General features: G+C 68.5%; 60 protein-coding genes and 1 pseudogene (1 of these 61 only partly in view). 48 read left to right on the top strand and 13 right to left on the bottom strand.

Annotated features, from left to right (window positions below; genetic code table 11):
• Positions 1–453, top strand: partial view of an ATP-binding cassette domain-containing protein gene (locus AB4Y94_RS04555; protein WP_441725363.1) — the 3' portion only. 540 nt of this gene lie to the left of the window's left edge; only the last 453 of its 993 coding nucleotides appear in the window; its start codon lies beyond the left edge, outside the window; it ends in the stop codon at positions 451–453.
• Positions 454–490: 37 nt separating this feature from the next.
• Complete coding sequence (locus AB4Y94_RS04550; protein WP_441725802.1) at positions 491–1,324, top strand: ABC transporter permease; 834 nt, start codon at positions 491–493, stop codon at positions 1,322–1,324.
• 9 nt (positions 1,325–1,333) lie between these two features.
• Here the strand turns inward: AB4Y94_RS04550 and AB4Y94_RS04545 are convergent, their stop codons facing one another.
• Entirely contained in the window at positions 1,334–2,788 is a 1,455-nt protein-coding gene (locus tag AB4Y94_RS04545) for an MDR family MFS transporter (protein ID WP_441725360.1), read from the bottom strand.
• 12 nt (positions 2,789–2,800) lie between these two features.
• A complete protein-coding gene (locus AB4Y94_RS04540; protein ID WP_441725357.1) occupies positions 2,801–3,292 on the bottom strand; it encodes a MarR family winged helix-turn-helix transcriptional regulator in 492 nt (163 codons plus the stop codon).
• 314 nt (positions 3,293–3,606) lie between these two features.
• Here AB4Y94_RS04540 and AB4Y94_RS04535 point away from each other — a divergent pair, with 314 nt between their 5' ends.
• The 3 genes from AB4Y94_RS04535 to AB4Y94_RS04525 all read left to right on the top strand — a co-directional run bounded on the left by AB4Y94_RS04535 (position 3,607) and on the right by AB4Y94_RS04525 (position 6,739).
• Complete coding sequence (locus AB4Y94_RS04535; RefSeq protein WP_441725354.1) at positions 3,607–4,398, top strand: hypothetical protein; 792 nt, start codon at positions 3,607–3,609, stop codon at positions 4,396–4,398.
• A gap of 134 nt (positions 4,399–4,532) precedes the next feature.
• Positions 4,533–5,177, top strand: coding sequence for a UdgX family uracil-DNA binding protein (locus AB4Y94_RS04530; RefSeq protein WP_441725351.1), 645 nt, complete (start codon positions 4,533–4,535; stop codon positions 5,175–5,177).
• Between the two features lie 2 nt (positions 5,178–5,179).
• Positions 5,180–6,739, top strand: a complete 1,560-nt coding sequence (locus tag AB4Y94_RS04525) for a phosphatase PAP2 family protein (protein ID WP_441725348.1) — start codon at positions 5,180–5,182, stop codon at positions 6,737–6,739.
• Positions 6,740–6,852: 113 nt separating this feature from the next.
• Here the strand turns inward: AB4Y94_RS04525 and AB4Y94_RS04520 are convergent, their stop codons facing one another.
• From AB4Y94_RS04520 to AB4Y94_RS04505, 4 genes are read right to left on the bottom strand one after another with little or no spacing between them, the layout of a single operon-like run.
• The gene (locus AB4Y94_RS04520; protein WP_441725345.1) at positions 6,853–7,239 is read right to left on the bottom strand and encodes a flagellar assembly protein FliW; all 387 of its coding nucleotides are present in this window, start codon (positions 7,237–7,239) and stop codon (positions 6,853–6,855) included.
• Positions 7,236–8,111, bottom strand: a complete 876-nt coding sequence (gene flgL / locus AB4Y94_RS04515) for a flagellar hook-associated protein FlgL (protein ID WP_441725342.1) — start codon at positions 8,109–8,111, stop codon at positions 7,236–7,238. The genes AB4Y94_RS04520 and flgL overlap by 4 nt, the downstream gene beginning before the upstream one ends.
• 15 nt (positions 8,112–8,126) lie before the next feature.
• Positions 8,127–9,587, bottom strand: coding sequence for a flagellar hook-associated protein FlgK (gene flgK / locus AB4Y94_RS04510; protein ID WP_441725339.1), 1,461 nt, complete (start codon positions 9,585–9,587; stop codon positions 8,127–8,129).
• Between the two features lie 10 nt (positions 9,588–9,597).
• Complete coding sequence (locus AB4Y94_RS04505; protein ID WP_441725337.1) at positions 9,598–10,083, bottom strand: flagellar protein FlgN; 486 nt, start codon at positions 10,081–10,083, stop codon at positions 9,598–9,600.
• Positions 10,084–10,427: 344 nt separating this feature from the next.
• Between AB4Y94_RS04505 and AB4Y94_RS04500 the strand changes: the two genes are divergently transcribed.
• From AB4Y94_RS04500 to AB4Y94_RS04350, 31 genes are all read left to right on the top strand, one after another.
• The gene (locus tag AB4Y94_RS04500; protein WP_441725334.1) at positions 10,428–11,255 is read left to right on the top strand and encodes a sigma-70 family RNA polymerase sigma factor; all 828 of its coding nucleotides are present in this window, start codon (positions 10,428–10,430) and stop codon (positions 11,253–11,255) included.
• A gap of 447 nt (positions 11,256–11,702) precedes the next feature.
• Positions 11,703–11,915 (top strand): hypothetical protein, encoded by a 213-nt coding sequence (locus AB4Y94_RS04495; protein WP_441725331.1) that lies wholly within the window; start codon positions 11,703–11,705, stop codon positions 11,913–11,915.
• Positions 11,916–12,036: 121 nt separating this feature from the next.
• On the top strand, positions 12,037–13,215 hold the full coding sequence (locus AB4Y94_RS04490) for a flagellin N-terminal helical domain-containing protein (RefSeq protein WP_441725328.1): 1,179 nt from the start codon (positions 12,037–12,039) through the stop codon (positions 13,213–13,215).
• A 152-nt stretch (positions 13,216–13,367) separates the two neighbouring features.
• On the top strand, positions 13,368–14,723 hold the full coding sequence (gene fliD / locus AB4Y94_RS04485) for a flagellar filament capping protein FliD (RefSeq protein WP_441725325.1): 1,356 nt from the start codon (positions 13,368–13,370) through the stop codon (positions 14,721–14,723).
• A 5-nt stretch (positions 14,724–14,728) separates the two neighbouring features.
• Positions 14,729–15,154, top strand: coding sequence for a flagellar export chaperone FliS (gene fliS / locus AB4Y94_RS04480; RefSeq protein ID WP_441725799.1), 426 nt, complete (start codon positions 14,729–14,731; stop codon positions 15,152–15,154).
• A complete protein-coding gene (locus AB4Y94_RS04475) occupies positions 15,147–15,494 on the top strand; it encodes a hypothetical protein (RefSeq protein ID WP_441725322.1) in 348 nt (115 codons plus the stop codon). The genes fliS and AB4Y94_RS04475 overlap by 8 nt, the downstream gene beginning before the upstream one ends.
• 111 nt (positions 15,495–15,605) lie before the next feature.
• Positions 15,606–15,947 carry a flagellar basal body rod protein FlgB gene (locus tag AB4Y94_RS04470; protein ID WP_441725320.1) on the top strand — a complete coding sequence of 114 codons (342 nt, stop codon included), beginning with the start codon at positions 15,606–15,608 and terminating at the stop codon, positions 15,945–15,947.
• Between the two features lie 11 nt (positions 15,948–15,958).
• On the top strand, positions 15,959–16,351 hold the full coding sequence (locus tag AB4Y94_RS04465; protein WP_441725317.1) for a flagellar basal body rod protein FlgC: 393 nt from the start codon (positions 15,959–15,961) through the stop codon (positions 16,349–16,351).
• On the top strand, positions 16,351–16,674 hold the full coding sequence (fliE, locus tag AB4Y94_RS04460) for a flagellar hook-basal body complex protein FliE (RefSeq protein ID WP_441725314.1): 324 nt from the start codon (positions 16,351–16,353) through the stop codon (positions 16,672–16,674). The genes AB4Y94_RS04465 and fliE overlap by 1 nt, the downstream gene beginning before the upstream one ends.
• Complete coding sequence (gene fliF, locus AB4Y94_RS04455; protein WP_441725311.1) at positions 16,674–18,272, top strand: flagellar basal-body MS-ring/collar protein FliF; 1,599 nt, start codon at positions 16,674–16,676, stop codon at positions 18,270–18,272. The genes fliE and fliF overlap by 1 nt, the downstream gene beginning before the upstream one ends.
• Entirely contained in the window at positions 18,269–19,288 is a 1,020-nt protein-coding gene (gene fliG, locus AB4Y94_RS04450) for a flagellar motor switch protein FliG (RefSeq protein WP_441725308.1), read from the top strand. The genes fliF and fliG overlap by 4 nt, the downstream gene beginning before the upstream one ends.
• Complete coding sequence (locus AB4Y94_RS04445) at positions 19,278–19,910, top strand: FliH/SctL family protein (protein WP_441725305.1); 633 nt, start codon at positions 19,278–19,280, stop codon at positions 19,908–19,910. Before fliG ends, AB4Y94_RS04445 begins: the two co-directional genes overlap by 11 nt.
• Entirely contained in the window at positions 19,907–21,247 is a 1,341-nt protein-coding gene (locus tag AB4Y94_RS04440) for a FliI/YscN family ATPase (protein WP_441725302.1), read from the top strand. Before AB4Y94_RS04445 ends, AB4Y94_RS04440 begins: the two co-directional genes overlap by 4 nt.
• Positions 21,247–21,675 carry a hypothetical protein gene (locus AB4Y94_RS04435; RefSeq protein ID WP_441725300.1) on the top strand — a complete coding sequence of 143 codons (429 nt, stop codon included), beginning with the start codon at positions 21,247–21,249 and terminating at the stop codon, positions 21,673–21,675. Before AB4Y94_RS04440 ends, AB4Y94_RS04435 begins: the two co-directional genes overlap by 1 nt.
• Positions 21,672–22,313 carry a C40 family peptidase gene (locus AB4Y94_RS04430; protein ID WP_441725297.1) on the top strand — a complete coding sequence of 214 codons (642 nt, stop codon included), beginning with the start codon at positions 21,672–21,674 and terminating at the stop codon, positions 22,311–22,313. Before AB4Y94_RS04435 ends, AB4Y94_RS04430 begins: the two co-directional genes overlap by 4 nt.
• Positions 22,310–23,695, top strand: coding sequence for a flagellar hook-length control protein FliK (locus AB4Y94_RS04425; protein ID WP_441725295.1), 1,386 nt, complete (start codon positions 22,310–22,312; stop codon positions 23,693–23,695). Before AB4Y94_RS04430 ends, AB4Y94_RS04425 begins: the two co-directional genes overlap by 4 nt.
• A gap of 8 nt (positions 23,696–23,703) precedes the next feature.
• Positions 23,704–24,147: a flagellar hook assembly protein FlgD gene (locus tag AB4Y94_RS04420; protein ID WP_441725292.1), complete on the top strand. Its 444-nt coding sequence runs from the start codon at positions 23,704–23,706 to the stop codon at positions 24,145–24,147.
• Between the two features lie 15 nt (positions 24,148–24,162).
• Entirely contained in the window at positions 24,163–25,341 is a 1,179-nt protein-coding gene (locus tag AB4Y94_RS04415; protein ID WP_441725290.1) for a flagellar hook protein FlgE, read from the top strand.
• A gap of 113 nt (positions 25,342–25,454) precedes the next feature.
• Complete coding sequence (locus tag AB4Y94_RS04410) at positions 25,455–25,763, top strand: flagellar FlbD family protein (RefSeq protein WP_441725287.1); 309 nt, start codon at positions 25,455–25,457, stop codon at positions 25,761–25,763.
• On the top strand, positions 25,763–26,527 hold the full coding sequence (locus AB4Y94_RS04405) for a motility protein A (protein ID WP_441725284.1): 765 nt from the start codon (positions 25,763–25,765) through the stop codon (positions 26,525–26,527). Before AB4Y94_RS04410 ends, AB4Y94_RS04405 begins: the two co-directional genes overlap by 1 nt.
• Positions 26,524–27,447, top strand: a complete 924-nt coding sequence (locus AB4Y94_RS04400; RefSeq protein WP_441725282.1) for an OmpA/MotB family protein — start codon at positions 26,524–26,526, stop codon at positions 27,445–27,447. The genes AB4Y94_RS04405 and AB4Y94_RS04400 overlap by 4 nt, the downstream gene beginning before the upstream one ends.
• A gap of 101 nt (positions 27,448–27,548) precedes the next feature.
• Entirely contained in the window at positions 27,549–28,553 is a 1,005-nt protein-coding gene (locus AB4Y94_RS04395) for a flagellar motor switch protein FliM (protein WP_441725279.1), read from the top strand.
• Positions 28,550–29,248, top strand: coding sequence for a flagellar motor switch protein FliN (gene fliN, locus AB4Y94_RS04390; RefSeq protein ID WP_441725273.1), 699 nt, complete (start codon positions 28,550–28,552; stop codon positions 29,246–29,248). Before AB4Y94_RS04395 ends, fliN begins: the two co-directional genes overlap by 4 nt.
• A 1-nt stretch (position 29,249) precedes the next feature.
• A complete protein-coding gene (locus AB4Y94_RS04385; protein WP_441725270.1) occupies positions 29,250–29,759 on the top strand; it encodes a FliO/MopB family protein in 510 nt (169 codons plus the stop codon).
• 77 nt (positions 29,760–29,836) lie between these two features.
• On the top strand, positions 29,837–30,607 hold the full coding sequence (gene fliP, locus AB4Y94_RS04380) for a flagellar type III secretion system pore protein FliP (protein WP_441725796.1): 771 nt from the start codon (positions 29,837–29,839) through the stop codon (positions 30,605–30,607).
• Positions 30,607–30,882 carry a flagellar biosynthesis protein FliQ gene (fliQ, locus tag AB4Y94_RS04375; RefSeq protein WP_441725268.1) on the top strand — a complete coding sequence of 92 codons (276 nt, stop codon included), beginning with the start codon at positions 30,607–30,609 and terminating at the stop codon, positions 30,880–30,882. Before fliP ends, fliQ begins: the two co-directional genes overlap by 1 nt.
• Complete coding sequence (locus AB4Y94_RS04370; RefSeq protein ID WP_441725266.1) at positions 30,882–31,640, top strand: flagellar biosynthetic protein FliR; 759 nt, start codon at positions 30,882–30,884, stop codon at positions 31,638–31,640. The genes fliQ and AB4Y94_RS04370 overlap by 1 nt, the downstream gene beginning before the upstream one ends.
• The gene (locus AB4Y94_RS04365; protein ID WP_441725264.1) at positions 31,641–32,759 is read left to right on the top strand and encodes an EscU/YscU/HrcU family type III secretion system export apparatus switch protein; all 1,119 of its coding nucleotides are present in this window, start codon (positions 31,641–31,643) and stop codon (positions 32,757–32,759) included.
• 1 nt (position 32,760) lies between these two features.
• A complete protein-coding gene (locus AB4Y94_RS04360; protein WP_441725261.1) occupies positions 32,761–34,809 on the top strand; it encodes a flagellar biosynthesis protein FlhA in 2,049 nt (682 codons plus the stop codon).
• Positions 34,810–34,819: 10 nt separating this feature from the next.
• Positions 34,820–35,905 (top strand): hypothetical protein, encoded by a 1,086-nt coding sequence (locus AB4Y94_RS04355; RefSeq protein WP_441725259.1) that lies wholly within the window; start codon positions 34,820–34,822, stop codon positions 35,903–35,905.
• On the top strand, positions 35,905–36,156 hold the full coding sequence (locus AB4Y94_RS04350; protein ID WP_441725256.1) for a carbon storage regulator: 252 nt from the start codon (positions 35,905–35,907) through the stop codon (positions 36,154–36,156). The genes AB4Y94_RS04355 and AB4Y94_RS04350 overlap by 1 nt, the downstream gene beginning before the upstream one ends.
• A gap of 141 nt (positions 36,157–36,297) precedes the next feature.
• Here AB4Y94_RS04350 and AB4Y94_RS04345 read toward each other — a convergent pair whose 3' ends face one another.
• On the bottom strand, positions 36,298–37,032 hold the full coding sequence (locus AB4Y94_RS04345) for a dienelactone hydrolase family protein (RefSeq protein ID WP_441725254.1): 735 nt from the start codon (positions 37,030–37,032) through the stop codon (positions 36,298–36,300).
• A gap of 79 nt (positions 37,033–37,111) precedes the next feature.
• On the opposite strand from AB4Y94_RS04345, the gene AB4Y94_RS04340 reads away from it, so the two are divergent.
• Positions 37,112–38,560, top strand: a complete 1,449-nt coding sequence (locus AB4Y94_RS04340; protein WP_441725252.1) for a lipase maturation factor family protein — start codon at positions 37,112–37,114, stop codon at positions 38,558–38,560.
• 78 nt (positions 38,561–38,638) lie between these two features.
• Positions 38,639–39,826 carry a zinc-dependent alcohol dehydrogenase gene (locus AB4Y94_RS04335; protein WP_441725248.1) on the top strand — a complete coding sequence of 396 codons (1,188 nt, stop codon included), beginning with the start codon at positions 38,639–38,641 and terminating at the stop codon, positions 39,824–39,826.
• Positions 39,827–39,836: 10 nt separating this feature from the next.
• Here the strand turns inward: AB4Y94_RS04335 and AB4Y94_RS04330 are convergent, their stop codons facing one another.
• A complete protein-coding gene (locus AB4Y94_RS04330; protein WP_441725245.1) occupies positions 39,837–40,226 on the bottom strand; it encodes an RNA-binding S4 domain-containing protein in 390 nt (129 codons plus the stop codon).
• A gap of 114 nt (positions 40,227–40,340) precedes the next feature.
• Between AB4Y94_RS04330 and AB4Y94_RS04325 the strand changes: the two genes are divergently transcribed.
• Positions 40,341–40,868, top strand: coding sequence for an adenine phosphoribosyltransferase (locus tag AB4Y94_RS04325; protein WP_441725243.1), 528 nt, complete (start codon positions 40,341–40,343; stop codon positions 40,866–40,868).
• 4 nt (positions 40,869–40,872) lie between these two features.
• On the opposite strand, the gene AB4Y94_RS04320 is transcribed toward AB4Y94_RS04325, so the two are convergent.
• Complete coding sequence (locus AB4Y94_RS04320) at positions 40,873–41,511, bottom strand: TetR/AcrR family transcriptional regulator (protein ID WP_441725240.1); 639 nt, start codon at positions 41,509–41,511, stop codon at positions 40,873–40,875.
• A gap of 64 nt (positions 41,512–41,575) precedes the next feature.
• On the opposite strand from AB4Y94_RS04320, the gene AB4Y94_RS04315 reads away from it, so the two are divergent.
• Positions 41,576–42,061, top strand: coding sequence for a nuclear transport factor 2 family protein (locus AB4Y94_RS04315; protein ID WP_441725237.1), 486 nt, complete (start codon positions 41,576–41,578; stop codon positions 42,059–42,061).
• Positions 42,058–42,957 (top strand): SDR family oxidoreductase, encoded by a 900-nt coding sequence (locus tag AB4Y94_RS04310; RefSeq protein WP_441725234.1) that lies wholly within the window; start codon positions 42,058–42,060, stop codon positions 42,955–42,957. Before AB4Y94_RS04315 ends, AB4Y94_RS04310 begins: the two co-directional genes overlap by 4 nt.
• A gap of 153 nt (positions 42,958–43,110) precedes the next feature.
• Here AB4Y94_RS04310 and AB4Y94_RS04305 read toward each other — a convergent pair whose 3' ends face one another.
• A complete protein-coding gene (locus AB4Y94_RS04305; RefSeq protein ID WP_441725229.1) occupies positions 43,111–44,394 on the bottom strand; it encodes a MinD/ParA family ATP-binding protein in 1,284 nt (427 codons plus the stop codon).
• Between the two features lie 133 nt (positions 44,395–44,527).
• Between AB4Y94_RS04305 and AB4Y94_RS04300 the strand changes: the two genes are divergently transcribed.
• Positions 44,528–44,983 (top strand): NUDIX domain-containing protein, encoded by a 456-nt coding sequence (locus AB4Y94_RS04300; RefSeq protein WP_441725226.1) that lies wholly within the window; start codon positions 44,528–44,530, stop codon positions 44,981–44,983.
• An 18-nt stretch (positions 44,984–45,001) separates the two neighbouring features.
• Here the strand turns inward: AB4Y94_RS04300 and AB4Y94_RS04295 are convergent, their stop codons facing one another.
• Together AB4Y94_RS04295 and AB4Y94_RS04290 are read right to left on the bottom strand one after the other, a co-directional pair.
• A complete protein-coding gene (locus AB4Y94_RS04295) occupies positions 45,002–45,835 on the bottom strand; it encodes a DUF1295 domain-containing protein (RefSeq protein ID WP_441725223.1) in 834 nt (277 codons plus the stop codon).
• Between the two features lie 47 nt (positions 45,836–45,882).
• Positions 45,883–48,387 carry an ATP-dependent DNA ligase gene (locus tag AB4Y94_RS04290; RefSeq protein ID WP_441725220.1) on the bottom strand — a complete coding sequence of 835 codons (2,505 nt, stop codon included), beginning with the start codon at positions 48,385–48,387 and terminating at the stop codon, positions 45,883–45,885.
• A gap of 78 nt (positions 48,388–48,465) precedes the next feature.
• On the opposite strand from AB4Y94_RS04290, the gene ku reads away from it, so the two are divergent.
• The 5 genes and pseudogenes from ku (at position 48,466) to AB4Y94_RS04265 (ending at position 51,894) form a co-directional block, all read left to right on the top strand.
• Positions 48,466–49,317 carry a non-homologous end joining protein Ku gene (gene ku / locus AB4Y94_RS04285; protein ID WP_441725217.1) on the top strand — a complete coding sequence of 284 codons (852 nt, stop codon included), beginning with the start codon at positions 48,466–48,468 and terminating at the stop codon, positions 49,315–49,317.
• Positions 49,318–49,359: 42 nt separating this feature from the next.
• Positions 49,360–49,854, top strand: a pseudogene (locus tag AB4Y94_RS04280) (CDP-alcohol phosphatidyltransferase family protein); the annotation flags it as partial.
• A 132-nt stretch (positions 49,855–49,986) separates the two neighbouring features.
• A complete protein-coding gene (locus AB4Y94_RS04275; RefSeq protein WP_441725793.1) occupies positions 49,987–50,478 on the top strand; it encodes an FHA domain-containing protein in 492 nt (163 codons plus the stop codon).
• Positions 50,478–51,176, top strand: a complete 699-nt coding sequence (ftsR, locus tag AB4Y94_RS04270; RefSeq protein WP_441725215.1) for a transcriptional regulator FtsR — start codon at positions 50,478–50,480, stop codon at positions 51,174–51,176. Before AB4Y94_RS04275 ends, ftsR begins: the two co-directional genes overlap by 1 nt.
• Before the next feature lie 166 nt (positions 51,177–51,342).
• A complete protein-coding gene (locus tag AB4Y94_RS04265) occupies positions 51,343–51,894 on the top strand; it encodes a MerR family transcriptional regulator (RefSeq protein ID WP_441725212.1) in 552 nt (183 codons plus the stop codon).
• A 26-nt stretch (positions 51,895–51,920) separates the two neighbouring features.
• On the opposite strand, the gene AB4Y94_RS04260 is transcribed toward AB4Y94_RS04265, so the two are convergent.
• Positions 51,921–52,733, bottom strand: coding sequence for a ParA family protein (locus AB4Y94_RS04260; RefSeq protein ID WP_441725209.1), 813 nt, complete (start codon positions 52,731–52,733; stop codon positions 51,921–51,923).
• A 77-nt stretch (positions 52,734–52,810) separates the two neighbouring features.
• On the opposite strand from AB4Y94_RS04260, the gene AB4Y94_RS04255 reads away from it, so the two are divergent.
• On the top strand, positions 52,811–55,461 hold a 2,651-nt coding region (locus AB4Y94_RS04255; protein ID WP_441725206.1), incomplete at its 3' end, for a pyruvate carboxylase.

The raw sequence follows: 55,461 nt of genomic DNA, 5'->3' as shown, positions 1-55,461 counted from the left end.
GAAGTGCGGCACCTCATCCGTTCGCTCGCCGACCGGGGTTCGACCGTGTTCGTCTCCAGCCACCTGCTCGCCGAGATCGAACAGATCTGCACCCACGTGGCCGTGATGAGCACCGGCCGCCTGGTCGCGCAGGGAACCCTCGATCAGCTGCGTCGCTCCGGCCAGTCGCAGGTGAGGCTGCGCACAGCGGATGTCGTTGACGCACGTCGGGTGCTCACCGCGCTCGGCCTCTCGCCCGACCCGCCGAACACCGCGTTCCACGTGGGCGACCGGCCATACACGGATGACGATCTCATCACCGCGGTCCTCCGCGACGGGGGTGTGCCGCCCGAGGCGATCGTTGCCGCCCTGGTGCGTGGCAACGTGCGGGTGCGCGGGTTCGCGGTGGAGACGCCCAGCCTCGAAGACCGTTTCGTGGCGCTGACCGGCGAGGGGTTCGACGTTGCTGACTGAACCGGGCGACCGCGCGAACGAGCCGGAGCAGCCCCCGCTGACGGGCGCCCGAGCGGTGACGGGCTGGGCGCTCTTCGGCTCGGAGCTGAGCGTGCTGTATCGCCGGCGCCGCACCTGGGCGCTGCTGGCCGCCCTGGCCGCCGTGCCGATCCTGATCGCCGTGGCGGTGCGGCTCACAGCGGCGACCCGGGGCGGCCGCGGTCCGGCGTTCCTCGACCAGATCACCCAGAACGGGCTCTTCGTCGGCGTCACCGCGCTCATCCTCTCCATCCCGCTGTTCCTGCCGCTCACCATCGGCGTGGTGGCGGGCGACACGATGGCCGGCGAGGCCAGCCACGGGACGCTGCGGTACCTCCTCGTCGCTCCGGCCGGCCGCGTGCGCCTCCTCGTGGTGAAATACCTGGGCGCGGTGGTGTTCTGCATCACCGCCACCCTGTCGGTCGTCGTCGCGGGAACCCTGGTCGGGGTGCTGCTCTTCCCGATCGGCCCGGTGACGCTGCTCTCTGGCGACACCATCGATGTGCCGGAGTCGGCGCTGCGCCTGCTGTGGATCGCCGGTTACGTCACGGTCTCCCTGCTCGGCTTGTCGGCCATCGGCCTGTTCATCTCCACCCTGACCGATGTGCCGGTCGGGGCGATGGCCGCCACGATCGTGTTATCCGTCACCGCGCAGGTGCTCGGCGCGCTTCCGCAACTGGACTGGCTGCATCCGTGGCTGTTCACCAACTACTGGCTGGGTTTCGCCGACCTGCTGCGGCAGCCACCCGACTGGACCTCATTCGGCGACAACACGCTGCTGCAGCTCGGCTACATCGTGACGTTCGGGGCGCTGGCCTACGGGAGATTCCTCACCAAGGACGTGCTGTCGTGATTCGCGGCGTCAGTTCTCCGGGAGCGACGCACCGGCACGCACTTCGATGTCTTCGACCCGGGAGCGGGGCATGGCCAGGCCTGCGATGACGGTGAGCACGGCGCAGACCAGCACAGCGATGAACACGGCCCCGGCCGCCTGCGTGACAACGGATGCGTCGTGACGGCCGCCGGATGACGCGCCGGAGGCGGCGAACACCGCGTTCGCGAGAGCGCCGAAGACGGCCACTCCCACCGCACTGCCGATCGACCGGGCGAACATGTTGGTGCCGGTGACCACGCCGCGCTCATTCCAGCGAGCACTGGACTGGGCCGCGATCAGGCTCGGGGTGGCGACGAGGCCCATGCCGAGCCCCACCACGAAGCAGCTCACCGCCACCACGACCAACCGCGGCGACGACGCGAACGCCGCCAGCACAGCGGTACCGATGAGGGCGAAGACCATGCCCACCAGGACAGTGCGCTGGAAGCCGATGCGCAGGTAGAGCCGGCCGGAGAGCGACGCCGAGATCGGCCAGCCGATGGTCAGCGCCGCCAGGGCGAGGCCTGAGACCAGCGGTGAGACGCCGAGGGCGCCCTCCAGGTAGGTGGGAACGTACGAGGTGAGCCCGATCAGCATCGCACCCACCCCGAGCGAGATGAACGTGGTGGTGAGCAACAATCGCCGGGAGAACACCCAGAGCGGCAGGATCGGCTCGGCGGCGCGTCGCTCGGCGAAGACGAACGCGACCAGCAACAGGCCGCCCAGCGTGAACGCCACAATGCTCTGCGGAGACGCCCAAGCCCAGGCCTGGCCGCCCTCGAGCACCGCGAGGATCAGGGCACTCAAACCCACCGTGAGCAGGATCGCGCCGGCGTAGTCGACGGTATGGGCGCGGCGCTCGACCTTCTCCTGGAAGTGGCGCACCAGCATCCAGCCCGCAATGAGGCACAACGGGACGTTGACGAAGAAGATCCATCGCCAGGACAGGAACTCGGAGAACACCCCACCGAGCGTGGGGCCGACCACGGAGGAAACCGCCCACACGCTGGCCAGATAGCCCTGCGTCCTGGCGCGCTCGGCGACGGTGTAGATGTCACCGGCGATGGTGATCGCCATCGGCTGCACCGCCCCGGCGCCGAGGCCCTGCAGTGCTCGGAACGCGATCAGCGCCGGCATGCTCCAGGCGAAGCCGCAGAGGACCGAGCCGAGCAGGAACAGGCCGATCCCGATCAGGATCAGCGGTTTACGCCCGATCGTGTCCGCGAGTTTCGCATAGACCGGAACCGTCACCGCCTGTGCCAGCAGGTAGATGGAGAACAACCAGGGGAACTGCGAGAACCCACCGAGGTCGGCGACGATCGACGGCACCGCGGTAGCCAGGATCGTCGAGTCGATCGCGACCAGTCCGGTCGTGAGCATGAGCGCGATGAGGATCGGCCCCCGCTCGGACCTGAAACCCACCCCGCTGCCGTGCCCTGTCATCGGTCGACGGGCTCAGCGAGGTCGCGGCGCGGATTCATCCCGGTCAGCCCCGACTCCCGCGACCGACTCCAGCACGCCGAGCGCTGCCGCCACACGGGCGAGTTCATCGTCACTGCAGGTGGCGAGGATGTCCGCCATCGAGCCCGCGCGCTGCGTCCTGGCCCGCAGCACCTCGCGGGCACCGGCATCCGTCGCCTCGATGAAGAAGGCTCGCCCGTCGGCCGGGTCAGGTGACCGAGTGACGAAACCGGAGGCTTCCAGGCTGCCCACCAGGCGGGTGACGCTCGGCGCGGTGATGGACTCCACGCGGGCGAGGTCGCCCGGCCGGAGCGGACCGAGCCGCAGGATGCTGGACAGTGCGGACAGCTTGCCGTAGCTCAGTGAGTCTTCGGAGGATCGGATGCGGCGGTTGATGCGCCCGACCGCGATCGCCAGCCGCGCTGCAACATCGACCCGGGCGCGTTGCTCCGCTGCTGCGTCCGACCCGGTTCCCCGCTCTGCCATCACGTTCACCTCCGGCCGAGACGTTCCCGGTCAGGTCGAGTCTTCCACATGAGCATTGATGACCTGCACAGGTTTTACGGATGCTCCGCTCAGGTCGTCCCGGCAGGATAGCGACTGCGGTTTCGACCGGGGCTCGCCGTGCATGGAGGCAGGATGCCCGGGGTCAATCCGCCGGGGACCGTTCCGGTTCCGCTGATTTTCGACACCGACTGTCGTTGTCACCTGGCGTGACCTGTGCGGGTCGCCCCGCAGAACGGGCGAACCTTCGTGCCGACCGGCCGTCATTCCGCTTGCCCGCTTACCCATTGGAACCGATGTCCCACACCGTCATAACCCCTGCCATCCGGGGTTTCTTCACCCGGACCAAGCTGATCACCCTCATCGCAATCGGCGTCGCCGCAGTGATCCTCACCACGGTATCCGTGGGCCAGTCGAACGCCGCGCGCGCCGAGCGCGTCGCGGCGACCGCTCAATTGTCGGAGTCGACCGGGCTGCAGTCCGACCAGCTCACCGCGTACCCGGTGATCGCGAAGGCGCAGGCCGACCACAAGGCAGCGCAGACCATCGGCACCGCGAACCAGATCATCGCCGCGGTGCAGGACAAGGTGGATGCGACGCAACTCGCCTCCTCCGTCGCCTCCCTGTCGAACTACTCGACGCTCGACGCCTTCGCGGTGCGCACCCTGACCCAGCAGACCGAGGTCGCAGCCAGCCAGGTGCAGGCTGCCGCGGCGGAAGCCGACCGCGTTGCCGCCGAAGCCGCGGCAGCCGCCGCCGAGGCCCAGCGCGTCGCCAACACGCCGGACGGCGCCCGCGCCACCGCCCGGGCCATGGCCGCCGCCAAGTACGGCTGGGGGGAAGCACAGTTCTCCTGCCTGAACCAGCTCTGGAACAAGGAGTCCGGCTGGTCGTACACCGCCGGCAACGCCAGCAGCGGCGCCACCGGCATCCCGCAAGCCCTGCCCGGAAGCAAGATGGCCAGCGCCGGCGCGGACTGGGCCACCAACGCGACCACCCAGATCAGTTGGGGGCTCGACTACATCCAGCGCGGGTACGGCACCCCGTGCGCTGCCATGTCGCACTCCGCGGCGATGAACTGGTACTGACCGGCTGGCGCCCGGAGGGCGTGCGGCGGGTCCTGGTGAGCTCCGTCGCGCCGAGGGAAAGGCAACTCTGGCACCGTGGACGGGGTTCCACCTCGAGGGTATGGTGGGCCGCATACACCCGGGGAGGCGGCCGCATGGACGAGGAGCGTCTGGGTGCCCACGCCTGGGTTCCCACCGACGCCACGCTGACTGCACTTCGAGCCGCCGCCCCTGACTGCCACGGATGCGAGTTGTGGAAGGGCGCCACGCAGGTCGTGTTCTCGAGCGGTTCCGCGACGGCGCGCATCGTGCTGGTCGGCGAACAACCAGGCGACCAGGAGGACCGAGAGGGCGAGCCGTTCGTCGGCCCGGCGGGACGGGTGCTCGACGAGGCACTGGCGGCGGCCGGTATCCCTCGCGGCGACGTCTACCTCACCAACGCCGTGAAGCACTTCCGGTTCACCAGAGACAGCCACGGCAAGCGCCGGATCCACGAGAAACCGGGCGTCGTTCACATCGAGGCCTGCCATCCCTGGCTGGCAGCCGAGCTTGACCTGGTGAAGCCGAAGGTGGTGGTGTGCCTCGGTGCGACCGCTGGCCGCTCCGTGCTCGGTCGCACGGTTCGCATCGGCGCAGAGCGAGGGCGGACGCAGGATGCCCCCGCCCTCGCGTCGTCCGGGGTGCTGGTGACGACGCATCCGTCTGCCGTGCTTCGGCTGCGGGGCAAACCAGGGTACGACGAGGCGTTCGACCGGTTCGTGGCGGACCTCATCGTCGCGCGTGATGCGGCGGAGTCCTGAGCATGGCGGTCCGTGAACTGCGGGATCCGCTGCGCGCGATCCGACGTCGGCTCGCGCTGCCGGGGTGGGTTCGTCGGATGGACGACCGGGTGGCGCATGCGATCAACCACCGCACCGTGCACCCGGCGGTCGACCGCGGCTACTCCGCCCTGTCGCGGCGGGCCGACCGCGGGGTGCTGTGGCTCATGGCGGCCGGGCTGCTGGTGGTCTTCGGCCGGTTCCGGCCGGCGTTGCGGGGCCTTGCGTCACTCGCGGTCGCGAGCCTCCTGGCCAACCTGGTGGGCAAGAACGTCTTCGGCGGCGAACGCCCGCACCTCGCCCATGTCCCGGTGGCACGGCAGCTGCTGACGTCGCCGACCTCGCCATCGTTCCCGTCCGGGCACTCCGCCAGCGCAGCCGCCTTCGTGACCGGCGTCGCACTCGAGTCCCCGCGAGCCGGCGCTGTGCTCGCACCCCTCGCCGCAGCGGTCGCGTACTCGCGGATGCACACCGGGGCACACTGGTTCTCCGACGTGGTCGGGGGAGTCGCCCTCGGGGCCTTCGTCGCCACGGTGGGCAAAGCGGTGGTTCCGGCGCGCGGGGGCCAGAGCGGATCGTCGGCGTCGGCGTCGGCGCTGGCCCTGCCCGCCCGCCCGGACGGCGACGGGGTCTTCATCGTCGTCAACCGGTCGTCAGGAGCCGGGAGGGGCGAAGCCGAAGCGCTCGAGCTGCTGGCCCGCCGTCTGCCGCGAGCGCGGGTACACCGCCTCGGGCGCGGTGAAGACGCCGGCGCCGCGGTGCGCGCGGCGGTGGACGGGGAGAACCCGCCGACCGTCCTCGGCGCCTACGGGGGAGACGGCACCATCGGCGCCGTGGCGAGCCTGGCACGGCGAAACGACCTTCCCCTGCTCGTGCTGCCCGGTGGCACCTTCAACCATTTTGCGAAGACGGCGCAGATTCCGTCGGTCGACACGGGGATCGACGCCCTTCAGGCCGGCGCCGGCCGCACGGTCGATGTGGCCGAACTCGTGGTCGGCCAGGCAGAGCCGATCACGGTGCTGAACACGGCATCCGTCGGCATCTACCCGGATTTCGTGGAGGCGCGGGAGAGGCTCGAGCGCAGGGTCGGCAAACCGATCGCCGCCCTAGTCGCCGCGGTCGGCGCGGTGAGCAGGGCCGACCCGGTCACCGTGAGCATCAACGGGCGTACCGCGCGGGTGTGGTCGATCTTCGTCGGCGTCGGGCGGTATGGGGCCCCGACCGCTGTGCCGCGGGACCGGGACCGCCTCGACGACGGCGTGCTCGATGTTCGCGTTCTCCACGCCGGCCGCCGCGCCCGCACCCGGGGCGTCGTCGCCCTCGCCCTCGGACGCCACCTGCCCAAGCCGCCGGTGATTGACGCCTTCACGACGGATGCCGTCACCGTCCGGCTGCACGCCGGTCCCGGGCCCGCGACCGGCTTCGCACACGACGGGGAAGCATCCGTCGGTGCCGGCGCCAACGCCGACGCCGATACCCGGCAGGCTACCGCGCGGATCCTCCCCGGAGGGCTCCGGATCTATGCGCCGGCCGCACCGCGCTAGAACGATGCCGTCACGTCCGCTGAATGCGGTCGCCGCCGGTGAGGTACGTGTAACGCACCTTCCAAGCGCCAACGAAGGTGCGTTATACGCGCCTCGGCGGGGAGCCGGTGCGATTACGCGGCGCGGGTGGCGCCGAGCTCGGCCTGGAGCGGCCAGTCCTGCCCGTCGAGGATGAACTGGGCACTCGCCCCGGTCAGCGAATTGACCACGATCGGCGCCATCAGGTTCACCGTCGTGCCCGACTGGGACGGGTTGGCCACCACGAGGACGAGTGCGTCTTCTGGAGCGCCCAACTGCACCGCGGCGACCTGCTCATCCGAGAGCACCGGCGTGTAGTCGGGGAGGTAGACGCCGGCGTCGACGACGTAGAGACGGACGTTCTGGCTCGCGGCCGCAATCAGCGCGTACAGTCCGGGGGCGCCCTCGATGGCGTTCAGCGTGAACTCCTTCAGCGGGTCGAACCCGGGCGGGGGAGCCACGAAGCTCAGTGCGACGCTCATCGGAGGAAATCCATCAGGGTCGGCTGCAGGACTCGGGCGGTGACCGCGAGCGAGGACTGGTAAGTCACTTCCTGGGTCTTCAGGTCGAGGATGACCTGGCCGAGGTCGACGTCTTCGACGCTGGAGCGCTTGGCCTCAAGCGACCCCTTCTGCGCCAGGAGCGAGCCCTGTGCCCGCTCCACCAGGTTCTGTTGTGCGCCTACCTGCGCGTGCTGACCGGCGATCGTCTTCATCCTGTCGTCGAGTTCTGTGATGCGGGGGCCGACGTTCGGGCTCCCGGCGCGAAGGTCGGTGGCGATGTCATCGATGAGTGCGAACACCGAGCTGGTTCCGTCACCGAATACAGCCGAGCCGTCTGCGTCCACCCGCACAGTGGACCCCGAGCTGATCCGGCGCTCGACGGAGCCGCTGCCCGAACCGCTGAAGTCATACGTCGTCGCATCGAACGCGACACCCGTGTCGGCGTTCCCGGCGAATACGGTGCGCCCGAGGTAGGTGGTGTTGGCCTGCTTGAGCAGGTCATCCTTCAGCCCGTCAAGTTCACGTGCGAGGGCGTCCTTCGCGGTCTGCGAATTCGAATCGTTGGAACCCTGCACGGTCAGGTCGCGGATGCGGTTCATGATCGTGTTCGTCGCCGTGAGTGCTGAATCGATCGTGGTGAGCCATCCGTTGCCGTTGTCTGCGTTGCGGGCGTACTGGTCGACTGCGCGCTGCTCGGCACGCACCGTGAGCGACTCGGCGGTGCCGGTGGGGTTGTCGGAGGGACGACTGATCGCCTTCTGCGACATCGCCTGCTCCTGGAGCCTGGCCAGCTGTTCCATGTTCGTCTGCAGGTTGCGCTGCGCCGAGCGCATCATGGTCTGCGTGGTCATCCGGTTGATCATGGGTTACCTTCCCACCAGTCCGGTGCGATTGATCAGGGTGTCCAGCATCTCGTCGACCGCGGTCATGACGCGGGCCGCCCCCTGATAGGCGTGCTGGAACATCAGCAGGTTGACGTTCTCTTCATCGAGGTCCACAGCCGAGTTCGACAGCTGCGACGTGGTGGCGGATGTCGCGGCCAGGCCGGCCAGGTTCGCCTGCTGCAGCTCGGTCTTGGTGGCGATGCCGATGTTTGTCACGAATGACCCCCAGGCCTTGTTGGGGGAGTCCGGCGTGGTGCCGAGCTGGGCGATCCGGTCGGCCGTGGACCCATCCCGGGGGCCGGTCCCGGGTGTGCCGGTCGCGATTCCACTGGCATCGGTGGGGACAACGGTCATGGTGAGCGCGGGCCGGTCCGGGTCGACGTTGAAGAAATTCAGGCCGGTCGTGCCGGCCGGGATGCCGCCGGGCATGCCGCCCGGCGTCGCCCCGCCCTGGTGGATGGCGTTGACCTTGGTCACGAGGTCGGTTGCGAATGCGTTGTACGAAACCGCGGCTTCGGCAATCGCCCCGCCGGTGCCGGCGCCATCCGGCGCCGCAAGCACCGAGAGCGCTCCAGCGATCTCGCCACCCTCGACCGAAACCGGGGTGCCCGGGCGGTTCGCCCAGACCAGGCGCACCGGGTCAGGCGATGAAGGCGGTGTCGTCGGCATGACGCCGTCCATCCGGCTGGCACCGGCAACGCCCAACTGCTGCACCGTCGTTCCCGAAACCAGCGCATTACCGCCGACCAGCACGTCAACGGTCCCGTCGGCAAGCTGCCGCACCGATCCGCCCGTGAGGGCCGCGATCGTCGTGGTGAGCGCATTGCGCTGGTCGAGCAGCTCGTTGGCGTTGCCTCCCGCGGCGAGCGTCAACCGGATGCGCCCATTCAGATCCGCGACCTGCGCCGCCGTCTGGTTGAGCTCGCCGACCATGCTGGTGACGTTGCCGCGCACCTCGGTCCACTGGTTGTCGACCGCCTGGTAGCCCTGTGCGATCTGAGCTGCCACGTTCTTGGCTTGCCCGATCAGGAGCCCGGACTGCGCCTGTTCGCCTGCACTGTTCGAGAGGTCGCCCCACGCGGCCCAGAATTCCTGCAGCTGGGTGGAGAGGCCGTCCTTGCCCGGCTCATGCAGCGACGTTTCGATCCCACTCAGGGCGTTGGCGCGAACGGCGGTGTAGCCGGACGATCCAGCGGTGAAACGCACCTGGGCGTCGAGGTTGGCGTTGCCGAGCCTGGCGATGCCATCGACCGACACCCCCATGCCCACGCGTGCGCCTCCGCCGAACAGGCCGACGGGTGCGTTGATCGCGGACGTCGTCACACGCTGGCGTGTGTAACCGGCCGTGTTCGCGTTGGCGATATTCTGACCGACCACGTCCAGCCCGGCCCGTGCTGCCTGCAGGCCGGTGTATGCCGTGTTGAGGCCGCCGAAGGTGCTCATGGAACCGTCCTCACAAACTTCTGTCGAACAGGCGCGCGCCGGCATCGACAGCACCGGAGCTGCCGGTGGCGTCGTACGTGTTCGCATCCGCATCGAGTCCGGCGAGGGTCTCCTGGGTGGACCGGGTGGCGGCTCGGAGGAACTGTTCGTTCACATCGCGCAGTGCCTTGATCTGATTCGTCAAGGACGTCATCGCGGCCAGGTGGGCGGCGAAGATCTCACCCCAGGGGCCGCTCGGGGCGTGGGCGACGACCTCACGCAAGGTGGCATCCTCTGCGGTGTCCCATTCCCGGGCCAGGGCGGCGACCTCGACGGAACGGCCGAGACCGGCTTCGCGGACCAGGTTCATCACCTGCTCCACCTCACGGGTCGCGTGCTGCAGCCATCGGGTCTTGCCCGACATCAGGAGGAGTTGTTCCTCCTCCAGCTTGAAGATCAGTAGCTCAAGCAGCTCTCGCTCGCGCCAGAGCAACGCTGACAGTTCATTGGCGGCCACGTACAACTACCCTTCGGGATTTTGGGGGCACATCAGGGAGCATGCGCTGACCCGTTCGAAACCACTATCGGCACAGCACCCCCACGCGTTAGCTGTTTCGCCCCAATCGGGTGTCCGCAAAAGAGAGGACACCGCTAGACCCGGACTGGGGGCAGCACAACGCCTTACGTCGCCGAAATGGCCGATAACTTGTAAATCGAGGCGGAAACACGCGGTGAACAGCTCCCGAGGCGGTTCCTGGCAGGCGTCTCAAGCCCTCCAGATTGTGCATCACGCAATTACAAACCCGTGCTTACCCGGCCAATCGCACCACGTCCGTTCTCGAAGCTCCTAGAGGTCCGTAATTGAATCGCACAGATCGAAACACGCTTGTCATGGAAAACCTCCCGCTCGTGGGGTACCTGGTTTCGGAGACCTGGGCCAAGGCCCGCCACCTCTCCCGTGACGACCTGGCTTCTGCCGGTGCGCTGGCCTTGATCACCGCGGCGGATGCGTTCAAGCCCGAATTCGGGGTTCCATTCGGTGCCTTCGCCCGGCGACGCATCATCGGCGCTTTCGCCGATGAGATGCGGGCGATCGACTGGGCAACCCGATCCGCCCGCCGGCGGATCAAGGAGACGGTCGCCGTGCAGGAGACCCTCGCCGCGGCGCTGGGACGCTCCGCCTCTGTCGATGAGATCGCCTCGGCACTCGGGGTGGACCGCGAGACCGCAGCGGCCGGACTGGCCGATGCCTCCCGCACCCTCTCCACCCTCGACGACACCACAGCAGAGTTCCTGGTGGCCGACACGGCACTTCCGGAGGAGACCGTCCTCACCTCCGAGCGCCTCGCGTACCTGCGCGCCGCAGTCACCGCACTGCCCGAGAAAATGCGTTACGTGGTCGAACAGGTGTACTTCGGTGACCGTTCGGTGAAGGAACTCGCTGAAGAGCTCGGCACCACCCACTCCGCGGTGTCACAGCAGCGCGCCGAGGCGATCCGCCTGTTGCGCGACGGCTTCGGCACCCACTACCCGGATGATGACGCCGGAGCTTCCTCGTACGTTCCCGAGTCACGCGTCTCAGTGGCTAGTCGGAGCGCCTACCTCGCTCGTCTCGCCGACCAGGCGCTGGCGGGCATCGGTCGTATGGCCCGTGAGCGGTCGGCGGCAAACAGCCCAGCGGCATCCTGAACCACTCGCATCCGGTGCCGAACTCATCGGCGCCTGTTCACGCGCAATGGGGCGCCCAATCCGAAAGTAGTTGTCGACCATGCGTGCCCCCCATATTCCAGCGCTGAGGTCCACCGGCGTCGCGCCTGAACCCGTGTGCCGAAAATGTGGGCAGCGTACCCGGATTGTCCCCAACCCGTACTTCGGGGCGGGCCTGGCCGTGCACCGATACTTCAGGGTGTGCCGGCGTTGTGACTGGACCGCGATTGTGACGGAGAGGTCCGCTCCGAGCCGCCCGGCCCCGCCCGGAGCGTCGATGGCCGATGAGGCAACACCCGAGGGTGGGCCAACGCGCAGCCGGCGACGCTGGAGTTGGCGACGCGGAAAGTAGCCGGAGAAACCGTGACCCAGAAGGCCACATCTGATCGAACCTGGGGCACCCCCGGAAAGCGAAGTATGAGACCAGCAGTGAGAAGAGCCGTCACCCTGCACGGCCCGGAGTCGCCCAAGCCCAGCACGACGACGGTGTTGGTGCCGCAGAACCAGCATGGCCAGCTTCCGGCGGTTCTGGTCAACCCGATCGACAGCCGCGGACGGGTCGTCCCGGGCGTGTGGCTCGGCGAGAACACGGATCGCGCCGCTGACGGAGCGGTTTACCGGTGGGTGAAAGAGAGCGAATAGCAGGGGCACGCGAAAGATTTCACGTTGCCGGCTAACCAGGCGGGTACACCGGCCGATAGCTCTAAGTGCCAGCCCATGGATGGGTAGGCGAACCGAAACCCACATCACGGAGGAATTCACCATGGGTATGCAGATCAACACCAACATTGCGGCGAACAACTCGTACCGCAACCTCGCCAACACGCAGAACGACCTGTCGAAGTCGCTGGAGAAGCTGTCCAGTGGTCTCCGCATCAACCGCGCAGCGGATGACGCAGCGGGCCTGGCCATCTCCGAGGGCCTTCGCTCGCAGGTCGGTGGCCTCACGGTCGCCGCCCGCAACGCCCAGGACGGCATCTCGGTCATCCAGACCGCGGAAGGCGCCCTGACCGAGGTCCACTCGATCCTGCAGCGTATGCGTGACCTCGCTGTCCAGGCCGGCAACGACTCGAACAACACTGAGTCGCGCAAGGCGATCACCACCGAGGCGACCGCGCTGAACGACGAGCTCACCCGCATCAGCCAGACCACGAACTTCAACGGCATCCAGCTGCTCGACGGTTCCAAGCCGTCGTTGTCGTTCCAGGTCGGAGCCGACGGCAGCAACAGCAGCCAGATCGCTGTGAGCCTCACCGGGGCGGACGTGAAGTCAATCGCTGCGGACCTGAAGAACGGCACGCTTGCAGCCGTTGGTACGCAGTTCGACTTCACCGCGACCACCGGAGCGGCAATCGGCGCGATGGCGGACTTCTCCTTTGCTTCGGGTGTCGGAACCTCGGTTGAAAAGACCGTGACTGTCGACCTCTCGGCCGCCACCATCACCAATGGTGACGACCTCGTCGCCGCGTTGAACGCTGACAAGAACTTCTCGGACAACTTCACCGCCACGGTTGTGAAGGACACCAACGGTGTTGCCACTGGCTTCAACGTTCGTGCGAAGGATGGTTCAACAGTTGACGACGCGACGTCGACGGCTGACAACGTCGGCACCATCACGGCGGGGGCAGCCGTTCTTGGCGGCCTGGACTTCTCATCGGCAGCAGCTGCGAAGCTGTCGATCGATAAGCTCGACGCCCAGATCACCAAGATCTCGACGGCCCGCGCCGACCTCGGTGCTTCGCAGAACCGCTTCGAGAGCACCATCAAGTCGCTGAACGTGTCCAAGGAAAACCTCACCGCAGCCGAGTCCCGCATCCGCGACACGGACATGGCTGAGGAAATGGTCAAGTTCACCCGCGCCAACATCCTGTCCCAGGCCGGTACCGCCATGCTCGCGCAGGCGAACCAGTCCAACCAGGGTGTGCTGCAGCTCCTCCGCTAAACGGGGTAGCTGATCTCAACCACGCAACAGCTGGGTGAGTGACGGCTGGTGGTGATCGGCGAGGGAACTGGACCTCGCTCGCGGATCGCCACCAGCCGTTCGCCGTATCCCTGAACACCGCACACCACACACACGCTTCGAGGAGACACCAGATGGGGCTCGCAGTAGACGGACTCGTCAGCGGCCTGGACACCACAGCCCTGATCAATTCCCTCATGCAGGTGGAGGGTGTCCCGCAGACCCTCCTCAAGAACAAGGTCTCCGCGTCCCAGACTTTGATTTCGGCCCTCCAGGGGCTGAACACGAAGGTCGCCGCCCTGGCTGACCTTGCACTCAAGACGTCAAAGCCGGCAGCCCTCGACCTGTATTCGGCGAGGAGCAGTTCCGCGAGCGTCACGGTCACCGCCGCAACAGGTGCCGCCCCCGGCCAGATCGACCTGAAAGTCGACGCCCTGGCTAAATCGCAGAAATCCGTTTCCGATGCGATGGCCACCTGGCCTGACTCGCCGGCGGTGCTGACCATCGCGAGCACAGACGGAACACTGCACGAGATCACGGCAACAAGCTCGTCGCTGGACGACGTCGTCTCGGCGGTCAACACAGCAGGCGCCGGAGTAACCGCGACCAAGGTCGCCGTCGGCAGCGGAAACTACCGAATCCAGTTCGCCTCGACCGGGATCGGCGCTGATTCCGCCTTCACGGTGTACCGGGGCACCAGCGCAGAGGTCACGGCCGCCACCGCCCCGGCGATGAACCTCACCCAGATCCAGGACGCACAGGACGCATCGATCACCATCTGGGCCGGCACTCCCGCAGCGCAGACGATTACGTCGTCGTCGAACACCTTCAGCGATCTTCTGCCGGGCGTCTCGATTTCCGTTTCCGCGACGTCTGCCGACCCGGTCTCCATCAGCATCGCCCGCGACGACGCCGCGATCAGCAAGAAGGCCAGCGACCTGGTCACCGCCCTGAACGGCATCTTCTCCGAGGTCAGCTCGAAATCGACGGTGACCACGAGCACGGATGCGTCCGGAACGACGAGCACCAAGGGAGGCGTCTTCACCGGCGACAGCACGGTGCGGGACGTGAACCAGAGAGTGCTGTCCGCGGCATCGTTGCCGGTCAACGGCCGATCACCCTCCGAATTCGGGATCAGCATCTCGAAGACGGGCACCATCGACTTCGACTCCGCCAGGTTCGCGACCGCCCTGGCTGCCGACCCTGCCGCAACACAGGCAACCCTGACCGAAATCGCATCCCGCGTGGCCGCAGCAGCAGCCTCCGTGTCCGACAAGTACAGCGGCTCGCTGACGACGAAGATCACCGGACAGGAATCCGAAGTCAAGGGCCTGGGACTTCAAATCGACGATTGGGACAGACGCTTGACCACCCGCCGGAAGACGCTGGAGGCGACGTACTCGGCGCTGGAAGTGCAGCTGAGCAAACTGAACTCCCAGTCGTCCTATCTCACCTCCCAGCTCGCGGGCCTGCCGAGCGCGAGCAAGTGACGACCATGACCTTCGGCGTCCAGGCCCAGCGCTCCCAGTACAACCGCGACGCGGTGCTCTCCGCGACCCCGGTCAGGCTCCTCACCATGCTCTACGACCGGCTGCTCCTCGACTTGAACCGTGCCGCCACCGCCCAACAGGGCGAGGACTGGGCGGTCGCCACCGAGAACCTGCTGCACGCGCAGGCGATCGTCGCGGAACTCTCCTCCAGCCTCAACGTCGACGCCTGGGAGGGCGGGGAGGGCCTGCTGGCGCTCTACACCTACGTCTCCACCGCGCTGATCAGCGCCAACATCCACCGCGACATCGAGCGCACCCGGGAGAGCATCGCACTGCTTGAGCCGCTGCGGCAGACCTGGCATGAAGCGGCCGGCCAGTTGCCGTCGCAGGCGGCACCGGCCAGCAGCGGCGGAACGCTCGGCTTTGCCTGAGATGACACCAACGGATGCCGGCCGCGCCGGCTGGGTGCGCGCGCTCGACACGCTCGAGGCGGAGCTGGGGGAGATGCTGGTCTCGACCCTTCGACAGGCTCAGGGCACCGCAGGCTCGACCACCCAGGTCTCGACAAGCGGGTGGACGCCACCCGGGGGGCTCGGCCCGATCCCGGCCGACCTGGAGGCACGCGCCCGAAAGCTCCTGGCCGGGCAGCGTGAACTCATCGCCGAACTCGAGCACACCAAACGCGCCACAGCCGCCCAACTCCGGGCCCTGCGAAAGATGCCCGCGACGCGTCCGGCGGCGGCATCCGTTTATCTCGACACCAATGGGTGAAACCTCCTAACGGATCCTGAACCCCGGCCGATAGCTAGCAGTGAGCACGGATTGCTCACACCCCGGCCACGGATTGGCCACACAGTTCCCCGATCATGAAGCGGGTTAGTCGTGTTCGATTCCGTGACCGCCACAGCGCTCTCGAGCGCCCTGGACGGCTTGGCGCTGCGCCAGCGCACCATTGCCAACAACATCGCCAACGTCAACACCCCCGACTACCACGCCAAGCGCGTCGCCTTCGAAGCCGCCCTCGCCAAGTCGGTCAGCGCCGGCGACGGCCACGCCCCTGCCACGACGGCGAGCTCGCTCGAGCCGACGAACACCAACGGCAACAACGTCAACCTCGACACCGAGACGCTCTCCAACATCGATACCGTACTCCGGTACCAGTTCGCCACCCAGGCAGCGAACGGCCAGTTCTCCACCATGCGCGCGGCGCTCCGGACCAGCTGAGGACCCGCCAGATGACATTCGACGCCATCGGAATCGCCGGAACCGGCCTCACCCTGCACCGCAAATGGCTGGACGCGGTCGCCGACAACCTCGCCAATGTGAACACCGTCACCGGCACCGACGGTGAGGCCTTCCGGGCCCGATACGTGCTCGCGCAGGCCGGCGAAGGCACGAGCGGCGCCTACGTGGCGGGAGCCGCGTTCGGTGACGCAGAGGGTCGCGTCGTCTACGCACCAGACCACCCGCTCGCCGACGCCGGCGGCTACGTGCGCTACCCGGACATCGACATGGCCGAGCAGATGGGCGAGCTGATCATGGCCCAGCGCGGCTACCAGGCCAACGCCGCAGTGGTCGACCGTGCCAAGACCGCGTACGAAGCAGCACTCCAGATCGGACGTTCCTGATGACCATTCCCGCGATCGGCTCGGTGCTGGGCAGCACGGGCACCGGCTATCGCTCCGCCCTGCAGGGCGCCACCGGCCCCACCGGAACCAGCGGCACCGACGGTTCCGGCTTCGGCGCCAGCCTCTCTGGCGCCGTCGACAACCTGCAGCAGCTGCAGGCCACCTCGAACGCGCTCTCGATCCAGGCCGTCACCGGGGACCTGAACGACATCCACACCGCCACCATCGCGTCCACCCGCGCGCAGGTCACCCTCGAACTCGTCGCCGCCGTGCGTAACAAGGGCGTCGACGCGTTCAACGAGATCATGAGAATGCAGGCGTAATGCCGACCCAGGTCACGTCGGCGCTGCGGCGCTTCGGCAACACGCTGCGCGAGTTCACGATCGCCCAGCGCACCGTTGCGATCATCGGCGTCGCGGTGCTGGCGCTCGGTATCGCCGCCCTCGTCATGTGGGCGACCAAGCCGTCGTATACGCCGTTGTACTCCGGTTTGAGCGCAACGGATGCCAGTTCCATCGTCGACCAGCTCAACACCGATGGCGTGCCGTACGAACTGACCAACGGCGGCGCCACGATCATGGTGCCGCAGCAGAGCGTCTACGACGAGAGGCTGAAGGCCGCGGCCGCCGGACTGCCCTCCTCCTCCACCGGCGGGTACTCACTGCTCGACAAGATGGGCGTCACCGCCTCCGAATTCCAGCAGTCGGTCACCTACAAGCGGGCGCTCGAGGGCGAACTGGCCAACACCATCCAGGCGATGAAGGGCGTGAAGGCGGCGTCCGTGCGCCTGGCCATCCCCGAGGAGACGGTGTTCGTGTCGCAGAAGGCCGACCCGACGGCATCCGTCTTCGTCGACACCAAGAACGGTGTGACCCTCTCCAGCGACCAGGTGCAGGCGATCGTCCACCTCACCTCGGCGTCGATCGAGGGCATGGCGCCCACCGACGTCGCCGTCATCGACGCGAAGGGCATCGTGCTCTCCGCCGTGGGTGTCGGTGCCACCGGATCGGCCGACAACCAGGCCTCCGACTACGAGACCCGGGTGCGCGGTTCGGTGCAGGCCATGCTCGACAAGGTCGTCGGCCCCGGCAACGCCACCGTCGTCGTCGCCGCAGACATGAGCTTCGAATCGGCGCAGCGCACCGAGGAATCCTTCACCTCGCCGACGGATGCCCCTGCCCTCAACGAGGCGGTCAAGACGGAGTCATACACCGGCACCGGCGGCGGCGCCGCCGGGGTGCTCGGACCGGACAACATCGCCGTGCCCAACGGTGCGGGCGGCAACGGAACCTTCACCTCGGCGGACACCACCCGGAACAACGCCGTCAACAAGGTCACCGAGAACCGCACCATCCCGGCCGGGGCACTCACCCGCCAGACCGTGTCCGTTGCGCTCAACAAGGAGGTCGCCGGTGACATCAACGTGGCCGACGTCACCTCCCTGGTCTCCTCGGCGGCCGGCATCGACACCAAGCGCGGGGACGCCGTCACCGTCGAAATGGTCAGCTTCAACAGCGCCGGAGCGAAGGCGGCAGCCCAGGCCCTCGCCGAAGCCGAGCAGTCAGCCGCGGCCGACCGGATGGCCGAGATCATCCGCATCGGGATCATCGTCGCCGGGGCGCTGGTCACCTTCGTCCTGGGACTGGTCCTCTACGCCCGCCGGTCACGTCGCCAGACCCGTGAAGCCATCGAGCTCGGCGAATTGAACGAAGAGCGGATGGCGTTGGAGGGGATGACGCTTCCGATCGGCATCGAGGCACCGACCATCCCGATGCTCCTCACGCCGCCACCCGCACCGCGCGACCTCGAGCCGTCAGACGCCAACCGCCGGCGCGAGGATATCGACGCCATGGCCGCGCGCGACCCGCAGAAGACGGCGGACTTCCTCCGCGGGCTCATGGATGACAGGCAGCCGGCATGAGTGACGACGTCGCGGTCCTGACCGGCACCCAGAAGGCCGCCGTGGTGCTGATGAACATGGACCAGCAGCGCGCCGCCCAGGTCATGAAACAGTTCAGCGAGATCGAGGCCGAGGAGATCGCCGCGGAGATCGTGCGCCTGCGCCGGGTGGACCCGGCGATGGCCGAAAGCGCAATGGAGGAGTTCCACGAGCTGACCCTCAGGGGCGGCCGCAACACGCGCGGCGGCCGCGACTTCGCGGCGGGGCTGCTCGAGGCCTCCTTCGGAGCCGAGCGTGCCGCGGGCGTCATGAACCGGGTCGCCTCGTCGATGGCCGGCAAGGCGTTCGAGTTTCTCGACACCGCCGAACCGGCGCAGATCAAAACACTGCTCGACGGTGAACTGCCGCAGACGATCGCGCTGGTGCTGGCGCACCTCCGCCCCGAGCACGCGTCCGCAGTGATCGGCGCCCTGGACGACACCCTGCGCACCGACGTCGCCCAGAGCATCGCCACGATGGGAACGGCCACGCCGGAAGCGGTGCGAGTCGTCGCCGAGATCCTCAAGGTCCGAGCCGGCGCTGTCGTCTCCGCCCGGGAATCGACTGAGGTCGTCGGAGGAGTGCAGCCGCTGGTCGAGATCATCAACCGCGCCAGCGTCGCCACCGAGCGCGCCCTGCTGGAGGCCCTGGACGCGCGCGACCCCGAACTGGCCGAAGAGGTCAGGTCGCGGATGCTCACCTTCGCCGACATCGTCAAGCTCGAGAGCCGGGACGTGCAACAGGTGCTTCGCGGCATCGACGCGTCGGTGCTCGCGATCGCCATGAAGGGATCCAGCGAGTCGGTCATCGACGTCATCCGCTCGAACATGTCTGAGCGCAACCGCGAGATCCTCGACGACGAGATCAAGATCACGCCGCCCGTGCGCCTGTCGCAGGTCGAAGAGGCACGCGCACAGATCGTGCGCGCCATCCGCGACCTCGAGGCGCAGGGCAGCATCACCGTGCTGCGCGGGGATGAGGACGACTATGTCCTCTGACACCTTCATCGCCCTCGACATTCCCCGGCTCGGCACCAACAGCAGCCGGCGGATCGAAGAGCAGGCCCAGGCACGCGGGCACGCCGCCGGGTACACCGACGGCCTGCGGGCCGCACAGGCGGAACACGCGGTGCGGGTGGCGCAGTACGAGGCCGAGCGGGCGGAGGCGGCCCGGGTTGCCGCTGAGCGCGTCGACCGAGCCGTCTCGCTGCTCTCCGCTGCCGCCCGGGCACTGGAACAGCGCACCCTGCCGTTGCTGGCCGACGCCCATGGCGCGCTGGCCGCCGCGGCGGCCGACCTGGCCGAATCGATCCTGGGCGTCGAACTGGCCGACCACGAGCGCGGAGCCCGCGCCGCGGTCGACCGGGCCCTGGCCGGTGTCGACACCCGGCTGGTGCACTCTGTGCGCCTGAACCCGGACGACCTGGCGTTGCTCGATGACGTGTGGCTGCGCGGCGACGGCCTGCGGCACGATGGGTCAATCGGCGGCGTCACGTTCTCAGCCGATCCGGAACTCCAGCGCGGCGACGCGGTGACGGAGTTCGCCGACGGATACCTCGACGCCCGCATCGAAACGGCGCTCGAGCGCGCCACGATCGCTCTCCTCCGGGAGAACCCATGACGACCACGCTGACGGACCGCGCCCGGAACCCGCTCCGCTTCGCCACCGCGCGCGCGTCTGCCGCGCCGGAACGCGTCGGCATCGTCGCCTCGATCGTCGGCCTCGGCCTCGAGGTGGCGGGCCTGACGGCCGCCATCGGCGACCTGGTCACGGTGGGGGATTCCGCAACCGGCGGCGTGCAGGCGGAAGTCGTCGCGACGACGCGGGACGGCATCCGCTGCATGCCGCTCGGGCGGCTCGACGGCATCAACGCCGGCGCCGCTGCCCGCTCGACCGGCGCGCCGCTCCTGGTCCCGACCGGCACCGGCCTGTTCGGGCGGGTGCTCGACGGCCTCGGCCGCCCGATCGACGGCAAGGGGCCCCTCGAGGTCTCTGCGATGGTTCCGCTCAACCACGACACTCCCTCCGCAATGCACCGCGCGCGCATCGACACCCCGCTGCAGACCGGGGTGCGGGTGCTCGACACGCTGACGACGGTCGGCAAAGGCCAGCGGCTCGGCCTGTTCGCCGGCTCCGGCGTCGGCAAGTCGTCACTGTTGTCGATGATCGCCCGCGGGACGGATGCCCAGGTGTCGGTGATCGCGCTGGTGGGGGAGCGCGGCCGTGAGGTGCGCGAGTTCCTCGAAGACGACCTCGGACCCGAGGGCCTCGCCCGTTCGATCGTTGTGGTCTCCACCTCCGACGAGCCGGCGTTGATGCGACTCCGGGCGGCGTTCGTCGCCACCCGCATCGCGGAATCCTTCCGCGACCGGGGCGCCGACGTGATGCTGATGATGGACTCGCTCACCCGCGTCGCCATGGCGCAGCGGGAGATCGGACTGTCGGTGGGCGAACCCCCGGCCACCCGCGGCTACCCGCCGTCGACATTCTCACTGCTGGCGCAACTGCTCGAACGGGCCGGCACCGGTGAGACCGGCTCGGTGACCGGCATCTACACGGTGCTGGTGGACGGCGACGACCACAACGAGCCGATCGCAGACTCAGCCCGCTCGATCCTCGACGGCCACGTCGTGCTCGACCGGAAACTGTCGATCGTCGGACACTTTCCCTCCGTTGACGCGCTCTCCTCGATCTCCCGGGTGGCCAGCCGGGTGAACCAGGCGGAACACACCAGTATGGCCGGGGAGCTGCGACGGGTGCTCGCGGCTCGCAAGGCCGCCCAGGATCTCCTGGACGTCGGCGCGTACCAGCGCGGCACCAACCCGCTCGTCGACGCGGCTGTCGACCACGAAGGCGCGATCAACGCGTTCCTGCAACAGCGGATGGATGACCAGACCCCCCAGGGCTCGTCCTGGGCCCAACTGGGCCACCTCACCCGCACCCTGGGAGGCCACTGATGTCCCGCGCTTTCCCACTGGCCGGGCTGCTGCGCCTGCGCCACCTGCAGCAGGACCAGGCCGCCGGCGAGCTCGCCGCGGCGAACTCCCGCCTGTACGAGAACACGGTCGTGGCCGAACGCGCCAGAACCGCCCTCGGCGGGTTGCCGACCGAGGCGACCAGTGTCGAAGCGCTCTACGCGGTCGCCGCGGCTCGCGCCTCGACCCGCGGCATGTTGGCGGACCTCGACGCCCTGGGGCGCCGGCACACCATCACCGCGCAGGAGGCCCAGGCGGCGTTCGACGCCGCCCGGGCGCAGGCGCTCAGCCTGGAAAAGCTTGAAGTGCGGCACTTTGTCGAGGTCGCGACCCTGGAGCAGCATGCCGAGCAGATCGTGATCGACGAGATCGCGTCGACCTCCTGGCACCGGGAGGAGGGCACACGATGACGATGATCGAAGCGATGGGCCGGATCGGAGAGATCCAGTCGTCGTTGCTGCAGCTCTCGGGTGCGAAGTCGGCGACCGCCGCGACGGACACCTCGGCGGCGTTCGCCGCGTCGCTGGCGTCGTTCGGCGGCACCAGCGGCGCGAGCGGCACCGGGGTCCCACCCGCGACCATCGCCAACCCGGGCGCGGCCACGGGGACCGACGTGGTGGCATCCGCCCAGAAATACCTCGGCGTTCCCTACGTCTTCGGCGGCGAAGACGCCAGCGGCATGGACTGCTCCGGCCTGGTGCAGCGCGTCTACGCCGATCTCGGCATCGACGTGCCGAGGCTGGTGTCCGGCCAGATGAAGATCGGCACCGAGGTCGGCTCACTCGCGCAAGCAAAACCCGGCGACCTGATCGTCACCGGCGGGGGAGAGCACATCCTCATCTACGCCGGCAACAACAGGGTGATCCACGCGCCCTATGAGGGCCGCACGGTCTCGCTCGTCGACGCCTACATGACGGATGCCGACATCGACACGATCCGACGGGTCATCCCGCAACCGAGTGCAGCGGCGTCCGCGTCCCCCGGCGGCGGCAGCACCGACTTGATCTCCGCAGCGCTGGCATCGTTCGCGACGGGGGGTGCGAGGTGAGCATCCCGGTACTGAACCCGGCGCCGGCGAAGGTGCCGTCTGCCGCTGCCCCCGGCGGGTCCACTGTGGCCACCGGCTCCGCTCCGGCCGGCGCGTTCGCCGCCGTCCTGCAGAGTTCCCTCGACTCGAGCGTGTCGCCGGCGCCGGAAAAGACACGCGATGTCGGCCGGGACGACGCCACTCGCGGCGGAGACGGCATGGACCAGATCCTGGTGCCCGGCATCTTCACCCAGGCGACGCCGCCGGCCGGCGCCATGGCCACCGGCCCCCTCCACGTCGACGCTGGAGCGGCCGCGGGCCTCGCGGCGCCCGCGGCCGGGACATCGAGCCTCGCTGCCGCGGACACTGCGACCACGTCGGCATCCACTGCCATCCCAGCGCTCCCCGCCGCCGGCGCGCTCCCCACCCCGATGGTCACGCGTGCGGGCGACCACCCGGTCGGAGCGGCGAACCCGGCCGCGCCCCACACCGCGCATCCGGTGATTCCGGCGGAAACGACGCAGGCTCCCGCAGCCGCACCGGGCGCACCGGCCCCGGCGGACGTGAGCCCCGCGACGAACGCGGTGCCGCTTCCGGGACCGGCGTCGTCACCACTGCAGACCGGTCGTGCCACGGCCGCAGTCGCCGCAACCGGATCGCCCGCGCCAGCCGCCCCGGCCACCGCACCGCCGGTCACCGCACCGCCGGCCGGTGCCCGGTCCGCCCCCGCATCGCCGGCCGGTGCCCGGTCCGCCGACGCACCGCCAGCCGGTGCCCCGTCCGCCCCCGCCACGGCAACCGCGGGCGTCGCCCCGGCCGACCTGTTCGCGGCCACGCTGTCCGGCCGGAACGTGCCCGTCGCAGATCCCGGTGCAGCTCCCGGCGCCGCTGCCGGCCCGGCAGCGCCGGCCGGTCTCGTGGGAGCTCCGCCGCACACGCCGCCCGCACCGGTTGCACCTGCCGCGCCCGCGGCATCCGTCGCCCCGGCGCAGCCGGCGCCCCTGGCCGCGCAGGTCGCTGCCCCACTGTTTACGCTGGTCGGCGCCAAGCCGGGCGAGCATGTGCTCAGCATCAATGTCACGCCAGACAACCTCGGACCGGTCACCGTTCGCGCCCACGTCTCAGCCGACGGGGTGCGGGTCGAACTCTTCGCACCCAACGACGCCGGCCGCGACGCCTTGCGGGCGATCCTGCCGGACCTGCGACGTGACCTGGCCGGGTCCGGGCTGAACTCCAACCTCGACCTGTCGTCGCAGAACCAGGCGCCGGACCCCGAATCGGCCGGCCGCCAGACACCGGCCGGCCGTCGCGGACTCGACGGCGGCACAGCCGCGGAACAACCAACCGGACCTGCGCAGCCGCGCGGCTTCGGTTCCTCATCCACCATCGACGTACTGGCCTAGGAGAACGCATGCCGATCGACCCCATCACCGCCGGTGCGTCCGCGGGAATATACAGCTCCGCCACCACCACCGACCGGGCGCCGAAGCAGACCATGGACTCCGAGGTGTTCATGTCGCTGCTGGTCACCCAGTTGCGCAACCAGGACCCCAGCTCCCCGATGGACACGAACCAGATGATCTCACAGACCACGCAGCTGGCCATGATGGAGAAGCTCACCGAGCTGTCCAAGACCGGCACCGAGAACTTCTCCCTGCAGATGCGGATGGCCGCCGCGGCCCTCGTCGGCCAGGACGTGAGCTACGAAGGCGAAGGCGGCACCATCACCGGTGTCGCGACCGCGGTCTCCTACGCCGGCCCGGTCCCCACCGTCACCGTCGGCGGCAAAGAAGTCCCGCTCGACGTCATCTCCGGCGTCACCACCCACCCCGCTTCCCCCACAGCCAGTCTCTGACCGAAAGGCATACCAATGCTCCGCTCGCTCTACTCCGGAATCTCCGGCCTCCGCGCCCACCAGACGATGCTCGACGTGACCGGCAACAACATCGCCAACGTCAACACGACCGCGTTCAAGGCGTCGGCCACCCAGTTCCAGGACACCCTGTCGCAGATGACCCAGGGCGCCGGCGGGCCGCAGGCCGGTGCCGGCGGAACCAACCCCGCCCAGGTCGGGCTCGGCGTGCAGGTAGCCGGGATCACGACCAACTTCGCGCAGGGTTCGGCGCAGTCCACCGGCCGCTCCCGCGACATGATGATCTCCGGCGACGGGTACTTCGTCACCCAGCAGGCCGGCGAGACGCTGTACACGCGCGCCGGTGCGTTCGACTTCGACGCCCAGGGCCGCCTGGTCTCGCCGGACGGTGCGTTCGTGCAGGGTTGGAGCGCAGTCAACGGCGTGATCAACACCGGCGGGGCGACCGGCAACATCTCGTTGCCGCTGGCTGCCATCAGCCCGGCGAAGGCGACGACAACCGCCACGGTCGGTGGGAACCTGCCGTCCGATGCTGCGGCGGGCACTGTGCTGGTGCGGGATGTGAACGTCTACGACGCCAGCGGCAAGACGAGTACGATCAGTCTCACACTGACCCGCACCGCTGCCGCAGGTGAGTGGACCGTCTCCGGTGACAACGGCGCGACGACCACGGGTACGAACCTGACCTTCGACGCTGCCGGCGCGTTGACCGGCGGCGGCGCCCAGACCGTCAACGGCGTGGCCTTCGACCTGAGCGGGGTGAGTGGCTTCGCCGTCCTCAACACGGTCTCTGTGACCAGCCAGAACGGGACGGACGCCGGGACACTCAAGTCGTACACACTCGGCAAGGACGGAACCCTCGTTGGCCTGTTCAGCAACGGCGACCAGGTGGCGATCGGGCGTATCGCCCTGGCCACCTTCGTCAACCCCGGCGGACTCGAGAAGGCCGGCGGATCCAGCTACCGCGGCACCGTCAACTCCGGCGCCGCCGAGGTGGGCGAAGCGGGCACCGGCAGTCTCGGTGCGCTGAGCAGCGGACAGCTCGAGATGTCCAACGTGGACCTGTCACAGGAATTCACCAACCTGATCGTCGCCCAGCGCGGCTTCCAGGCCAACGCCCGCATCATCACCACATCCGACGAGGTACTCCAGGAACTGACCAACCTGAAGCGCTAAAGAGCATCCGCTCGTCGGTCGCCCGAGCAACGCCTGCCTAACCGCGGGCGAGGGGCGGCCGACAGTGGTGTTTAACGACTCATCGGAGTCGCCTGGGACCATGGATGGGAACAATGATCGTAGTCACGCGGCTGAACGACAGCCAATTCGCGATCAACCCAGACCTGATCGAACGTATCCACTCGAACCCCGACACCACCCTCGTCATGGTCGACGGCGCCAAATACATCGTCACCGAGTCCATGGATGAGGTGATTGAGCGGGTTGCCGCCTATCGCGCGCGGGTCATCGCCCTCGCCTATGAGCCACAACCCACCACCCAGCGGGGGGCGCGCCAGCTCGGGCTGGTCCCGCTGTACGAGGAGGACCCCCAACTCGGTGACGCCGGAGAACCCCTGCCGCTCCACCCGCGGAGGAAATAGTGGATCCGGCAACCCTGATCGGAATCGTGCTCGCCTTCGGGGCACTGTTCGCGATGATCACGCTCGAAGGCTCCCACATCACGGCCATCCTTCTCCCGGCGCCGATGATCCTGGTCTTCGGCGCCACGATCGCCGTCGGCATCGCCGGCGGCACCCTGCGTGACTTCTTGACCGCGATGAAGGCGCTCCCGGGTGCGTTCCGCGGAAAGATCACCGCACCGCAGGCGGTCATCGACCAGGTGGTCTCGCTGGCGGAGACGGCCAGGAGCAAAGGGCTCCTCGCCCTGGAGCAGGAAGCGGACACCATCGACGACCCGTTCCTGCGCGGGGCCCTGCAGAACATCGCAGACGGCACCGACGGCGACGAGCTGCGGATCATGCTCGAAGACGAGATCGCCACCAAAGCCAAGTCCGACCGTGCCGCGGCGAAGTTCTTCATGGCGCTGGGCGGGTACGCACCAACGGTCGGCATCGTCGGAACGGTGGTGTCGCTCACCCACGTGCTCGAGAACCTGTCCTCGCCAGACACGCTCGGTCCGATGATCGCCACCGCCTTCGTCGCGACGTTGTGGGGGCTGCTCTCGGCCAACTTCCTCTGGCTGCCGATCGGGACCCGCCTGAAGCGGCTCGCCGACCTCGAGGTCGACCGGATGACCCTGCAGATGGAAGGCGCCCTCGCCGTGCAGGCCGGGAGCCAACCGCGCCTGCTCGGCGAGCGACTGCGTGCCATGGTCCCGGCCGAGGCGCTGAAAAAGGCGGCATGAGCGCCCGGCCGCGCCGGCGGAAGCTCGGCGAATCAGAGGACGAACACCCGGACGAGCGGTGGATGGCCTCGTACATGGACATGGTCACCGTGCTGATGTGCATGTTCATCGTGCTCTTCGCCATGTCCACCGTCGACGAGAACAAGTTCAAGGCGCTGGCGAACTCGCTGGCCACGGGATTCGGCAGCACCGATGTGAACAAGATCGACACCGCGGGTGTGGTGGTGCGACCGGACCTGGTCGATCCGTTGGCCGCCGGTTTCGCCGCCGTCGACACGCGAACGGATGTCGAGGTCGCGCGAGCGGAGATCGACGACCTCACCGCGCTGCGGGAGCACATCCGCTCCAATCTGCAGCAGAACGGGGTGGAGAACCTCGTCCAGTTCAAGATCGACCAGCGCGGGCTCACCATCGGCCTGATCGGGTCAGAGACGTTCTTCCAGCCGGACCGCGCCGACCTCAGTCCGCAGGCCATCGTGGTGCTCGACTCCATGGCGCCGCTCCTCGCACCCGATGCCCGTGACATCTCGGTCGAGGGACACGCGGACAAGCACGGCCGCACGGTCAACTTCCCGACCGACTGGGAGCTCTCGTCCGGGCGCGCGACGCAGGTGCTCCGCCGGCTGGTGGAGCAGGGCGGGGTGCCGCAGGAGCACGTCGGCGCCGTCGGCTACGGTGCCGCCCGGCCGGCGGCCACCGGCGACGCGCTGGAGGACATGGCGCAGAATCGCCGCGTCGATGTGGTCGTCCTGTCGAAGCTTCCCGACTCGGTGCGCGCGCTGATACCCGGGCTGCTTGAGTCGCTCAACGCTCCCGGCGCACCCCCGGCATCGGTACCAGCCGCGACGACGCCCGAGGTCGCAGCACCGAAACCCGCCGCACCGAAACCAGCCGCACCGGGGCCCGCGGGCGGCCGCTAGTCCTGAGGCACGGATAAAACACGCGAATCCGGTCGTGCGCGCACCTAACCACGGGGCACGTGCGGCCGATAGTGCCCGTTGTGACGGTCCAGGAACAAACGGTGAGTGGCGTGCCCGCGCGCGGAAACAAGACGGTCGAGACATACGACTTCCGGCGCCCGACCACCCTCGCCCKCGAGCACACCCGCGTGCTCGAGCTCGCCTTCGAAACGTTCGCGCGGCAGTGGGGAACCCAGCTCACCGCCAAGGTGAGGGTCGTCTCACAGGTGAGCTGCGAAGAAGTCACCATGTGCACGTACGACGAGTACGCGGCATCGCTTCCCTCAACGACCGCAATGGTGCTCTGCGCTGTCGAGAAGATCCCCGCCAAGGCCGTCATCCAGTTCTCAACCTCGGCGGCGCTGTCGTGGGTCGGCCACATGCTCGGCGGAAACGGCAGCCAGGTCGACTCGGAGCGCAAGTTCACCCAGATCGAGCAGGCGCTGGTGCGCCGGCTGATGGACGACGCGCTCGAGGACCTCCGGTACTCACTCGGGACAGTGCTGATCAACCGGATCGCGGTCGACGGAATCCAATACAACTCGCAGTTCGCGCAGGCCGCGGCCACGAGTGACCTCATGATCGTGGCCACCTTCGAGATCCGCGTCGGCGACCGCTCCTCGCAGGCCACCGTTGCCCTCCCCGCGGAGGCGCTGCTTCCGCAACTGGGGGAGGCGAACCCCACCAGCACGACGGCGAACGCGCGGGAGCTGATCCACGCCCAGATGGCGTGGGTGCCGGTCGAGGTCGCCCTGCGGCTGACCCCGGCCCGCGTGCTCCCCAGCCGCATCCTGGGGCTCGCGGTCGGTGACATCCTGGCCATCCCGCACCCGGAGCACCGCCCGTTCGATGTCGCGGTCGGCGGCGAGCCGATGGCCCGCGCCGCGCTCGGTGCCAACGGCTCCCGCCTGGCCTGCGTCATCACGTCGAACGACCCGCCGAGCACCGAACTCGCCCAGCGTGACCGCCGCAAAACCGACCGCGCGCAGACGGGCGGAAGCTCCGACCGACGCGCAGAACGAAGAACAGACATCGTCCTTCCCAGAACCCCGGAGACCTTCCAATGAGCGCCACCCAGACCCTCCAGAATGCTGCCGTCGACGCCCTGGTCGCCCTCCTGCCCACCGCCACCCAGTTGCAGGCGCGGCAGTCGTCCGGTGCCGCGGCAGGCCGTGTGCCGCAGGCGACCATCGCCTCGTTCGTGGGAGCGACATCCGCTGACCTGGCGGTCGTGGTGACGGATACGGACGCCCTGCGCGCCGCCGCCGGCACCGACTCGCCGCTCGTCTCCGCGGGCGACGTCCTCCGTCCCGCACTCGAGGGCGCGGCCCGGGTCCTCGGCACGGGAGTGCTCGGCGAGGCCGTTGTGGATGATGCGTCGGCCTTGTTCGCCGACCCCGACACCGTCGTCTTCGAGCTCACCGACAACGGCCTGGCCGCCGGCTGGTTCGCCATCCGAGTCAGGGCGAACGGCATGGCAGACAGCAACCGCTTCACCCACGACTCGGTGGTCGGCAAGCTGGGCCGCATCAACAACGTCGAGATGGCGCTCACCGTTGAGATCGGGCGCACCCGGATGTCGGTGCGCGACGTGCTGGCGCTCGAGCCCGGCGCCGTGATCGAGCTGGACCGCTCGGCCGGCGCGCCCGCCGACGTGCTGCTGAACGGACGGCTCATCGCCCACGGCGAGATCGTCGTCGTCGACCAGGACTACGCCGTTCGCATCACCCGCATCCTCGATGTCGCAGAGGGCCTCTCGTAAAGTGGACACCTTCCTCGTCGCGGTGCGCGTCGCACTGTCCCTCGCCGTCGTGCTGGGACTGCTGTGGTACGTGCAACGTCGAGTGACCCGCGGCTCCACCGCGAAACGCAACGCCAGCCTGGTCACCGTCGTCGGCCGGCAGGGGATCGGCCAGAAGGCATCCGTTGTGGTCGTCGACGTCGAGGGCACCCGGTTCGTGCTCGGCGTCACCGAGCAGTCGGTGAACGTGCTGCACAGCGCTGCCGGCCCTGGCGAGGCCGCGGTGGCCGTGTCTCGACAGGCTCGACGACCGGTGGTCGAGCTTGTCGAGACCTCGATCACCGACAGCGGTGCCGCGTTCGCGCGCACGCTGACGGATGCCGCGGCCCACGATCCGCTGGACCCCCAGCTTGACCCGGTGCTGGCTTTCCGTCCGCGCCGCGACCGCACCAAGCCCGGCAAGCTGGGCGGCTCGATCCTGTCACCGGCAACCTGGCAGCAGACAGCGGCCGTGCTCCGGCAGGGCCGGTGAACACCGCCGCGCTCGGTCACGAAGCACGGCGCACGCGGTCAGTGCGCATCGTCGTCCTCATCCTGCTGGGCCTGGCCATGATCCTGGCGGTGCTCATGCTCAGCGCCCACGCCGGGCACGCGGCCCCGGTCGACCCGACGCCGCCCACAGGCCCGGCCACGCCAACGGATGCCGGTGACGGACTCACCGTGGAGATCAACGGCCCGAACGGGGCGCCGTCATCGGCCATCGTCACCCTGGTCGGCATCACACTGCTCTCGGTCGCGCCGGCACTGCTGCTGATGATGACGTCGTTCACCAAGATCTTCGTCGTGCTGGCCATGACCCGGAACGCCCTGGCGCTCCCGTCGATCCCGCCGAACCAGGTGCTCGCCGGCCTGGCCCTGTTCCTGTCGCTGTTCATCATGGCGCCGGTGATCGCCGACATCAACACGCTCGCCGTGCAGCCGTACCTGAACGGGCAGACGGACTTCACCGAGGCGGTCAACGCCGGCTCGGAACCGCTACGGGTGTTCATGCTCGCGCACACCCGCGAGGAAGACCTCGCCCTGATGACCCGGGCCGCCGACCAGCCCAACCCTGACTCGGCCGATGCGGTCCCGATCCTCACCCTGATCCCGGCGTTCATGATCTCGGAGCTGCGGGCGGCGTTCATCATCGGCTTCGTGATCTTCGTTCCGTTCCTCGTGATCGACCTCGTCGTATCCGCTGCCCTGATGTCGATGGGCATGATGATGCTGCCGCCGGTGATGATCTCGCTGCCGTTCAAGATCCTGTTGTTCGTGCTGGTCGACGGCTGGGGCCTCATCATCACGTCGCTGATCAGCAGCTACCAGGGCGGTGGCTGATGGACACCAACGCCGTCCTGGACATCGCAATGCAGGGCCTCATCATTGCCGCGAAGCTCGCGGCGCCGGTGCTGATCACCGCCCTGGTGGTGGGTTTCGCCGTCTCGCTGCTGCAGTCGATCACCCAGATCCAGGAGGTGACGCTGTCGTTCGTGCCCAAGGCCGTCGCCGTGGGCCTGGCGCTGCTGGTTGCCGGGCACTGGATGATCTCCGAGATGGTGTCGTTCACGCACCAGATGTTCGACAAGATCCCGTCGCTGCTCGGGGGTGGGTGATGAACCTGACCCTCGACTTCGAGTGGATCGAAGCGGTCATGCTGGCTGCCGTGCGCATCACCGCGTTCATCGTGATCGCGCCGCCGTTCTCGTACAACGCGTTCCCGTTGCGGATCAAGGGGATGCTCGGCATCGGTCTCGCCTTCGCGGTGGCCCCGCGCGTCACCGACGGGTACGTCTCGCCGGACACCGCCGGGTTCATCACCGCGCTGGTGCTTGAAATCGTCGTCGGGGCGGCGCTCGGCTTCCTGGTGATGGTGGTGTTCTCCGCCGTGCAGTCCGCCGGCAACCTGATCGACATGTTCGGCGGATTCCAGATGGCGCAGGCCTTCGACCCGCAGTCGATGGTCAACGGCGCCCAGTTCACCCGGCTGTTCCAGATGACCGCGCTGGCGCTTTTGTTCGCCTCCGGCGGCTACCAGCTGATCATCGGCGGGCTGGCTCGCAGTTTCACCGCCCTGCCGCTCGGCGGCGGGCTGGACCTCGCTGTCACAGCCCAGGCCCTGGTCGGCGCGACCACCCAGATGTTCCTCGCCGCGGTGCAGATCGCCGGCCCGCTCGCGGTGGTGCTGTTCCTCGCGGATGCCGGGCTCGGCCTCCTCACCCGCGTCGCGCCCGCGCTCAACGCGTTCGCTCTCGGCTTCCCGCTCAAGATCCTGATCACCCTGACACTCGGCGGTCTCATCCTCGCCGCCCTTCCGGGCATCGTGTCCTCACTCACCGGCCAATCCGTTGCCGCCCTCATGGGGGTGAAGTAGATGTCAGACGTCGGCGAACGCACCGAACAAGCCACCGAGAAACGGATGAAGGAGGTCCACTCCAAGGGCCAGCTCGCCAAGTCGCAGGACCTGACCGCCTGGCTCGGCATCGGCGCCGCGGCGGCGATGCTGCCGGTCACCATCGAAGCCGGCGCCCGGGCCGGCACCGAGCAGGTGTTCAGCATCGCGAAAATCGCCGCGAACCCGCAACCGGCACTCGCCCTGCAGGAGCTCGGCGACGGGCTGGCCTCGGTGGCGGGCACGATCGCGCCGATGTTCATCGTGGTCGTCGTTGTCGTGCTCATCGGCGCGGTGGCGCAGGGCGGCGTGCACCTGAAAAAGCCCGCCGGCAAGTACGAACAGTTCAACCTGATCAGCGGCGTGAAGCGCACCTTCGGCACCCAGGCACTCTGGCAGGGGGTCAAGGCGTTGCTGAAGACCGCGGTGGTCGGCCTGGTGCTCACGATGGTGATCCAGGGCCTCACCCCGGTGCTGATGACAGCCGGGGGACTCCCGGTCTCAGAGCTGCTCGGGGCGGCCGGTGCCGGATCCTCGTCGCTGCTGCAGTCCGCGGTGATCGCCGGCCTGGTCCTCGCCGTCGCCGACATCTTCGTCATCATGCGCCGCAACCGCAAGAAGACCCGGATGACCAAGAAAGAAGTGCGGGACGAGAACAAGAACTCCGACGGCGACCCGCTGATCAAGTCGCAGCGCCGCTCCCGGCAGCTGGCGATGAGCAGGAACCGGATGATCGCATCCGTCGCGACCGCCGACGTGGTGTTGGTGAACCCGACCCACTTCGCCGTCGCGCTCAAGTACGAACCGGGCAAGTCGGCGCCGCGGGTGGTGGCCAAGGGCGCCGGCACCATCGCCGCGCGCATCCGTGAGCAGGCCGAGACCGACCAGGTGCCCGTCGTGCGGGACATCCCGCTGGCCCGTGCGCTGCACGCGGCCTGCGAGATCGGGCAGGAGATCCCGGTGGAGCTCTACAACGCCGTCGCGCAGGTGCTCGCGTTCGTGATGGCGCTCCGAAGCCGGGGAGCAGCGACCGGCACCCACGCCATGACGCAGTCACCGATATCCGCCCCCACACTCGCCACAGCATCAGGAGGTCGCTGACGTGAACCGAAATCTCGCCAAACTCGCCGTTCCGGTGGGCGTGGTCGGCATCATCCTGCTGCTGGTCGTGCCGGTCCCCGCGGTGCTGCTCGACGTGCTGATCATCATCAACATCCTGCTCGCGCTGGTGATCCTGCTCACCACGATGTTCGTGAAGAAGCCGCTGGACTTCTCCGTGTTCCCGTCGCTGCTCCTGGTCGCGACGCTGTTCCGGCTCGGCCTGAATGTCGCCTCCACCCGGCTGGTGCTGGGAGACGGCTACGCCGGCCAGGTGATCGCCGCGTTCGGGCACGTCGCGGTCGGCGGGTCGATGATCATCGGTGCCGTGATCTTCCTGATTCTTGTCGTCATCCAGTTCGTGGTCGTGACCAAGGGTGCCGAGCGAGTCGCCGAGGTGGGTGCGCGGTTCACCCTCGACGCCATGCCGGGCAAGCAGATGGCGATCGACGCCGACCTCAACGCCGGACTGATCACCGACGTGCAGGCCCGGGAACGCCGCGCCGAGGTGTCGGCCGAGGCGGACTTCTACGGCGCCATGGACGGTGCCTCCAAATTCGTCAAGGGTGACGCCATCGCGGGCCTGGTGATCATCATCATCAACATCGTCGGCGGCATCGCGATCGGCATGCTCCAGCGCGGCCTGTCGATCGGCGAGGCACTCGACACGTACGCGCTGCTCACCATCGGCGACGGACTGGTCACGCAGATCCCGGCGCTGTTGATGGCCGTCTCAACCGGCATGATCGTCACCCGCTCGAACGCCGAGTCCGATATCGGCTCCACCGCAGCCCAGCAGCTCACCCAGTCGCGGAACGCGCTGATGATCGCCGGCGCCGCGGCCATCCTGATGGCACTGATCCCGGGCATGCCGGTGATCCCGTTCCTCATCGTCGGGGCCGGGCTGATTGTGATCGCCCAGCGGGTCAAGGCACGGGCGACGTCCGAGCAGGCCGGGCGCGACAGCGCCGCCGCGGCAGCGAACGCACCGACGACCGACACCACCGACGACCTCATCGAGCAGATGCGGGTGCACGCCCTGGAGATCCAGCTCGCCCCCGACCTCGTCGACCTGGTCTCCGGGGCCTCAGACGACCTGCTCGGACGGGTGAGGGCCCTCCGCCGGAAGATCGCGATGGACCTCGGCATGGTCGTGCCGCCGGTGCGCACGAGAGACAGTGTGGACCTGCCGATGTCGACCTACGTGATCCGGATCGCCGGCGTCGAAGCCGGGCGTGGGGTCGCCCCGGTCGGCAAGGTGCTCGCCCTCGGCGACGCCCTCGACGGGCTGCCCGGCACGGCAACCGTGGAGCCGGTGTTCGGCCTGGCCGGAAAGTGGGTGCCGGCCGAGATGCGGCACAGCGCCGAAATGACCGGCGCCACCGTGATCGACCGGGTGTCGGTGCTGGTCACCCACCTCTCGTCGATCATCACCCACAATGCAGCCCGGCTGCTCACGCGTGAAGACGTGCGGGTGCTGACGGACGGCGTGAAGCAGGTCAACCCGTCCGCGGTAGACGAGCTGATCCCGGGCCTCCTGTCACTGGCCGAGGTGCAACGGGTGTTGCAGGGGCTGCTCGTCGAGCAGATTCCGATCAACGACCTGGCCCGCATCTACGAGTCCCTGTCGCTGCGGGCCAAGGTGTCGACCGACCCGGAGGGGCTCATCGAGGCGGCACGGCAGGCGCTCGGGCCGGCGCTCACCGCCCAGTACCTCGACGGCAATCTGCTGCGCGTGATCATGATCGACCCCGTGCTCGAGCAGTCGATGCTCGAGGGGATGCGGCCGTCGGAGCAGGGCACCCAGATCCTGCTCGACCCGGCCCGCATCGAGGCGGTCCTCGGCTCACTCCGCGAATCGGTCGCGAACGTCGAACGAAACGGGCTCACCGCGGTGCTGGTGTGCGCGCCCGCGCTGCGCCCCGCCATCCGTCGGCTGGTGTCGGCGCAGAGCAATGGGCTGCCAGTCTTGTCGTACCAGGAAGTCACGTCCGCCAACGTGAGCATCGAGACCGTGGGGGTGGTCCGTGGAGCCGAAGCGATTCCAGCTTGAGGGGCACAGCATGGCAGAGCTGCAGGCGCAGGTGATCGCTGAACACGGGCCCGGCGCCCGCATCATCGCCGCCGACAAGGTCACCGTCGGCGGCATCCGTGGGTTCTTCGCGCGCCAGCACTTCGAGGTGACGGTCGAAGTACGGTCAACGGATGCCTCCGCCGGCGACACCCGGCGCGGTCGTCGCGCACACGCCCGGCTCGACACCCAGGCCAGGCTCGGCATCGCCGCCCTGCTCGACGACGCCGAGGAGGCGGAAGCGCGGGTCAACGGCCAGGCGTTCCCGGGTCCGGGTTCCGTTTCCGCCGGTTCCGGTTCTGGTTCTTCGGTTCCCGGGTCGGCCGGTTTCTCCACCGGCCTGTCGACGGACTCCGGCGACTTCGCCGCACTGATGGACGACCTCACCTTCAACACGACGCCGGCGTTGCCGATGGCACCGAGCCACGCCGTCGCCGGTCCGCGCGAACTCGCCGCTCCCCGGCCGCTCAGCGGGGCCGGTGACCTGGTCATCATCATCGGCCTGCACGACGACGCCCTGACCGTCGCGGAGTCCATGGCCGGCGGGGGCACCCGCCTCTCCGGGGCACCCGGCGATGTCGCACTGGCTGGAGCCTTGGCGCCGGGCTACGACCCGGCGTGGGACCGCCGCCGTGCCATCGGCGCCCGGGCCAGGGGAGTCGAGCGCAGCCAGGCCCTTTTCATCGCGTTCGGGCTCGGGTCGGGTGCCGCCCGCGGCAGCGGCCGCCGGGCGCTCTCCGGCGCCGGCAGCACCCGGGCGGAGAGCGGTGGGCGAGCCATCGACGACGGTGGCCGCCGCGATCTCGCCGCCTGCGCCGAGGCCGTGCGCGCGATCGGCGCCGACCAGGTCTGGGTGGCGGTGGACGCGGGCCGCAAGCCGGACGACACCGCACGCTGGATCCACGCCCTCGCCGATGAGCTGCTGATCGACGCGGTGGCCGTCGTCGGGAGCGAGGCCACGTCGTCGCCGGAGACGGTCTACGCGCTGGCGCTTCCGGTGGGCTGGATCGACGGCGACCTGCCGCCTGCCGGGCGCCGCGCCGCCGGTGTGACGAACTCGCAAGCTAGGCTGGGCTGATGCTGGTTCTTACGCGGAAACCGGGGGAAAAGATCCTCCTCGGTGACGACATCGTCATCACCGTCCTCGACGCGCGCGGGGACAGCATCCGGATCGGGATCGATGCGCCGAAGGGCGTCAAGATCCAGCGCGACGAAGTCGTTCGTGCGGTCACCGAGGCGAATCTCGCCGCGGCCCAGCCGAATGCCGACGCTGAAGAGCTCCTCAAGTCCAGCCTGGGCTTCGCGCCTGCGGAGTCGCCCGAGGGCTGATCCACAGCCTGCGCCTCTCCGGTGGGGCGCGGATAAGACACCGTCAATCGCGCAACGACGGTGCGTTATACGCACTTCAGCGAGATCGAGATCTACATTGCGATCCGAACGCGGCGCTGGAACCGAACACGGAGCTGGAACTCAGTCCCCGAGCGAACGCTCCAGGAATTCCAGGGCCCGCGTCCACGCGTCGGCGGCGGCCGGGGCGTTGTAGGTGAACGGACTGGCGTCGTTGAAGAACGCGTGGCCGGCGCCGTCATAGACCTTCGTCGTGAAATCGACGCCGGCATCCGCCATGGCCGCTGTCAGGTCAGGGAGGGAGGCCATCAGGCGCTCATCCTTCGCACCGTAGACTGCGAGAACCGCTGCGCTGATGGCGCCCAGCTCATCGCGTTCCGGCGGCGAACCGTAGAATGGAACCGCTGCGCGGACCCGCGGGTCGGCGGCGGCGAGGGCAAAGGCGTAACTTCCGCCGAAGCAGAAGCCGATCACCCCGAGGCGGCCGTTCACATGCGGCTGGCCGACCAGGTAGTCGACGCATTTCTTCAGGGCGTCGACGGCGAAGACCGAGTACTCGGGCGCCTGCAGCGGCGCCATCTTCTCGCGCAGCCGTGGCTGGGCGGCGCTGCGCTCCTCCGGGTCGGTGCTGAACATGACGCGCTGGAGTTCCTCGCCGATATGGGCGTCGACGCCGACCGAGCTGAACAGATCAGGCGCCAGTACCAGGTATCCCTCCGCGGCGAACCGGTCGGCGACGTCGGTGATGTGGTCGACGAGCCCCCAGATCTCGTGGATCACGATCAACGCGCCGCGGGGCACCCCGGCGGGTTCGCTCAGGTAGCCGGTGAATCCGTCAAGATCGATGCTTCGTCCCATGGCGCCACGTTAGCACCGGCTCCCACACCGCCCCGCGACCTCGACAGCCTCGGCCAACGGGCATAGCGTTGGCTCCACGATGGACTGGTTCAGCGCCGGGGACTACGAACTCGCGCGGCAGGTCCTGCAGCGCGGCATCGCAGCCTGCTACCTCGTCGCCTTCATCTCCGCGATCAACCAGTTCCCGGTCCTGCTCGGCGAACACGGCCTGCTGCCGACGCCGCGGTTCGTCTCCCGGATCTCCTTCCGCCAGTCTCCGAGCCTGTTCCACTGGCGCTACTCGGACCGGATGCTGCGGGCGCTGGCCGGCGCCGGTGCCGTGCTCTCGGCGTCCGTCATCGCCGGACTGCCGCAACTGGCGCCGCCATGGCTGCCGGTGCTGGTGTTCCTCGTGGTCTGGGCGGCCTACCTGTCCATCGTGAACGTCGGGCAGACCTTCTATTCGTTCGGCTGGGAGAGCCTGCTCTGCGAGGCCGGCTTCGTCGTTGCGTTCCTGGGTTCGAGTGAGGTGGCTCCGCCGGTGACGGTGATTGTCTTCATCCGCTGGCTGGTGTTCAGGTTGGAGTTCGGTGCGGGCATGATCAAGATGCGCGGCGGCAGCGAATGGCGCGACCTCACGGCGCTGTACTATCACCACGAGACCCAGCCGATGCCGAACCCGGTGAGCTGGTTCGTGCACCACCTGCCGAAATGGTTCCACCGTGGTGAGGTCATCGGCAGCCACTTCGCTCAACTCGTGGTGCCGTTCTTCCTGTTCGCGCCGCAACCGGTCGCATCCGTTGCCGCCCTCGTCATCATCCTCACCCAGCTGTGGCTGGTGTTCACCGGCAACTTCGCCTGGCTGAACTGGATCACCGTGGTCCTCGCGTTCGCGGGGATCGACGATTCTGCCTTCCGGCTGGTGTTCCCGGCGGTCACGGTGCGGAGCCACACCGGCCAGGCGGTGCCCGATGCGCCGACCTGGTTCGTCGTCGTGGTGGTGGCGGTCACGGCGTTCCTGCTCGTGCTCAGCTACCGGCCGCTGCGGAACCTGTTCTCCCGCCACCAGTTGATGAACGCCAGCTTCAACCGCTATCACCTGGTCAATGCGTACGGCGCGTTCGGAACGGTGACCAGGGAACGGTTCGAAGTCATCGTGGAAGGCAGCGCCGCCGACCGTCCCACCGAGGCCGACTGGATCGCCTACGAGTTCCGCGGCAAACCCGGTGACCCGTCCCGGATGCCGCCGCAGGTTGCGCCGTACCACCTGCGCCTCGACTGGCTGATGTGGTTCCTGGCGCTCGGCACTCCCGACGCCCGATGGTTCGAGGTGCTCATTATCCGGCTGCTCGAGGGTGACAGGCCCACGCTCCGGATGCTGCGGGTGAACCCGTTCGAGACGGCACCGCCCCGCTGGATCCGGGCGCGGGTCTTCCTCTACCGGTTCTCGACCGCCCAGGAGCGCCGCCGGGCCCACGTCTGGTGGGTGCGGACGGAGATCGCGCAGATCGTGCGACCGGTGTCGCTGGGAGGACTGAGGCGGCGCTGAACGCGCACCTTGCGCGGTCGGGGTTCGGGCGTAGCGTGAGCATCGTCACGGCCACCACCCCATCAGGAAGGCAGACTTGTGCGAGCACTCACCTGGCAAGGCAAGCGATCGGTATCCGTCGAGACGGTTCCCGACCCGACCATCCTCGAACCGACGGATGCGATCATCAAGGTCACCTCGACCGCGATCTGCGGGTCAGACCTCCACCTCTACGAAGTGCTCGCGCCCTTCCTCGACAAGGGGGACATCCTCGGCCATGAGACCATGGGCGTGGTCCAGGAGGTGGGCGCCGGGGTCACGACTCTCGCCCCCGGCGACCGCGTGGTGATCCCCTTCAACATCGCCTGCGGCCACTGCTTCATGTGCCGGCAGGGCCTGCAGTCGCAGTGTGAGACCACCCAGGTGCGGGAGCAGGACAGCGGGGCAGCACTGTTCGGCTTCTCCAAGCTGTACGGGCAGGTTCCGGGCGGCCAGGCCGAGTACCTCCGGGTGCCCCTGGCCGACTACAACAGCATCCCCGTTGGCATGGAGCACCCCGACGAGCGATATCTGTTCCTCAGTGACATCCTGCCCACGGCGTGGCAGGGCGTGAAGTACGCCGACGTCCCCGCCGAAGGCACCCTGGTGGTCTTCGGTCTCGGTCCGGTCGGGCAGTTCGCCAGCCGGATCGCCCGGCATCTCGGCTACCAGGTGCTGGCCGTTGACCCGGTACCCGAGCGTCGGGAGATGGCTGCACGCCACGGCATCCGGGTCTTCGACTGGTACGACGAGGTGGTCGCTGAACTGCGCGACGAGACCGACGGGCGCGGCCCGGACTCGGTGATCGACGCAGTGGGGATGGAGGCGCACGGTTCGCCGGTCGCCGCCTTCGCACAGGCGGCCGTCGGCGTGCTGCCGGACGCCCTGGCCCGGAAAGCGATGAAGACGGCCGGCGTGGACCGGATGGCTGCTCTTTCCGCGGCGCTGGACGTGGTGCGTCGCGGCGGAACGGTGTCGATCAGCGGTGTGTACGGCGGCGAGAGCGATCCGCTGCCGATGATGTCGATGTTCGACAAGCAGGTGGCGATGAGGATGGGGCAGTGCAATGTCAAGCACTGGATCGAGGACCTCCGGCCCCTTGTCGACGACCCGGCCGACCCGCTGGGCATCGACGACCTGGTCACCCACCGGGTGTCCCTCGAGGAAGCGCCGCGCATGTACGACCTGTTCCAGAAGAAGGAGGACGGCTGCATCAAGGTCGTGATGAAGCCGGAGCTCGTGCACTGAACTCACAGGCTCAGTGCCCGCGCAACTTCTCGATGTCCCGGCGTTCCCGCTTGGTCGGGCGCCCGGCGCCGCGGTCGCGGGCAGGCGTGAGCGCCATCTCCTCGCGCGGCGGCGGGGGAGGAGTCTTATCGACGTAGCACTCGACGGCCACCGTTGCGCCCACCCGCTTCACGACGACGCGCGACACGATCAGGATGCGGTCGAAGCCGGCGCTGCGCACCCGCACCTCGTCCCCGATGTGCACCGGCTGGGCGGACTTGGCGCGATCGCCGTTGACCCGCACGTGCCCGGCCCGGCACGCGGCCGTGGCCAGGGACCGCGTCTTGAACAGGCGCACCGCCCAGGTCCAGCTGTCCACTCGCGCTGAGGTGAGCGGTTCTGCACCCCGACGCTGTTCCATGCCTCGACTCTACGGCCGCCCGTGACCCGCGAAAACGCATTTGTTGGGGTTATGCGACCCGTTTAGGCCCAACAAGTGCGTTTTCGCGGAGCAGGGGCGGGGGAGAATAGGGAAGTGAATTCTGTTGCTGCCGCCCGAGTGAACGACCTCCTCGCCTCGTATCCCGACTTCCCGCAACCCGGCATCGTGTTCCGCGACCTCAACCCCGTGTTCGCGGATGCCGCCGCCTTCCGGGCCATGATCGACGAGCTCGTCGAGCACCACGACGGCCGTTTCGACGCCGTCGCCGGCATCGAGGCGCGCGGCTTCCTGCTCGCCGCAGCAGTCGGTTATGCAGCGGATGTCCCCGTGCTCGCGGTTCGCAAGGGGGGAAAGCTCCCCGGCACGGTGCTCACCGAGGAGTACGACCTCGAATACGGCAGTGCCCGCCTCGAACTCGAAGTCGGCCAGCTGCCCGATGGAAGCCGGGTGCTGATCCTCGACGACGTGCTGGCCACCGGCGGAACGGTCGCCGCCACCGCGCGCCTGGTCGACCGCGCCGGGTATGCCCTCGCCGGCGTCGGCGTGGTCGTCGAACTCTCTGAACTGGGTGGGCGCGAGCACATCGGCGACATCCCGCTGCACGCGATCGTGTCGATCTGACCCGTCAGGGCAACAGGCCCGCCTTCAGCGCCCGGGCGATGAACGCGCCGTACTCGTTGGGGTCCCACCGCTGTCCGAGCACGAGGATCTCGTAGAACTCGGGCGCGGTGTAGGCGAACATCACGTCCGCGGCCCGTTGAACGGTGAGGCCGGCCCGCAGCTGTCCGCGGTGCGAGAGGAACTCGCTGTGGTGCAGCATTCGTGTCATCCGGTCGGCTGACACCTCGTCGTCCAGTCGCTGTGCCTCCGGAGACGTCGCCGCGGCGTCCCGTACCAGCAGCAGGATCGGGGCCACCCGTGGCATGACCTCGACCTGCAGGCGGGCCCACCCGTCGATGACCTCCCCGGCCGTCGTGGTCGCCTCCCGCATGGCGTCGGAGCGCTCCTCGGCCGCTACCTCGCCGCCGCCTGCCAGTGCGCGGATGCGGAGCGCCGCCAGGATGCCGGTCTTGTTGCCCCAGGCCTTGTAGACGGTCTCCACCGACACCCCTGACGCCCGGGCGATCGCAGCGACGGTCGTCTGGGCGTAGCCGAGCGAGAGGAACAACTCTTCGGCCGTGACCAGGATGCGCTCGCGCGCCCGGGCGGCGCTCTCCCGACGCCCGGCGGAGTTGTAGGCCCGCGGGGTCTTGACTTCGGTCATCGTCGGATCCATAATCAGCAAATAGATACAAGCAACTGTATCTAAAGTAGCACGGAGGTGAACCGTGAACGGTTCCCGGAATGAACACAGCAACGAAACTCTTCCCTCGCCGGGCGTGGTCGCCCGCCTGTTCGAGGCGACGAACCGGCACGACCTCGATGCCCTGCAGGAGTGTTTCGCCACCGACTACGTCAACGAAACGCCGGTGCATCCGTCGCGCGGCTTCGTCGGCCGCGCACAGGTCGGAGCGAACTGGGCGACGATCTTCGGAGCGGTTCCCGACCTCACGGCCACGGTCCTGCAGTCCGCCGAGGTCGACGGTGGCACCTGGGTCGAGTGCGAGATGACGGGCACCAGGCGCGACGGCCACCGGCACCTGATGCGCGGGGTGCTGATCTTCGGCATTCTCGACGACCTCATTCGCTCCGCCAGGTTCTACCTCGAACCGGTGGACCCCGGAGAGCTCACGCCCGATCAGGCCGTCGCGGAGATCCTCGGAACTTCCGCGGTCGGAGCGGCCGCCGTCGTCACGCCCGGTCCACGATCATGATTCTCATCGCGGGGGCAGGCGGACGCCTGGGCACCCTCGTGGTGTCTGATCTGGCCGCCGGGGGGCATCCGCTGCGGGTCATCGTGCGGGACGCCAGCCGGTATCGTCCGCCGGCCGGAGCGAAGGTCGACGTCGTGGTCGGTGACGTCACGGATGCCGCCGCGGTAGACCGGGCGATGACGGGGGCGAGCGTCGTCATCTCCGCCGTGCACGGCCTGATCGGCCGCGGCAGCCACAGCATCCATGAAACGGATGTCGTCGGCAACCAGAACCTGATTGTCGCGGCCCAGCGGGCGCAGGTCGGTCGTTTCGTCCTCCTGTCGGTCCACGGCGCCTCGGCGACGAGTCCGATGGAGCTGACGCGGGCCAAGTTCGCGGCGGAACGTGCGCTTGCGGGCAGCGGCCTGGCCTTCACCGTCATCCGGCCAACGGCCTACCTCGAGACGTGGTTGGACGTCGTCGCGGCCGGCAGGGCGGGAACGGCGCGGCCGCGGATTCTCGGCAACGGAACGAACCCGATCAACTTCGTCTCGGTGCGTGATGTCGCAGCTCTGGTCGTGGGGGAGGCGCTGGCGACGACCGCCGGCAACCGGGTCTACGAGATCGGTGGACCCGCAAACCTCGCACTCGGTGAGCTCGCTCGCGAACTGGTGGCGGCCGGGGTCTGTGCCGGCCGGTCACGACGGATCCCACGCAGAGCACTTCGCGCCGCCTCGATCGTCGCGCGGCCGTTCAAGCCGGCCGCGGCGCGGCTCGCTTCGGCCGCCTACCTGATGGACACGATTCCGATGGCAACCGGTGAAGGGGATGCCCGGGCGCGTGTGCCCGGAGTGCCCCTCACCACGTTCGAACACGCGCTCCGCGCGCTGGACACGCTGCACTCATCGCAGGTGTGAAGCAGCGAAAACCGGATGCGTCGCATGATTCATGCCGATCCGTCCGGTTTTCGCGGACTCCGGATTGATCGGTCCGGTTTTCGCCACCGGGCCGGCCCCCAGGCGCGACAAGGCCTGAGCCGGGCCCGGGGCCGGCGGGCGATCGAGCCGCCCTTACAGCCCCTCGGCGATCGCGGCCGTCGCGTGCAGCCACGCCTCCCGGGTGCGCGGGGCCAGCGCATCGACATTGAGCGGGCCGCCGGCCACCAGCGACGGGTCGTGCGGCACGTCGAGCACGGTGCGGGTGAGCTGGCGGAAGTGGCCGTGAAGGCGGCGGGAGAGTTGCTCATCGGCGGTCTTCGCCGGCGACGACAGGATCGTCACGGCGTCGGCGACCTTGTCGGCGTGGCCCTTCCTGCGCAGGCCGTCGAGGAGCGACGCCGCCCCGTAGGCGGTGTCCTCCCGGATGGTCGAGACGATCACGAGCTGGTCTGCCGTCTCCACGGCGGCTTCCCAGTTCGAGGCCCGCATGTTGTTGCCGGTATCGATCACGAGCACCCGGTAGAAGCGGCTGAGCGTCGAATGCAGTTTGCGGAAGGCGTCGGCGTCGATGCTCGCGGCACCGGCGGGGTCGAGGTCAGACGCCAGGGCGTCGAACTGGGCGTCGCCCTGCATCCGCACGTAGTTGTCAAGATCACCCACCCGGGCCGAACGGGCATCGGCGAAGCGGTCGAGGTCGCGGAGCAGGTCCACCGCGGTGTTGGTGTGCCGGGCCGCCTGGGCGCGCACGCCGAGCGTGCCCATGGTTTCGTTGTTGTCCCAGGCGAGCGTGTAGCCGCCGCGATAGGTGCCGAACGTGGCCGCGATCAACAGGGTCGCCGTGGTCTTGTGCGCGCCGCCTTTGGGGTTCAGCACCACGATGGTGCGCGGTCCGCTCAGGCTCCGCTGCACCGCGGCGATCGCGTTGCGGTGCGCGAGTTCCGCGTCGCTCGGCGCGGGTGAGACGAGGCCTCCGGTCAGGCGACGGATGCCGGCCTGCCAGCCCTTCTGCGCCGGCCCGACCGGCGCGGCGGGGCGGGAATTCATGAAGTCGGACAGGGTCGGCGGCGCCCCGAGGACCGGTGCCGGTTCCCCGAGGACCGGAGCCGCGGCGGGAGCCGCCGCAACTGCGGGAGCGCTCGGCGCCGGCGGTGGCTGGATGTACTGCCCGTCCTCCTCGATGCGGCCGTTGGGGTGCACGATCAGCGGCCACTGGCCCTGGACGTCCTCGGTCATCAGCCGAACGGCGTGGCCGGCCTGCTGGGCCGCATCCGTTGCCCGCACGATGATCTCCTCACGCACCCCGATTTCGTCTGCCGCTTCGATCTGCTGGCGCACGCCGTCGATGCTGAGTTCTCCCGTCGCGTCGCCGCGCACGACGGCGCTGATGCGGGGGGATGTCGGTACGTCTTCGGTCATGGTCTGGCTCGTCTCTCGGTCGCGGAATCACCCGCCGCGACGCTCGCGGCGGAGAAACGGGTACAGACCAGTATCGCGTGCCCTTTTCGGGGGGAGAAACCCAGCACCCCGCCGACTGCGGCATGCTTAAGGGATGACGGGCAGTGGAGATGCGTGGGTGTACGCGCCGGACGGTCGCAAATACTGGGGCCGTTACGGTGCCGCGGGCCTGCTCGTGCACTACCCGCCGCGCGGCATCCTGCTGCAGCATCGGGCGCTGTGGAGCCATTTCGGCGACACCTGGGGATTGCCGGGTGGCGCCCGGCACGCGCACGAGAGCGCGGTCGAGGGTGCGCTCCGCGAAGCGCACGAGGAGGCCGGCGTGCCGCCCGACCTGCTCGACCTGCAGTTCACCTCTGTCTTCGACCTGGGCTACTGGTCGTACACGACGGTCGTCATGCGGTCGACCGCGGACTTCGAACCGGTGATCGGCGACCCGGAGAGCATCGACCTGCGCTGGGTGCTGCCGGCCGACGTCGACGGGTTGCCGTTGCACCCGGGCTTCGCCGAAAGCTGGCCCTCGCTTCGCGACCGGTTGCGGGGCGCGTAGGCCCGTGCCCTGCGTCGCCTAACCGGTGACCGATGCCGGTCGGCGCGGCGGCCAGGGGATGAGCGGCGAGGTGACCCGCTGGTAGTCGGCGTACTCCGGGTACCGGGAGCGCGTGACCTGCTCGGTGAACGCCGTCGACCCGATGAACAGCCCGATGAACAGCCCGGTGAGCAGCACGGCGCCCAGCACCGTCCACTGCCACAGCGAGCCCGCGGCGATGGCTCCGAACAGGTAGACCGCCCACCACTGGGCCTGCTCGCAGAAGAAATTGGGGTGCCGGCTGTACCGGAACAGGCCGCCGGTGACGAAGCGCGGCCGCGGGTCCCTCCCGGCTGCCTTCTCCGCCTTCTTCCACCGCTGGAAGTTCCACTGCTGCTGGTCGGCCACCGTCTCGCCCGCCAGCAGGGCCACGAAGGCCGCTGCCACCAGCACGTCTGGCGCGCCCAGCGGCGCCCCGCGGTGCTCGAAGGCGGTGTGCGCCGGCAACGCGATCAGCAGCAGGACCAGGTTCTGGTACACCGAGATGAAGAGCAGGGTGAAGAGGGCGAACTGCCAGGGCTTCATCCGCGACGCAAGGATCGCCCAACGGTAATCCTGGCCGCCGGGCGCATACCCACCCTTCCGCGCGTAGTTGAAGGTGAGCCGTGCGCCCCAGAGCGTGACCAGCACCGCCATCAGGTTCAGCCGGGCGTCAGTGAAAGCGGATGCCGCTGCGAACACCCACAGGTACGCCACCGGCACGATCGACCAGATCCGGTCCACCCAGGAGTATTCGTGCGTGATGACGGCGAGCAGCCAGGTCGCGGCGGCCACGCCGGCGGCGATCCACAGGCAGACGAGGACCGGTTCCATGCCGGAATTCTAGGCGAACGGGCCGCCCCGCGGCAGCCGCTCCGTGGTCACTCCCGCACGACCGCGTCGGGCGACTTGTCCGGCCGCCAACCGCGCCAGGACGGCTGCCGCAGCCGACCGGTGGCGGTCCACTCGGCGAACTCGACTTCGCCGACCAGGGTGGGACGCACCCACTCCGCCTCCCGCGCCTCCGCGGCCGGAACTCCGTTCGACGACGCATCTGCGAAGGGATTGGCGTCGGTGGCGAGCGGTGCGAACCGTTCCGCCATGTCTCTGAGGTCCCGGTCCTGGAATCCGGTGCCCACCTTGCCGACGTACCGCAGTCCGCCCTTCTCGGGGATGCCCATGAGCAGCGACCCGACGCCGCCCGCGCGCCGGCCGCTGCCGGGTTTCCAGCCGCCGATCACCACCTCCTGGGTGAGATGGTGCTTGATCTTGATCCACGACCGGGACCGCCGGCCCGCGCTGTAGCCGGCGTCGCGCTCCTTCGCCATCACGCCCTCCAGCCCCAGCTCGCGGCTGGTGCTGAAGGCGTGCTCATAGTCGCCGTCGAACGCCGGCGGCACCTGGGTGGTGCCCGTGGAGGCCACCAGCGACTCGAGGATCGCGCGCCGTTCGTCGTAGCCGGCGTGCACCACCGGGGTGCCGTCGCGCTCGAGCACGTCGAACAGGAGGTACTGCACCGGCGTGTTCTTCACCGCCGCCCGCACGTCGCCGGGGGCGGTGAGCTTCATCCGCGTTTGCAGCCGGCCGAAGTCCGGCCGGCCGGTTGAGTCCAGCGCCACGATCTCGCCGTCGAGCACCGCCGACTCCGCGTCGACCGCGGCCGAAAGGTCAGCCAGCAGGTCGGGGTACGACACCGTGACGTCGTTGCCGTTGCGGGTGACCAGCCGCACCATCCGTTTCGACCCCCGGCCGGCGACGTAGGCCAGCGCGCGGATGCCGTCCCATTTCATCTCGAACGCCCAGTCCTCGGGGTGGTGCAGGTCGCTCTCGGACCCGAGGGTGGCGAGCATGGGGGAGTATGAGCGCGGGGTCTGGGCCGTCGCACGGGGGTGCCCGGAGTCGGCGGCGAGCGTGGTCCCTGTGGTGGTGCTGGCGTGCTGGGACCCCGACGTGGCCGGTTTCATCAGGTGGATCAGCCAGTTCTGCGCCGCCTTGCCCTCACCACCGGTGTGGATGAGCGCGAACTTCCGGGGCCCGTCCAAACCTCCGTCGGGTTCGCCGTGCAGCGTGGCGATGACCTCACCCTCCCGCCACTTCTCCAGTTCGTACGTGCCGCTGTCCCAGATTGTGACGTCGCCTGCCCCGTATTCCCCGGCCGGGATCTCGCCTTCGAAACTTCCGTACTCCAGCGGATGATCCTCGGTCTGCACCGCGAGGTGGTTCTGCTTCGTGTCGGTGGGCACCCCCTTCGGCAGCGCCCACGACACCAGCACCCCGTCGTGCTCGAGCCGGAAGTCCCAGTGCAGACGGCTGGCGTGGTGCTCCTGGATCACAAATGACACTCCGGCAGATGCCGCGGCCGGGCCGGTGGGGACCGGTTCCGGCGTCTTGGCGCCGTCCCGCTTGCTCCGGTAGACGGCCAGCCGGTCGTGCCCGTGGCTTCCGGACTTCGCGCCGTCACCGGTGGTTGTGCCGTGCGTGGCATCCGGGTCAAGGTGCCCGGCGGCCAAACCGCCCAGCGGATCCTCCCGCCGCCGCATCCGCTTCATCACCTGTTCGTAGTCGAGCTGCTCGAGGTCCTTCGACGCCAGCTCCCGCCAGGTGCGGGGCACCGCGACAGTCGGGCGGAGGCGACCGCGCAGCGAGTAGGGGGTGATGGTCGTCTTGTTGGCGTTGTTCTGGCTCCAGTCCACCAGCACCTTGCCCGGCCGCAGGGATTTCTTCATGTCGCTCACGATGAGGTCGGGGTGGTCGGCCTCCAGGGCGCGGGCCAACTCGTGGGCGACGTCTGATACCTGCGTCGACGTGTACTTCATGTCCAGGGCGGCATATAAGTGGATGCCCTTGCTTCCGCTGGTCACCGGCATCGGCTCGAGCCCCATGTCCTGCAGGATCGCGCGGGCCAGGCGCGCCACCTCCGCGCACTCCGGCAGCGTCACCCCGTCGCCCGGGTCCAGGTCGAGCACCAGCCGGTCGGGATTGCGGGGACGGCCATTCCGCCCGAACTGCCACTGCGGAACGTGGATCTCCAGTGCGGCGATCTGGGCGAGCCAGGTGAGGGTGGCCAGGTTGTTGACCAGCGGGTATTCGTTCACGTGGTCCGAATGCTGGATCACCCCGCGCTTCACCCACGACGGCGTCGACGCGTCCAGGTTCTTCTGGAAGAACATCTGGCCTGGTTCGTCGGCGGTTCCCACGCCGTGCACCCAGCGTTTGCGGGTGACCGGCCGGTTCGCCGCGTGCGGGATGAGCACGTCGGCGACGGCCGCGTAGTAGGAGAGGACATCGGCCTTGGTGGTCCCGGTCTCCGGGTACAGCACCTTGTCGAGGTTGGTCAGCTTGATCCGGTGACCGTCGACGGTGATCACTTGGCTGGTATCGGGCATGTCCCCAGCATGCTCTGGGGTGCCCGCTTTGGGTAGGGCGCTCTACCGCCGGGCGGTGAAGGGGTGTTGACTGGGCGCATGAGATCCATCTGGAAGGGTGCGATCACCTTCGGGCTGGTCAACGTACCGGTCAAGGTTTATAGCGCAACGGAAGATCACGACATCTCGCTGCATCAGGTGCATGACACCGATGGCGGGCGAATCAAGTACCAGCGTCGGTGCGAGGTGTGCGGCAAGGTTATCCCCTACGAGCACATCGACAAGGCATACGACAACGGCGACAAGACGGTCGTGCTGACTGCTGACGACTTCAAGGCGCTGCCCGAAGAACGCAGCCGGGAGATCGACGTCGTCGAATTCGTGCCCAGCGACCAGCTCGACCCGATCATGTTCGACCGCAGCTACTATCTCGAGCCGGACGGCAAATCCGCCAAGGCTTACGTGCTGCTGCGCCGCACCCTCGAAGCGACAGACCGCACCGCGATCGTTCATTTCGCGCTGCGGCAGAAGACGCGCCTCGGCGCCCTGCGGGTGCGCGGCGACGTACTGGTGCTGCAGTCGCTGTTGTGGGACGACGAGATCAGGGAGGCAGCGTTCCCCGCACTCGACGAACGGGTGCGGATCTCCTCCAAGGAACTCGACATGTCGTCGGCGCTGGTCGAATCCTTCGCCTCCGACTTCACGCCGGACGAGTTCACCGACGAGTACCAGGAGGAATTGCGTGCGCTGATCGAGGCGAAGCTGAAGAAGGGCGACGCCGTCGACACCGAGGAGACCTTCGGCGAGAAGGAGGAGGACGAGGAAGAAGGAGGCGGCGAGGTCCTCGACCTGATGGAAGCGTTGAAGCGAAGCGTGGAACGCAGCCGCGAAGCGAAGAAGCCGGCGCCGCCGGAGAAGAAACCCGCCCGCAAGGCCACGTCGTCCGCCTGACCGGCGTACCCGGCAGAGCCGCACTCACTAGACTCGTGCCTTGTGGCGGAGGCAGGGGATAGCGAGGTCAGCTCGAGGGTTTTCACCCTGCCCAATATCCTGAGCTTCTCCCGCCTGTTGCTGGTACCGGTGTTCCTGGTGCTGCTGATCAACGGCAACGACCTGTGGGCGCTGCTCGTGCTGGTGGTCTCCAGCGCCACCGACTTCCTCGACGGGTTCCTGGCGCGTGCCCTGAACCAGGTCAGCCGTCTCGGGCAGCTGCTCGACCCCGCTGCCGATCGGCTCTACATCTTCGCCGCCTTGATCGGCCTTGCCGCCCGGGAGTTGGTGCCGTGGTGGATCGTGCTGGTCATCATCGGCCGGGACGTGTTCCTGCTCATTCTCGGGATTGTGCTGGCCAACTTCGGTTTCGGCCCGCTTCCGGTGCACCAGCTCGGCAAGGTCGCCACGTTCTGCCTGTTCTACGCCCTGCCGCTCCTCATGCTCGGCCATGCCTTCCCGGGACTCGCCTGGTGGTCGCAACCGGTCGGCTGGGCATTCGCGCTGTGGGGGGCTTTCCTCTACTGGTGGGCCGGCATCATCTACGCCATCGAAACCGTGCGGGTGATTCGCATCCCGCGGGGCGTGTCGCCCGCGCAATCCGATACGCTGGACCTCAGGAGGTATACGGTGGTCGATTCCGACGCGAAGAACGAACCCGAGCGTGATGCTGCGCCCGAGAATTCAGCGGGTAACACCGATACCACGCTCAATTTCAGCCAGGAGTTCGCGGCCGCCCTCGCCGCCCTCGACGGCGATGTCACCGCCGAGGAGCAGGAAGCGGTAGCCGCGTTGCCCTCCGGGTCTGCACTGTTGGTCGTTCGCCGGGGCCCCAATACTGGGGCCAGGTTCCTGTTGGACGCCGACGTCACCACTGTCGGTCGGCACCCCGACGCGGATATCTTCCTCGACGACGTGACGGTGTCCCGCCGTCATGCCGAGTTCCTTCGCCGTGGAACCGTATTCGAGGTCAAGGACCTCGGATCCCTCAACGGCACCTACTTCGACGGCGTGCGCATTGACACCACGTTGTTGTCCGATGGCGCCGAGGTACAGGTCGGAAAGTTCCGGCTCACCTTCTACGCCTCACGGCTCGACCTCGCCCACGAGACGAGCGAGTAGTGCCAGCGTCCTCCGCCCGCGCAGTTGCGTCGGGCGCAGCGCCGCTATTGAGCATCGGCCAGGTCCTGGCCAGACTCACGCCTGAGTTCTCCGACCTCACGCCGTCGAAACTGCGTTTCCTGGAGGAACAGGGCCTGGTGTCACCGGCCCGGACCGAATCCGGCTACCGCAAGTTCAGTGCCGCAGACCTGGACCGGCTCCGGCTGGTGTTGTCGATGCAGCGCGATCACTACCTGCCGCTGAAGGTGATCCGCGGCTACCTCGACGACCTCGACGCCGGCCTGTCGCCGACGCTGCCCGGCGGGGTCACCCCCGGTCCGTCGATGCTCGGCACCGTGCGGAGGCTCGGCCGCGACGACCTGCTTCGCGAGGCATCGGCATCCGCTTCGCTGCTGCACGACGCCGTTTCGGCGTCCATCATCCTGCCGGCCGACTATTACGGCGAGGACGCCCTGGGCGTTCTGCGCGCGCTGGTCGAGTTGCAGCGGAGCGGCATCGAGCCCAGGCACCTGCGTGGGTTCCGCGGGGCGGCTGAACGCGAGCTGGGGCTCATCGAGAGCGCCCTGGTGCCGCTGTCACGCCGGAAGGACGCGTCCAGCCGGGCCAAGGCGGCCGAGATGGCTGTCGAGATCGCCGGGCAGCTGGAGGTGGTGCGCAGCAGTTTGATCCGCTCAGCGCTGGGTCGGCTCACCAAGTAAGACGTACACTGGGAGAGCGACGACGGCCCGCCCGGGCCGGGTCGGTGACTCTCCTTTTTCGACACGCCGACCCGTTCAAGCGGATGTCGTTGATCGGAGCCCCTGGCCTCGGTAGCGTGGTCACAGCGATCCGTGAGTGTCGCAAAAACCCCCGAGAGGCGTTCGAATGAGTGAAGTCAATCCCCACGATGACGCCTCCCGCTACGGCCTTGGACTGCTCTTCACCGACGGCATGCCTGAGCTCGACGAGAATTCCGGTTACCGCGGCGCGGTAGCAGCGCGCGCCGCCGGCATCAGCTACCGCCAACTGGACTATTGGGCCCGCACCGGGCTGGTCGAGCCCACCGTTCGCGGCGCTGCCGGCTCCGGCTCGCAGCGGCTCTACGGCTTCCGCGACATCCTCGTGCTCAAGCTGGTCAAGCGCCTCCTTGACACCGGCATCTCGCTGCAGCAGATCCGCACAGCGGTCAACCAGCTTCGCGAGTCCGGGGTCAACGACCTCGCCCAGACCACGCTGATGAGCGACGGCGCCAGCGTGTACCTGTGCACCTCAGACGACGAGGTCATCGACCTGGTCAGCCGCGGGCAGGGCGTGTTCGGCATCGCCGTCGGCAAGGTGCTGCGCGAGGTCGAGTCCAGCCTGGTCGAACTCGACACCCAGACGGTGGACCCCACCGACGAGCTCGCTGCCCGCCGGACCACCCGCAAGATCTCCTAACGCCCGCGCGAAGGACTCGGGCGGAACTAGGCGGAGGGCTGTTCGGCGTACTCGGCGATGCGGCCGGTGCGGAGCACCCGGTCCAGCAGCTGGTCGAAGTAGCGGGACATCTCCTGCGCGCTCTCACCCGGCCAGATGTGCAGCGGTTTCGCCGCGCCCTGTGCCTGCTGCAACGAGGTGCGCTCCGGCAACTGCGGGCTCAGCACGAGCGGCCCGAACATGTCGCGCAGCTCCTTGATCCGGAACTGGTGCTCCAGCGAGGCGGTGCGGGCCCGGTTGACGATGATGCCGAGCGGCTGCAGTCGTGGACTGAGGCCGCGGCGGATCTCCTCGATCGCCCGCAGCGCCCGGTCGGCGGCGGCCACGGAGAACAGGCCGGGCTCGGTGACGACGGTCACCCGGTCGCTCGCTGCCCACGCGGTACGGGTGAGCGCGTTCAGCGACGGTGCGCAGTCGATCAGCACCAGCTCGTATTCCTTCTCCACCGTGGAGAGGGCCTCCTCGAGTTTCCAGATGTCACGGATGCTCGGGTGCGGTCCGTCGAAATTGATCGCGGAGGGGCTCCCGATCATCACATCGATCGTGCCCTGCCGGCCGCGGGTCCAGCCGCTCGGGGCAATCGCGGCGCGAACCGTCTTCTCCTTGGGGGAAGCCAGCACGTCGGCCACGTTGAGGTGGCCCGCGACCTGGATGTCCATACCGGTGGAGACATCGGACTGCGGGTCCAGATCCACCACCAGGGTGCGCACGCCACGGGCGAAGGCAGCAGAAGCAAGACCAAGGGTCACCGTGGTCTTTCCTACGCCTCCCTTGAGGGAGCTGACGCTGAGTACGTGCACAAGAAGCTACGTTACCTTCACTAGTCTTAGAGAACCTAACCGTTAGCTGTGTGCCGCGCCACGCTCGAAAGGTCTGCATGTTCTCGAAAATTTTGGTTGCCAACCGTGGTGAGATTGCGATCCGTGCGTTCCGTGCGGCGTATGAGCTGGGTGCGAAGACGGTGGCGGTGTTCCCGTTCGAGGACCGCAACTCGTTGCACCGTCTGAAGGCCGACGAGGCGTACCAGATCGGTGAGCCGGGGCATCCGGTGCGCGCGTATTTGGACGTGTCGGAGATCATCCGGGTGGCCGTCGAGTCCGGCGCCGACGCGATCTACCCCGGTTACGGGTTCCTCTCCGAGAACCCGGAACTGGCCGAGGCGGCTGCGGCGGCGGGGATCACGTTCATCGGCCCGGGCAAGAGCGTGTTGGAGATGGCCGGGAACAAGGTCACGGCGAAGGAGCACGCCATCGCGGCGGGGGTTCCGGTGTTGAAGTCGACTCCGCCGTCGAAGGACGTCGACCTGCTGATCAGCCAGGCGGAGGAGATCGGCTTCCCGATCTTCGCTAAGGCGGTCGCCGGCGGCGGCGGCCGCGGCATGCGCCGGGTTGGTTCGGCGGCGGAGCTGCGCGGTTCCCTGGAGGAGGCGATGCGGGAGGCGAACAGTGCGTTCGGTGACCCGACGATGTTCCTGGAGCAGGCGGTGCTCCGTCCGCGTCACATCGAGGTGCAGATTTTGGCGGATGCGACCGGGGAGACGGTGCACCTGTTCGAGCGGGATTGCTCGGTGCAGCGTCGGCACCAGAAGGTCATCGAGATCGCGCCGGCTCCGAACCTGGACGAGGGCATCCGTCAGGCTTTGTATAGGGATGCGATCGCGTTTGCCCGGTCGATCGGGTATGTCAACGCGGGCACGGTGGAGTTCCTCCTCGACACGGTGGGGGAGCGGGCCGGGCAGCACGTGTTCATCGAGATGAACCCCAGGATCCAGGTGGAGCACACGGTCACCGAGGAGGTCACCGATGTGGACCTGGTCCAGTCGCAGATCCGGATCGCGGCGGGGGAGTCGCTGGCCGATCTCGGCCTGCAGCAGGAGAACATTGTGCTCCGCGGTGCCGCGTTGCAGTGCCGGATCACCACCGAGGACCCGACGGCCGGGTTCCGCCCGGACACCGGGAAGATCACCACGTACCGGTCGCCGGGTGGTGCGGGGATCCGGATGGACGGTGGGACGATCAACCCGGGCGCGCAGATCAGCCCGCACTTCGACTCGATGCTGGCCAAGCTCACCTGCCGCGGCCGGGACTTCAACGCCGCGGTGATCCGGTCCAGGCGCGCCCTGGCGGAGTTTAGGATCCGTGGGGTGTCGACGAATATCCCGTTCCTGCAGGCGGTGCTGGACGACCCGGACTTCGCCGCCGGGAACCTGTCCACGTCGTTCATCGATGAGCGTCCGGAGTTGCTCCGGGGCCGGGAGTCGAAGGACCGCGGCACGAAGATCCTGAACTGGTTGGCCGATGTGACGGTGAACCAGCCCAACGGCGCACCGGTGACCACGGTGCACCCGGCCGTGAAGCTCCCGCCGCTGGATCTCACCGTTCCGGCCCCGGCCGGGTCGAGGCAGCGCCTCCTCGAGCTCGGCCCGAAAGGTTTCGCGGCCGCGCTCCGCGCCCAGACCGCCCTCGCGGTCACGGACACCACCTTCCGCGACGCCCACCAGTCGCTTTTGGCGACCCGGGTGCGCACCAAGGACCTGGTCGCCGTCGCCCCGTACGTGGCGCGGCTGACCCCGCAGCTGCTGTCGGTCGAAGCCTGGGGCGGCGCCACCTACGACGTCGCGCTGCGGTTCCTCGGCGAGGACCCGTGGGAACGGCTGGCGTCCCTCCGGGAGGCGTTGCCGAATGTGAACATCCAGATGCTGCTCCGCGGCCGGAACACCGTCGGCTACACCCCGTACCCGACCGAGGTCACTGACGCGTTCGTGAAGGAGGCCGCCGCGACCGGGGTGGACATCTTCCGGATCTTCGACGCGCTCAACGATGTGTCGCAGATGCGGCCGGCGATCGACGCGGTCCTGGCCACCGGGACCGCTGTCGCCGAGGTCGCCGTCTGCTACACCGGTGACCTCCTCGACCCGGCGGAGGACCTCTACACCCTGGACTACTACCTGGGGTTGGCGGAGCAGATCGTCGACTCCGGTGCGCACATCCTCGCGATCAAGGACATGGCGGGGCTCCTCCGCCCGGCGGCGGCCGCGAAGCTGGTCACCGCGTTCCGGGACCGGTTCGACCTGCCGGTGCACCTGCACACCCACGACACCGCCGGCGGGCAGATGGCGACCCTGCTGGCCGCGTCGAACGCCGGCGTCGACGCGGTCGACGTCGCCAGTGCGGCGATGGCCGGGACCACCAGCCAGCCGTCGGAGTCGGCCCTGGTCGCCGCGCTCGCGCACACCGACCGGGACACCGGCATCCGCTTGCAGAACGTGCTCGACCTGGAACCGTACTGGGAAGCCGTGCGCCTGGTGTACCGGCCGTTCGAGTCGGGCCTGGCCGGGCCCACCGGCCGGGTCTACAAGCACGAGATCCCCGGCGGGCAACTCTCCAACCTCCGCACCCAGGCCGTCGCCCTCGGCCTGGCCGACCATTTCGAACTGATCGAGGACATGTACGCCGCGGCGAACACCATCCTCGGCCGGGTGCCGAAAGTCACCCCGTCCTCGAAAGTCGTCGGCGACCTGGCCCTGTA

This window comes from Glaciibacter sp. 2TAF33 (assembly GCF_052114945.1).
In the GTDB taxonomy this organism is placed as follows: domain Bacteria; phylum Actinomycetota; class Actinomycetes; order Actinomycetales; family Microbacteriaceae; genus Cryobacterium.
The sequence above is the reverse complement of the archived record's forward strand: the minus strand, read 5'-3'. Positions and strand labels throughout refer to the sequence as shown.

What these genes read in the sequence shown, in the direction of transcription:
- AB4Y94_RS04545 (WP_441725360.1), bottom strand. Translation starts at nt 2,788, where the DNA reads ATGACAGGGCACGGCAGCGGGGTGGGTTTCAGGTCCGAGCGGGGGCCG.
- AB4Y94_RS04540 (WP_441725357.1), bottom strand. Translation starts at nt 3,292, where the DNA reads ATGGCAGAGCGGGGAACCGGGTCGGACGCAGCAGCGGAGCAACGCGCC.
- AB4Y94_RS04535 (WP_441725354.1), top strand. Translation starts at nt 3,607, where the DNA reads ATGTCCCACACCGTCATAACCCCTGCCATCCGGGGTTTCTTCACCCGG.
- AB4Y94_RS04530 (WP_441725351.1), top strand. Translation starts at nt 4,533, where the DNA reads ATGGACGAGGAGCGTCTGGGTGCCCACGCCTGGGTTCCCACCGACGCC.
- AB4Y94_RS04525 (WP_441725348.1), top strand. Translation starts at nt 5,180, where the DNA reads ATGGCGGTCCGTGAACTGCGGGATCCGCTGCGCGCGATCCGACGTCGG.
- AB4Y94_RS04520 (WP_441725345.1), bottom strand. Translation starts at nt 7,239, where the DNA reads ATGAGCGTCGCACTGAGCTTCGTGGCTCCCCCGCCCGGGTTCGACCCG.
- flgL (WP_441725342.1), bottom strand. Translation starts at nt 8,111, where the DNA reads ATGACCACGCAGACCATGATGCGCTCGGCGCAGCGCAACCTGCAGACG.
- flgK (WP_441725339.1), bottom strand. Translation starts at nt 9,587, where the DNA reads ATGAGCACCTTCGGCGGCCTCAACACGGCATACACCGGCCTGCAGGCA.
- AB4Y94_RS04490 (WP_441725328.1), top strand. Translation starts at nt 12,037, where the DNA reads ATGGGTATGCAGATCAACACCAACATTGCGGCGAACAACTCGTACCGC.
- fliD (WP_441725325.1), top strand. Translation starts at nt 13,368, where the DNA reads ATGGGGCTCGCAGTAGACGGACTCGTCAGCGGCCTGGACACCACAGCC.
- fliS (WP_441725799.1), top strand. Translation starts at nt 14,729, where the DNA reads ATGACCTTCGGCGTCCAGGCCCAGCGCTCCCAGTACAACCGCGACGCG.
- AB4Y94_RS04465 (WP_441725317.1), top strand. Translation starts at nt 15,959, where the DNA reads ATGACATTCGACGCCATCGGAATCGCCGGAACCGGCCTCACCCTGCAC.
- fliE (WP_441725314.1), top strand. Translation starts at nt 16,351, where the DNA reads ATGACCATTCCCGCGATCGGCTCGGTGCTGGGCAGCACGGGCACCGGC.
- fliF (WP_441725311.1), top strand. Translation starts at nt 16,674, where the DNA reads ATGCCGACCCAGGTCACGTCGGCGCTGCGGCGCTTCGGCAACACGCTG.
- fliG (WP_441725308.1), top strand. Translation starts at nt 18,269, where the DNA reads ATGAGTGACGACGTCGCGGTCCTGACCGGCACCCAGAAGGCCGCCGTG.
- AB4Y94_RS04445 (WP_441725305.1), top strand. Translation starts at nt 19,278, where the DNA reads ATGTCCTCTGACACCTTCATCGCCCTCGACATTCCCCGGCTCGGCACC.
- AB4Y94_RS04440 (WP_441725302.1), top strand. Translation starts at nt 19,907, where the DNA reads ATGACGACCACGCTGACGGACCGCGCCCGGAACCCGCTCCGCTTCGCC.
- AB4Y94_RS04435 (WP_441725300.1), top strand. Translation starts at nt 21,247, where the DNA reads ATGTCCCGCGCTTTCCCACTGGCCGGGCTGCTGCGCCTGCGCCACCTG.
- AB4Y94_RS04430 (WP_441725297.1), top strand. Translation starts at nt 21,672, where the DNA reads ATGACGATGATCGAAGCGATGGGCCGGATCGGAGAGATCCAGTCGTCG.
- AB4Y94_RS04420 (WP_441725292.1), top strand. Translation starts at nt 23,704, where the DNA reads ATGCCGATCGACCCCATCACCGCCGGTGCGTCCGCGGGAATATACAGC.
- AB4Y94_RS04415 (WP_441725290.1), top strand. Translation starts at nt 24,163, where the DNA reads ATGCTCCGCTCGCTCTACTCCGGAATCTCCGGCCTCCGCGCCCACCAG.
- AB4Y94_RS04410 (WP_441725287.1), top strand. Translation starts at nt 25,455, where the DNA reads ATGATCGTAGTCACGCGGCTGAACGACAGCCAATTCGCGATCAACCCA.
- AB4Y94_RS04400 (WP_441725282.1), top strand. Translation starts at nt 26,524, where the DNA reads ATGAGCGCCCGGCCGCGCCGGCGGAAGCTCGGCGAATCAGAGGACGAA.
- fliN (WP_441725273.1), top strand. Translation starts at nt 28,550, where the DNA reads ATGAGCGCCACCCAGACCCTCCAGAATGCTGCCGTCGACGCCCTGGTC.
- fliP (WP_441725796.1), top strand. Translation starts at nt 29,837, where the DNA reads ATGATCCTGGCGGTGCTCATGCTCAGCGCCCACGCCGGGCACGCGGCC.
- fliQ (WP_441725268.1), top strand. Translation starts at nt 30,607, where the DNA reads ATGGACACCAACGCCGTCCTGGACATCGCAATGCAGGGCCTCATCATT.
- AB4Y94_RS04370 (WP_441725266.1), top strand. Translation starts at nt 30,882, where the DNA reads ATGAACCTGACCCTCGACTTCGAGTGGATCGAAGCGGTCATGCTGGCT.
- AB4Y94_RS04365 (WP_441725264.1), top strand. Translation starts at nt 31,641, where the DNA reads ATGTCAGACGTCGGCGAACGCACCGAACAAGCCACCGAGAAACGGATG.
- AB4Y94_RS04355 (WP_441725259.1), top strand. Translation starts at nt 34,820, where the DNA reads ATGGCAGAGCTGCAGGCGCAGGTGATCGCTGAACACGGGCCCGGCGCC.
- AB4Y94_RS04350 (WP_441725256.1), top strand. Translation starts at nt 35,905, where the DNA reads ATGCTGGTTCTTACGCGGAAACCGGGGGAAAAGATCCTCCTCGGTGAC.
- AB4Y94_RS04345 (WP_441725254.1), bottom strand. Translation starts at nt 37,032, where the DNA reads ATGGGACGAAGCATCGATCTTGACGGATTCACCGGCTACCTGAGCGAA.
- AB4Y94_RS04340 (WP_441725252.1), top strand. Translation starts at nt 37,112, where the DNA reads ATGGACTGGTTCAGCGCCGGGGACTACGAACTCGCGCGGCAGGTCCTG.
- AB4Y94_RS04330 (WP_441725245.1), bottom strand. Translation starts at nt 40,226, where the DNA reads ATGGAACAGCGTCGGGGTGCAGAACCGCTCACCTCAGCGCGAGTGGAC.
- AB4Y94_RS04320 (WP_441725240.1), bottom strand. Translation starts at nt 41,511, where the DNA reads ATGACCGAAGTCAAGACCCCGCGGGCCTACAACTCCGCCGGGCGTCGG.
- AB4Y94_RS04310 (WP_441725234.1), top strand. Translation starts at nt 42,058, where the DNA reads ATGATTCTCATCGCGGGGGCAGGCGGACGCCTGGGCACCCTCGTGGTG.
- AB4Y94_RS04305 (WP_441725229.1), bottom strand. Translation starts at nt 44,394, where the DNA reads ATGACCGAAGACGTACCGACATCCCCCCGCATCAGCGCCGTCGTGCGC.
- AB4Y94_RS04300 (WP_441725226.1), top strand. Translation starts at nt 44,528, where the DNA reads ATGACGGGCAGTGGAGATGCGTGGGTGTACGCGCCGGACGGTCGCAAA.
- AB4Y94_RS04295 (WP_441725223.1), bottom strand. Translation starts at nt 45,835, where the DNA reads ATGGAACCGGTCCTCGTCTGCCTGTGGATCGCCGCCGGCGTGGCCGCC.
- AB4Y94_RS04290 (WP_441725220.1), bottom strand. Translation starts at nt 48,387, where the DNA reads ATGCCCGATACCAGCCAAGTGATCACCGTCGACGGTCACCGGATCAAG.
- ku (WP_441725217.1), top strand. Translation starts at nt 48,466, where the DNA reads ATGAGATCCATCTGGAAGGGTGCGATCACCTTCGGGCTGGTCAACGTA.
- AB4Y94_RS04265 (WP_441725212.1), top strand. Translation starts at nt 51,343, where the DNA reads ATGAGTGAAGTCAATCCCCACGATGACGCCTCCCGCTACGGCCTTGGA.